The organism is Enterobacter sp. BIDMC 27 (genome assembly GCF_000534415.1).
Taxonomy (GTDB): domain Bacteria; phylum Pseudomonadota; class Gammaproteobacteria; order Enterobacterales; family Enterobacteriaceae; genus Enterobacter; species Enterobacter hormaechei_C.
Genome location: NZ_KI973178.1, coordinates 2,162,106 through 2,219,776, shown reverse-complemented (window position 1 = coordinate 2,219,776; position 57,671 = coordinate 2,162,106). Strand labels below are relative to the sequence as shown.

At 55.0% G+C, this 57,671-nt stretch carries 50 protein-coding genes and 6 tRNA genes (2 of these 56 cut by a window edge); 46 read left to right on the top strand and 10 right to left on the bottom strand.

Going from position 1 to position 57,671, the window contains the following annotated elements; translation table 11 throughout:
* Together phrB and L463_RS12150 are read right to left on the bottom strand one after the other, a co-directional pair.
* On the bottom strand, window positions 1–1,298 hold the 5' portion of the coding sequence (phrB, locus tag L463_RS12145) for a deoxyribodipyrimidine photo-lyase (RefSeq protein ID WP_023296128.1). 115 nt of this gene lie to the left of the window's left edge; only the first 1,298 of its 1,413 coding nucleotides appear in the window; it begins with the start codon at window positions 1,296–1,298; its stop codon lies beyond the left edge, outside the window.
* Window positions 1,299–1,896: 598 nt separating this feature from the next.
* A complete protein-coding gene (locus L463_RS12150; protein ID WP_003858637.1) occupies window positions 1,897–2,103 on the bottom strand; it encodes a YbfA family protein in 207 nt (68 codons plus the stop codon).
* 309 nt (window positions 2,104–2,412) lie between these two features.
* Here L463_RS12150 and kdpF point away from each other — a divergent pair, with 309 nt between their 5' ends.
* The 9 genes from kdpF to potE all read left to right on the top strand — a co-directional run bounded on the left by kdpF (window position 2,413) and on the right by potE (window position 14,345).
* Complete coding sequence (gene kdpF / locus L463_RS23500; protein WP_003858638.1) at window positions 2,413–2,502, top strand: K(+)-transporting ATPase subunit F; 90 nt, start codon at window positions 2,413–2,415, stop codon at window positions 2,500–2,502.
* Complete coding sequence (gene kdpA, locus L463_RS12155; RefSeq protein ID WP_032102596.1) at window positions 2,502–4,181, top strand: potassium-transporting ATPase subunit KdpA; 1,680 nt, start codon at window positions 2,502–2,504, stop codon at window positions 4,179–4,181. The genes kdpF and kdpA overlap by 1 nt, the downstream gene beginning before the upstream one ends.
* An 18-nt stretch (window positions 4,182–4,199) precedes the next feature.
* Window positions 4,200–6,248, top strand: coding sequence for a potassium-transporting ATPase subunit KdpB (kdpB, locus tag L463_RS12160; RefSeq protein ID WP_023296126.1), 2,049 nt, complete (start codon window positions 4,200–4,202; stop codon window positions 6,246–6,248).
* A 12-nt stretch (window positions 6,249–6,260) separates the two neighbouring features.
* Window positions 6,261–6,836 (top strand): potassium-transporting ATPase subunit KdpC, encoded by a 576-nt coding sequence (gene kdpC, locus L463_RS12165; protein WP_032102594.1) that lies wholly within the window; start codon window positions 6,261–6,263, stop codon window positions 6,834–6,836.
* Complete coding sequence (gene kdpD / locus L463_RS12170; RefSeq protein WP_032673165.1) at window positions 6,837–9,524, top strand: two-component system sensor histidine kinase KdpD; 2,688 nt, start codon at window positions 6,837–6,839, stop codon at window positions 9,522–9,524.
* Complete coding sequence (gene kdpE / locus L463_RS12175; RefSeq protein ID WP_003858643.1) at window positions 9,521–10,198, top strand: two-component system response regulator KdpE; 678 nt, start codon at window positions 9,521–9,523, stop codon at window positions 10,196–10,198. The genes kdpD and kdpE overlap by 4 nt, the downstream gene beginning before the upstream one ends.
* Before the next feature lie 278 nt (window positions 10,199–10,476).
* On the top strand, window positions 10,477–10,581 hold the full coding sequence (speFL, locus tag L463_RS24045) for a leader peptide SpeFL (protein ID WP_003858645.1): 105 nt from the start codon (window positions 10,477–10,479) through the stop codon (window positions 10,579–10,581).
* A gap of 255 nt (window positions 10,582–10,836) precedes the next feature.
* Window positions 10,837–13,035, top strand: coding sequence for an ornithine decarboxylase SpeF (gene speF, locus L463_RS12180; protein ID WP_015571121.1), 2,199 nt, complete (start codon window positions 10,837–10,839; stop codon window positions 13,033–13,035).
* The gene (gene potE, locus L463_RS12185; protein ID WP_017694147.1) at window positions 13,032–14,345 is read left to right on the top strand and encodes a putrescine-ornithine antiporter; all 1,314 of its coding nucleotides are present in this window, start codon (window positions 13,032–13,034) and stop codon (window positions 14,343–14,345) included. The genes speF and potE overlap by 4 nt, the downstream gene beginning before the upstream one ends.
* 145 nt (window positions 14,346–14,490) lie before the next feature.
* Here the strand turns inward: potE and pgm are convergent, their stop codons facing one another.
* Window positions 14,491–16,131 carry a phosphoglucomutase (alpha-D-glucose-1,6-bisphosphate-dependent) gene (gene pgm / locus L463_RS12190; protein ID WP_032102592.1) on the bottom strand — a complete coding sequence of 547 codons (1,641 nt, stop codon included), beginning with the start codon at window positions 16,129–16,131 and terminating at the stop codon, window positions 14,491–14,493.
* A 24-nt stretch (window positions 16,132–16,155) separates the two neighbouring features.
* Window positions 16,156–16,701 (bottom strand): replication initiation negative regulator SeqA, encoded by a 546-nt coding sequence (gene seqA / locus L463_RS12195; RefSeq protein WP_003858650.1) that lies wholly within the window; start codon window positions 16,699–16,701, stop codon window positions 16,156–16,158.
* A 183-nt stretch (window positions 16,702–16,884) separates the two neighbouring features.
* Here seqA and ybfF point away from each other — a divergent pair, with 183 nt between their 5' ends.
* From ybfF to fur, 4 genes are all read left to right on the top strand, one after another.
* The gene (ybfF, locus tag L463_RS12200) at window positions 16,885–17,658 is read left to right on the top strand and encodes an esterase (protein WP_023296122.1); all 774 of its coding nucleotides are present in this window, start codon (window positions 16,885–16,887) and stop codon (window positions 17,656–17,658) included.
* Window positions 17,659–17,786: 128 nt separating this feature from the next.
* Complete coding sequence (gene ybfE / locus L463_RS12205; protein ID WP_003858652.1) at window positions 17,787–18,074, top strand: LexA regulated protein; 288 nt, start codon at window positions 17,787–17,789, stop codon at window positions 18,072–18,074.
* Window positions 18,075–18,229: 155 nt separating this feature from the next.
* Window positions 18,230–18,760, top strand: coding sequence for a flavodoxin FldA (fldA, locus tag L463_RS12210; RefSeq protein WP_003858653.1), 531 nt, complete (start codon window positions 18,230–18,232; stop codon window positions 18,758–18,760).
* Between the two features lie 291 nt (window positions 18,761–19,051).
* Window positions 19,052–19,498 carry a ferric iron uptake transcriptional regulator gene (fur, locus tag L463_RS12215; protein WP_010428651.1) on the top strand — a complete coding sequence of 149 codons (447 nt, stop codon included), beginning with the start codon at window positions 19,052–19,054 and terminating at the stop codon, window positions 19,496–19,498.
* 142 nt (window positions 19,499–19,640) lie between these two features.
* Here fur and chiQ read toward each other — a convergent pair whose 3' ends face one another.
* The 4 genes from chiQ to nagE form a co-directional block, all read right to left on the bottom strand.
* Window positions 19,641–19,967 carry a ChiQ/YbfN family lipoprotein gene (gene chiQ / locus L463_RS12220; RefSeq protein ID WP_032102682.1) on the bottom strand — a complete coding sequence of 109 codons (327 nt, stop codon included), beginning with the start codon at window positions 19,965–19,967 and terminating at the stop codon, window positions 19,641–19,643.
* 47 nt (window positions 19,968–20,014) lie between these two features.
* The gene (chiP, locus tag L463_RS12225; protein WP_017694280.1) at window positions 20,015–21,412 is read right to left on the bottom strand and encodes a chitoporin ChiP; all 1,398 of its coding nucleotides are present in this window, start codon (window positions 21,410–21,412) and stop codon (window positions 20,015–20,017) included.
* Window positions 21,413–21,858: 446 nt separating this feature from the next.
* Complete coding sequence (glnS, locus tag L463_RS12230) at window positions 21,859–23,526, bottom strand: glutamine--tRNA ligase (protein ID WP_015571127.1); 1,668 nt, start codon at window positions 23,524–23,526, stop codon at window positions 21,859–21,861.
* 169 nt (window positions 23,527–23,695) lie between these two features.
* Window positions 23,696–25,645, bottom strand: coding sequence for a PTS N-acetyl glucosamine transporter subunit IIABC (nagE, locus tag L463_RS12235; protein ID WP_017382457.1), 1,950 nt, complete (start codon window positions 25,643–25,645; stop codon window positions 23,696–23,698).
* 325 nt (window positions 25,646–25,970) lie between these two features.
* Between nagE and nagB the strand changes: the two genes are divergently transcribed.
* From nagB to L463_RS12290, 11 genes are all read left to right on the top strand, one after another.
* Window positions 25,971–26,771, top strand: a complete 801-nt coding sequence (gene nagB, locus L463_RS12240; protein WP_003858663.1) for a glucosamine-6-phosphate deaminase — start codon at window positions 25,971–25,973, stop codon at window positions 26,769–26,771.
* A 56-nt stretch (window positions 26,772–26,827) separates the two neighbouring features.
* Window positions 26,828–27,976: an N-acetylglucosamine-6-phosphate deacetylase gene (nagA, locus tag L463_RS12245; RefSeq protein ID WP_032102591.1), complete on the top strand. Its 1,149-nt coding sequence runs from the start codon at window positions 26,828–26,830 to the stop codon at window positions 27,974–27,976.
* A gap of 8 nt (window positions 27,977–27,984) precedes the next feature.
* Window positions 27,985–29,205, top strand: coding sequence for a DNA-binding transcriptional regulator NagC (locus tag L463_RS12250; RefSeq protein ID WP_006809613.1), 1,221 nt, complete (start codon window positions 27,985–27,987; stop codon window positions 29,203–29,205).
* A gap of 45 nt (window positions 29,206–29,250) precedes the next feature.
* Window positions 29,251–30,003 (top strand): ribonucleotide monophosphatase NagD, encoded by a 753-nt coding sequence (nagD, locus tag L463_RS12255; RefSeq protein ID WP_003858667.1) that lies wholly within the window; start codon window positions 29,251–29,253, stop codon window positions 30,001–30,003.
* Window positions 30,004–30,253: 250 nt separating this feature from the next.
* Entirely contained in the window at window positions 30,254–31,918 is a 1,665-nt protein-coding gene (asnB, locus tag L463_RS12260) for an asparagine synthase B (protein WP_015571128.1), read from the top strand.
* Between the two features lie 225 nt (window positions 31,919–32,143).
* Window positions 32,144–32,220: transfer RNA gene (locus tag L463_RS12265), tRNA-Met, on the top strand.
* An 8-nt stretch (window positions 32,221–32,228) separates the two neighbouring features.
* A tRNA-Leu gene (locus tag L463_RS12270) sits at window positions 32,229–32,313 on the top strand.
* 23 nt (window positions 32,314–32,336) lie between these two features.
* Window positions 32,337–32,411, top strand: a tRNA-Gln gene (locus tag L463_RS12275).
* A gap of 17 nt (window positions 32,412–32,428) precedes the next feature.
* Window positions 32,429–32,505: transfer RNA gene (locus L463_RS12280), tRNA-Met, on the top strand.
* Window positions 32,506–32,546: 41 nt separating this feature from the next.
* Window positions 32,547–32,621, top strand: a tRNA-Gln gene (locus tag L463_RS12285).
* A gap of 34 nt (window positions 32,622–32,655) precedes the next feature.
* Window positions 32,656–32,730: transfer RNA gene (locus L463_RS12290), tRNA-Gln, on the top strand.
* A 108-nt stretch (window positions 32,731–32,838) separates the two neighbouring features.
* Here the strand turns inward: L463_RS12290 and ubiF are convergent.
* The gene (gene ubiF, locus L463_RS12295; RefSeq protein ID WP_003858670.1) at window positions 32,839–34,014 is read right to left on the bottom strand and encodes a 3-demethoxyubiquinol 3-hydroxylase; all 1,176 of its coding nucleotides are present in this window, start codon (window positions 34,012–34,014) and stop codon (window positions 32,839–32,841) included.
* A 135-nt stretch (window positions 34,015–34,149) separates the two neighbouring features.
* Here ubiF and miaB point away from each other — a divergent pair, with 135 nt between their 5' ends.
* The 10 genes from miaB to rihA all read left to right on the top strand — a co-directional run bounded on the left by miaB (window position 34,150) and on the right by rihA (window position 44,398).
* Window positions 34,150–35,574 (top strand): tRNA (N6-isopentenyl adenosine(37)-C2)-methylthiotransferase MiaB, encoded by a 1,425-nt coding sequence (gene miaB, locus L463_RS12300; RefSeq protein WP_015571130.1) that lies wholly within the window; start codon window positions 34,150–34,152, stop codon window positions 35,572–35,574.
* Between the two features lie 163 nt (window positions 35,575–35,737).
* Window positions 35,738–36,784: a PhoH family protein gene (locus tag L463_RS12305; protein WP_003858674.1), complete on the top strand. Its 1,047-nt coding sequence runs from the start codon at window positions 35,738–35,740 to the stop codon at window positions 36,782–36,784.
* A complete protein-coding gene (ybeY, locus tag L463_RS12310; protein ID WP_023296118.1) occupies window positions 36,781–37,248 on the top strand; it encodes an rRNA maturation RNase YbeY in 468 nt (155 codons plus the stop codon). Before L463_RS12305 ends, ybeY begins: the two co-directional genes overlap by 4 nt.
* Before the next feature lie 84 nt (window positions 37,249–37,332).
* The gene (gene corC, locus L463_RS12315) at window positions 37,333–38,211 is read left to right on the top strand and encodes a CNNM family magnesium/cobalt transport protein CorC (protein WP_003858679.1); all 879 of its coding nucleotides are present in this window, start codon (window positions 37,333–37,335) and stop codon (window positions 38,209–38,211) included.
* 5 nt (window positions 38,212–38,216) lie between these two features.
* Window positions 38,217–39,755: an apolipoprotein N-acyltransferase gene (gene lnt, locus L463_RS12320; RefSeq protein ID WP_023296117.1), complete on the top strand. Its 1,539-nt coding sequence runs from the start codon at window positions 38,217–38,219 to the stop codon at window positions 39,753–39,755.
* A 380-nt stretch (window positions 39,756–40,135) separates the two neighbouring features.
* On the top strand, window positions 40,136–41,041 hold the full coding sequence (locus tag L463_RS12325; protein WP_023296116.1) for an amino acid ABC transporter substrate-binding protein: 906 nt from the start codon (window positions 40,136–40,138) through the stop codon (window positions 41,039–41,041).
* A 155-nt stretch (window positions 41,042–41,196) separates the two neighbouring features.
* Window positions 41,197–41,937 (top strand): glutamate/aspartate ABC transporter permease GltJ, encoded by a 741-nt coding sequence (gltJ, locus tag L463_RS12330; RefSeq protein ID WP_015571133.1) that lies wholly within the window; start codon window positions 41,197–41,199, stop codon window positions 41,935–41,937.
* Window positions 41,938–42,612, top strand: coding sequence for a glutamate/aspartate ABC transporter permease GltK (gene gltK / locus L463_RS12335; RefSeq protein WP_015571134.1), 675 nt, complete (start codon window positions 41,938–41,940; stop codon window positions 42,610–42,612). It abuts the gene before it with no gap.
* The gene (locus L463_RS12340; protein WP_017382465.1) at window positions 42,612–43,337 is read left to right on the top strand and encodes an amino acid ABC transporter ATP-binding protein; all 726 of its coding nucleotides are present in this window, start codon (window positions 42,612–42,614) and stop codon (window positions 43,335–43,337) included. The genes gltK and L463_RS12340 overlap by 1 nt, the downstream gene beginning before the upstream one ends.
* 119 nt (window positions 43,338–43,456) lie before the next feature.
* Window positions 43,457–44,398: a pyrimidine-specific ribonucleoside hydrolase RihA gene (gene rihA, locus L463_RS12345; protein WP_023296115.1), complete on the top strand. Its 942-nt coding sequence runs from the start codon at window positions 43,457–43,459 to the stop codon at window positions 44,396–44,398.
* Window positions 44,399–44,454: 56 nt separating this feature from the next.
* Here the strand turns inward: rihA and L463_RS12350 are convergent, their stop codons facing one another.
* Entirely contained in the window at window positions 44,455–44,937 is a 483-nt protein-coding gene (locus L463_RS12350) for a zinc ribbon-containing protein (protein WP_003858689.1), read from the bottom strand.
* Window positions 44,938–45,151: 214 nt separating this feature from the next.
* Here L463_RS12350 and leuS point away from each other — a divergent pair, with 214 nt between their 5' ends.
* From leuS to lipB, 12 genes are all read left to right on the top strand, one after another.
* Window positions 45,152–47,734, top strand: a complete 2,583-nt coding sequence (leuS, locus tag L463_RS12355; protein WP_015571136.1) for a leucine--tRNA ligase — start codon at window positions 45,152–45,154, stop codon at window positions 47,732–47,734.
* Window positions 47,735–47,748: 14 nt separating this feature from the next.
* On the top strand, window positions 47,749–48,318 hold the full coding sequence (gene lptE, locus L463_RS12360) for an LPS assembly lipoprotein LptE (protein WP_006809628.1): 570 nt from the start codon (window positions 47,749–47,751) through the stop codon (window positions 48,316–48,318).
* Window positions 48,318–49,349 carry a DNA polymerase III subunit delta gene (holA, locus tag L463_RS12365; protein WP_015571137.1) on the top strand — a complete coding sequence of 344 codons (1,032 nt, stop codon included), beginning with the start codon at window positions 48,318–48,320 and terminating at the stop codon, window positions 49,347–49,349. The genes lptE and holA overlap by 1 nt, the downstream gene beginning before the upstream one ends.
* On the top strand, window positions 49,342–50,007 hold the full coding sequence (nadD, locus tag L463_RS12370; RefSeq protein ID WP_032103125.1) for a nicotinate-nucleotide adenylyltransferase: 666 nt from the start codon (window positions 49,342–49,344) through the stop codon (window positions 50,005–50,007). The genes holA and nadD overlap by 8 nt, the downstream gene beginning before the upstream one ends.
* A 268-nt stretch (window positions 50,008–50,275) precedes the next feature.
* Window positions 50,276–50,593, top strand: coding sequence for a ribosome silencing factor (gene rsfS / locus L463_RS12375; RefSeq protein ID WP_003858696.1), 318 nt, complete (start codon window positions 50,276–50,278; stop codon window positions 50,591–50,593).
* A 3-nt stretch (window positions 50,594–50,596) separates the two neighbouring features.
* On the top strand, window positions 50,597–51,064 hold the full coding sequence (rlmH, locus tag L463_RS12380; protein ID WP_003858701.1) for a 23S rRNA (pseudouridine(1915)-N(3))-methyltransferase RlmH: 468 nt from the start codon (window positions 50,597–50,599) through the stop codon (window positions 51,062–51,064).
* 28 nt (window positions 51,065–51,092) lie between these two features.
* The gene (gene mrdA / locus L463_RS12385) at window positions 51,093–52,994 is read left to right on the top strand and encodes a peptidoglycan DD-transpeptidase MrdA (protein ID WP_015571138.1); all 1,902 of its coding nucleotides are present in this window, start codon (window positions 51,093–51,095) and stop codon (window positions 52,992–52,994) included.
* A gap of 2 nt (window positions 52,995–52,996) precedes the next feature.
* Window positions 52,997–54,109 (top strand): peptidoglycan glycosyltransferase MrdB, encoded by a 1,113-nt coding sequence (mrdB, locus tag L463_RS12390; RefSeq protein WP_015571139.1) that lies wholly within the window; start codon window positions 52,997–52,999, stop codon window positions 54,107–54,109.
* A gap of 16 nt (window positions 54,110–54,125) precedes the next feature.
* Window positions 54,126–55,232 (top strand): endolytic peptidoglycan transglycosylase RlpA, encoded by a 1,107-nt coding sequence (gene rlpA / locus L463_RS12395; protein ID WP_017382470.1) that lies wholly within the window; start codon window positions 54,126–54,128, stop codon window positions 55,230–55,232.
* Between the two features lie 139 nt (window positions 55,233–55,371).
* Window positions 55,372–56,583, top strand: coding sequence for a D-alanyl-D-alanine carboxypeptidase DacA (gene dacA, locus L463_RS12400; protein WP_023296113.1), 1,212 nt, complete (start codon window positions 55,372–55,374; stop codon window positions 56,581–56,583).
* 107 nt (window positions 56,584–56,690) lie between these two features.
* Window positions 56,691–56,954 carry a DUF493 family protein YbeD gene (gene ybeD, locus L463_RS12405; protein WP_003858718.1) on the top strand — a complete coding sequence of 88 codons (264 nt, stop codon included), beginning with the start codon at window positions 56,691–56,693 and terminating at the stop codon, window positions 56,952–56,954.
* A gap of 94 nt (window positions 56,955–57,048) precedes the next feature.
* A protein-coding gene (gene lipB, locus L463_RS12410) for a lipoyl(octanoyl) transferase LipB (protein ID WP_017694313.1) crosses the window boundary here: on the top strand, window positions 57,049–57,671 show its 5' portion. It continues 19 nt past the right edge of the window; the window shows 623 of its 642 coding nt (coding positions 1–623); it begins with the start codon at window positions 57,049–57,051; its stop codon lies off the right edge, out of view.

The following is a 57,671-nucleotide window of genomic DNA, read 5'->3' as shown; positions in this document are numbered from 1 at the left end:
GGTTCATGAATGGCTTTGGCCGGGACATCCTTAAGCTCCGGCAGCCAGCGACGGATAAACTCGCCGTCGGCGTCAAATCGTTGTCCCTGCGTGGTCGGATTGAAGATCCGAAAATAGGGAGCCGCATCCGTTCCGGTGGAGGCCGCCCACTGCCAGCCGCCGTTATTCGCCGCCAGATCGCCATCGATCAGCTGAGAGATAAAATAACGCTCTCCGGTTCGCCAGTCGATAAGCAGATCCTTCACCAGGAAGCTGGCGGTAATCATACGCAGACGGTTATGCATCCACCCGGTTTCATTGAGCTGCCGCATAGCCGCATCAACAATCGGGAAGCCGGTGAGCCCACGCTGCCATGCTTTAAGCAGCTTCTCATTCGACTGCCACTGTACCTGTTCGGTCCAGCGAATAAAGGGCCGATGTTTACACAAATCAGGATGATACGTCATCAGATGGCGATAAAACTCACGCCAGATCAGTTCGTTCAGCCACACTGCGCCCGCCCCCCCGTCTAAGGCCTGAGGCTGTTCCGCCAGCAGGCGATGTAAACACTGGCGCGGAGAGAGCGCGCCCAGCGCTAAACAGGCCGACAAGCGGCTGGTGCCTTCAGTCGCTGGAAAATCCCGTCGCGCCTCGTACTCCGCCGCCCCCTGCGTGCAGAACTGACGCAACCGGGCAATAGCTGCTTTCTCACTGGCGGGGAATAGTGTTTCATCGAACGACTGCTGGGGATAATTCAGCCTGATCGCCGGCAGATCCGTTATCGTTTCCCCTCTCACGGTCGGGGCGGTAACGCACTCAGGTAGTCCCTCTTTCAGGCGTTTGATAAAGGCATTTTTAAACGGCGTGAAAACTTTATACATCTCGTGGTTACCGGTCATTACGCTGCCCGGCGCGAGCATCACGCTGTCATCAAAGCCTTCACAGACCACGCCCGCAAGGGTTTTCTCCAGCTGACGATCCCGCTGTTGCTCGTTGAATTCATACTGATAGTTGTAATAAAGATGCGTTACTGCGTGCTGCTGGCAGATTGCCTGCACCGTCTGGCGCTGCGCGGCGAAATCATGGGCCTCTTTATAGATCAGCGGAATGCCTTTTTCAGCCAGTGAATGTTGCAGGTCATTCAGATACGCGCTGAGTAGTGCCACTTGCCGGGGCGCCATGTCATGCTGCCGCCACTGTTCAGGCGTGGCGATAAACAGTGCCAGCACATTCGCGTCTTTAGCGCGGCAGGCCGCCGCGAGAGCGAAGTTGTCGTGAATGCGTAAATCCGCGCGAAACCAAACCAGATGGGTGGGCATAAAACTCCTGGCAATTGTCCATTATGTCCGTAAGGGCATGCCGTAAAAGGAAAAAGGCACGCTTTGAACTACTTTGCCATGAAGTGTAGACGGGATGAAATAAAAAAGGCCGCCCAAGGCGGCCTTAACGCTACTTGTCCTGCGCTATCAGGGTAAAGGCAATAAACACATCCGGTTTATCACTCTTTACAACGAGTGCGCTGGCGACAATGAACGCGATGCATAAATAGCGTTTCACTATGCGGTCCCTGCTGCTAACCGCTCCACCTATCACCACCGGTGATAAATCGGTGGACACAAGCCCGGGTAGGTGGGCTGCTTTACGGCTATGGATACACCTTTCCCAGGACCGATGCCCATTTGCGAGATGGCGGAAAGGGACGTGGCATAATAATTAGCACCAACACCAAAAGTAAGTTATTTCAGTAAAATTAGGAATTTATAAAGGTGAAGTGGATTGTGAACTTTTTAAAGAAGGGTATGATAAAAATCCCGGGTAGGGGCTGCAAGATTACCCAACGGACCGCGAATCCCGAGGGACAAAAAAACCGCCACATTGCTGTAGGCGGTTTTTTTATGGCTACGATGTCACACCGTATCAGTAGAAATCGCAGGTCGCTTTCTCGGCCTGATCCATCCACACCGGCTTCTCGCTGGTTTTCGCCCAGACGCGGTGCAGGTAACTGTAGAAACGTGCGCGATCTTTCCAGAACAGCATCACCGGCAGGGCCAGCACGCCAGCCACTACGGCGAAAGTGCGACGCATGAAAATGATATGAGCCGGAAACTCTTTATAAAGATCCATAATTTTCTCCCCTGTAGTTGGCCGGAAACCGTCTCCGGAAAATGTGAAATCTGTGACCTGGTTAAAATAATACCGCTTTGTTTGTAATTTTACTACTCATCCGACCACTTATTTTCATTCATTTCGTGAATATTTACATTCCCGCCTGTAATTAAGTTACAAAAAAGTTAACGATTTACTTAACAATAGTTAAATTGTGGTCTTTCCCTTTTTATACTTTTTTTACACCTGCCCTTCTGATTTTTGCGAAATCTTTGCGCCATAAATCCTACCGTTTGTACAACAACAAAAGTCACCCGGAGGTGGATTGTGAGTGCAGGTCTGATTGCCGGCATCGTGCTGGTGTTCCTGTTATTGGGTTATCTGATTTATGCCCTGATTAATGCGGAGGCATTCTGATGGCTGCTCAGGCGTTTTTGCTTATTGCCAGCTTTTTACTGGTACTGTTTGTGCTCGCCAGGCCGCTGGGAACAGCGCTGGCGCGGCTGATAAACAACGTGCCATTGCCTGGCACGCGAAATATTGAAAACGTGCTCTGGCGCATTTCAGGTATCAGCGACCGGGAAATGAACTGGCGCCAGTACCTGATGGCGATACTGCTTCTGAATATCCTGGGACTTATTGCCCTCTTTACGCTGCTGATGCTCCAGGGCAGTCTGCCGTTGAACCCGCAGCAGTTACCGGGTTTATCCTGGCATCTGGCGCTGAACACGGCGGTCAGCTTTGTCACCAACACCAACTGGCAGTCTTACGCCGGTGAAACCACGCTCAGCTACTTCAGCCAGATGGCCGGGTTAACCGTGCAAAACTTTCTTTCTGCGGCCAGCGGTATCGCGGTGATCTTCGCCCTGACGCGCGCGTTTGCCCGTCAGAATGTCAGCACTCTCGGCAACGCCTGGGTTGATGTCACGCGCATCACTCTTTGGATCCTGGTGCCTGTTGCGCTGATTATTGCCCTGTTTTTTATTCAGCAAGGCACTCTGCAAAACCTGCTGCCTTATACCCCTTACACCTCGCTTGAAGGGGTCAGGGAACTCCTTCCTATGGGGCCGGTGGCGTCGCAGGAAGCGATCAAGATGCTGGGCACCAACGGCGGCGGCTTCTTCAACGCCAACTCATCGCATCCGTTTGAAAACCCAACGGCATTAACCAATTTTGTACAGATGCTGGCGATCTTCCTGATCCCCGCCGCGCTCTGCTTCGCCTTTGGCGATGTGGTTAACGATCGCCGCCAGGGACGTACGCTGCTGTGGGCGATGTCGTTGATCTTCGTGGTCTGTGTAGCACTGGTGATGTGGGCCGAATGGAACGGCAACAGCCACTTCATGCTGCTGGGGGCTAACAGCAATATCAACCTGGAAGGCAAAGAGAGCCGCTTCGGCATTCTTGCCAGCAGCCTCTATGCGGTGGTCACCACGGCGGCCTCCTGCGGGGCAGTGAACGCCATGCACGACTCTTTTACCGCGCTCGGCGGCATGATCCCGATGTGGCTGATGCAGATTGGCGAGGTAGTTTTCGGTGGGGTCGGTTCGGGGCTGTACGGCATGCTGTTGTTCGTTCTGCTCGCCGTGTTTATCGCCGGGCTAATGATCGGTCGCACGCCGGAGTATCTCGGCAAAAAAATCGACGTCCGCGAAATGAAATTAACCGCGCTGGCAATTCTGGTCACCCCCACCCTTGTGCTGCTCGGTACCGCGCTGGCGCTGATGACCGACGCCGGGCGCAACGGCATCTTTAACCCGGGCATTCACGGCTTTAGCGAAGTGCTTTACGCCGTTTCGTCTGCCGCCAACAACAACGGCAGCGCCTTTGCAGGATTAAGCGCCAACTCGCCGTTCTGGAACTGTTTGCTGGCGTTCTGCATGTTCATCGGACGTTTCGGCGTGATTATTCCCGTCATGGCGATCGCTGGAACACTGGTGAATAAGAAGATCCAGCCGACCACCACCGGTACGTTACCGACTCACGGCGCGCTGTTCGTCGGCCTGCTGATTGGCACCGTTTTGCTGGTGGGTGCCCTGACCTTTATCCCCGCCCTCGCGTTAGGCCCGGTTGCGGAATATCTCTCTTTACGCTGATTTTGCGGAGAATTTGTCATGAGTCGTAAACAACTGGCCCTGCTCGAACCGACGTTAGTTCGTCAGGCCCTCATGGATGCGGTAAAAAAACTGAGCCCGCGCGTGCAGTGGCACAACCCGGTGATGTTTATTGTCTGGACTGGAAGTTTACTCACCACCGCACTGGCGATTGCCATGGGAACGGGACACCTTTCAGGGAATGCAACCTTTACCGCCGCCATCAGCCTGTGGCTGTGGTTTACCGTGCTGTTCGCCAACTTCGCCGAAGCGTTAGCGGAAGGCCGCAGTAAGGCACAGGCCAACAGCCTGAAAGGGGTAAAAAAGACCGCCTTTGCGCGCAAATTACGCGAACCTAAATACGGCGCGCAGATGGACCACGTTCCGGCGGATGAACTGCGCAAAGGTGACGTGGTGCTGGTGGAAGCTGGCGACATCATCCCCTGCGACGGTGAGGTGATTGAGGGCGGCGCGTCGGTAGACGAAAGCGCCATTACCGGGGAATCCGCACCGGTGATCCGTGAGTCGGGCGGAGATTTCGCCTCAGTTACCGGCGGAACGCGCATTCTTTCCGACTGGCTGGTGATCCAGTGCAGCGTTAACCCGGGCGAAACCTTTCTCGACCGGATGATCGCCATGGTGGAAGGCGCACAGCGTCGTAAAACGCCGAACGAGATCGCCCTGACCATTCTGCTGGTGGCGCTCACCATTGTTTTCCTGCTGGCAACGGCGACCCTGTGGCCTTTCTCCGCCTACGGCGGTACAGCGGTTAGCATCACCGTACTGATCGCCCTGCTCGTCTGTCTGATCCCCACCACTATCGGCGGCCTGCTTTCCGCGATTGGCGTGGCGGGGATGAGCCGGATGCTGGGCGCGAACGTCATCGCCACCAGCGGACGCGCCGTTGAAGCGGCGGGTGACGTAGACGTGCTGCTGCTGGATAAAACCGGGACCATCACCCTGGGCAATCGTCAGGCCTCTGACTTTCTACCTGCTCCCGGCGTGGATGAAAAAACGCTGGCTGACGCGGCGCAGCTTTCCTCGCTGGCCGATGAAACGCCGGAAGGCCGCAGTATCGTGATCCTCGCCAAGCAGCGCTTTAACCTGCGCCAGCGCGACGTTCAGAGCCTGCACGCCACGTTCGTGCCCTTTACGGCGCAAACCCGAATGAGCGGAATTAACATTCAGGACCGGATGATCCGTAAAGGGTCCGTTGATGCCATTCGCCGTCATATTGAAGCCAATAATGGACACTTCCCCCCGGAAGTCGACCACCTGGTGGAAAGCGTGGCGCGTCAGGGAGCAACCCCGCTGGTGGTGGCGGAAGGTGCAAGCGTTCTGGGGGTTATCGCCCTGAAGGATATCGTTAAAGGCGGTATTAAAGAGCGTTTCGCCCAGATGCGTAAGATGGGCATTAAAACAGTGATGATCACCGGGGATAACCGTCTGACTGCGGCGGCCATTGCCGCCGAAGCGGGCGTGGATGATTTCCTTTCCGAAGCGACGCCGGAAGCGAAGCTGGCACTCATTCGCCAGTATCAGGCGGAAGGCCGTCTGGTGGCGATGACCGGCGACGGCACCAACGACGCCCCGGCGCTGGCGCAGGCCGACGTGGCGGTGGCGATGAACTCCGGTACCCAGGCGGCAAAAGAGGCGGGCAACATGGTGGATCTCGACTCGAACCCGACCAAGCTGATCGAAGTGGTACATATCGGGAAGCAGATGCTGATGACGCGCGGCTCGCTGACCACGTTCAGTATCGCCAACGACGTGGCGAAGTATTTCGCCATCATTCCGGCGGCTTTTGCGGCAACCTACCCGCAGCTGAATGCCCTGAACGTGATGCACCTGCACTCTCCGGCCTCGGCCATTTTGAGCGCGGTGATCTTCAACGCGCTGATTATTGTCTTTCTTATTCCGCTGGCGCTGAAAGGGGTGAGCTATAAGCCGCTGACGGCCGCCGCCATGCTGCGCCGTAACCTGTGGATTTACGGTCTGGGTGGGCTGGTGGTGCCCTTTATTGGGATCAAGGTTATCGACATGCTGTTAACGCTGTTCGGGCTGGTTTAAAAGGTGGATCCAATGACGATGTTACGTCCCGCTATACTGTTGTTTATTCTGCTGTCTCTGATTACCGGCGGGCTTTACCCGCTGATGACTACCGCGCTGGGCCAGTGGTGGTTTAAAGATCAGGCCAACGGCTCCCTGATTATCCAGAACGGTGAAAACCGCGGCTCGCGTCTGATTGGGCAGAACTTTACGGACCCGCGCTACTTCCAGGGACGCCCTTCCGCCACTGCGGAAAGCCCGTATAATCCAATGGCCTCCGGCGGCAGCAATCTGGCTGGCAGTAATCCTGACCTGGACAAAGCCGTTGCTGAACGCGTTGCCGCCCTGCGCGCCGCGAATCCGCAGGCCAGCCGTGAGGTGCCGGTTGAGCTGATCACCGCTTCCGCGAGCGGGCTGGATTACAGCCTGACGCCGGATGCGGTGGTGTGGCAGATCCCACGCGTGGCAGCCGCCCGTCAGCTGACCGTCGAGCAGGTGAGCCACCTGGTTGCAGAACATACGCAAAAGCCGCTGGTCAGCTTCATCGGCATGCCGGTAGTGAACATTGTTGAGCTGAATCTGGCGCTGGACGCGCTAAGGAAGAACTAAATGACCGACGAGCCCATGCGCCCGGATCCGGACAGGCTGCTTGAACAGACGGCTGAAGCCCACCGCGGCAAGCTGAAAATTTTCTTCGGCGCCTGCGCGGGCGTCGGGAAAACCTTCGCCATGCTGACGGAAGCCCAGCGGCTTCGGGCGCAGGGGCTTGATATTCTCATCGGCGTGGTGGAAACCCACGGTCGCAAAGAGACGGCTGCGCTGCTGACGGGGCTGGCGACGCAGCCGCCCCAGCGTATCAGCCATCGCGGGCGGCTGGTCACGGAGTTTGATCTTGATGCCGCCCTCGCCCGCCGCCCTGCCCTGATCCTGATGGACGAACTGGCGCACAGCAACGCGCCAGGCTCGCGCCATCCGAAGCGCTGGCAGGATGTTGAGGAGCTGCTTGAGGCTGGCATCGACGTCTTCACCACGGTGAATGTTCAGCATCTGGAAAGCCTGAACGACGTGGTGAGCGGCGTAACCGGTATTCAGGTGCGGGAAACCGTTCCCGATCCGTTTTTTGATTCTGCCGATGAAGTCGTACTGGTTGACCTGCCGCCGGACGATCTGCGCCAGCGCCTGCACGAAGGCAAAGTGTATATTGCCGGCCAGGCCGAACGCGCCATCGAACATTTTTTCCGCAAAGGAAACCTGATTGCCCTGCGCGAGCTGGCCCTGCGCCGCACCGCCGATCGCGTTGATGACCAGATGCGCGCCTGGCGGGACCTTCAGGGGCAGGAGCGCGTCTGGCACACGCGGGACGCCATTCTGTTATGCATTGGTCACGGCAGCGGCAACGAAAAACTGGTTCGCACCGCCGCCCGGCTTGCAGCGAAGTTTGGCAGCGTCTGGCATGCGGTCTACGTCGAAACGCCGCAGCTGCATGGCCTGCCGGAAAATCAGCGTCGCGCCATTTTGAGCGCGCTGCGGCTGGCGCAGGAGCTGGGCGCCGAAACCGCAACCCTTTCCGATCCACAGGAAGATAAAGCCATTCTGCGCTACGCGCGCGAGCACAACCTGGGCAAGATTGTGATTGGACGTCGCCAGCATCGCCGCTGGTTTAGCCGCGAATCCTTTGCCGACAGGCTGGCCCGCCGCGCGCCGGATCTTGATTTAGTCATCGTCGCGCTGGATGACAAGCCCGCCTCCCTGCCCAACCGTACGCCGGACGCTCGCACCTTTGGCGATAAATGGCGCATTCAGATCCGGGGCTGCCTGGTGGCTGTGGTCCTTTGCGCCCTGATTACGGTGATTGCCAGCCAGTGGCTCATCGCCTTCGACGCCGCCAATCTGGTCATGATTTATCTGCTCGGCGTCGTTGTGGTCGCGCTCTTTTATGGCCGCTGGCCGTCGGTGCTGGCAACGGTGATCAACGTCATCAGCTTCGACCTTTTTTTTATCGCTCCGCGCGGGACGCTTGCTGTCTCGGACGTGCAGTACATTCTGACTTTTGCCGTGATGCTTACCGTCGGGCTGGTGATCGGGAATCTGACGGCAGGCGTACGCTACCAGGCACGCATTGCCCGCTATCGCGAGCAGCGCACGCGCCATCTGTATGAAATGTCAAAATCGCTGGCGGTTGGCCGCACGCAGCGAGATATCGTGCAGACCAGCGAGCAGTTTATTCGTTCGACCTTTCATGCCAGTAACCTGATTTTGCTCCCCGACGAACAGGGGCGCCTTCGCCCGCTGACCTCCCCTACGGGGATGACGCCCTGGGATGAAGCGATTGCCCGCTGGAGTTTCGATAAGGGGTTACCTGCCGGCGCCGGCACCGACACGCTGCCCGGCGTGCCTTACCAGATCCTGCCGCTGCGCAGCGCGGATAAGAATCACGGGCTGGTCATCGTCGAGCCGTCTAACCTGCGTCAGCTGATGATCCCAGAGCAGCAGCGCCTGCTGGAAACCTTCACCCTGCTGGTCGCCAGCGCCCTTGAACGGCTGGCGCTCACCGCCAGCGAAGAGCAGGCGCGGCTGGCAAGCGAGCGCGAAAGTATTCGCAATTCGCTGCTGGCAGCGCTGTCTCACGATTTGCGGACCCCGCTTACCGTACTGTTTGGCCAGTCCGAAATTCTGACGCTGGATCTGGCGGCGGAAGGATCAAAGCACGCGATGCAGGCCAGCGAAATTCGCCAGCACGTGCTGAATACCACGCGCCTGGTGAACAACCTGCTGGACATGGCGCGCATTCAGTCCGGCGGGTTTAACCTCAAAAAAGAGTGGCTCACCCTTGAGGAGGTTGTCGGCAGTGCGCTGAAGATGCTGGAGCCGGGTCTCGGCGGGCGCCATATTGAGCTGGACATGCCGGAACCCCTGACGTTAATCCATGTGGATGGCCCGCTGTTTGAGCGCGTGCTGATTAATCTGCTGGAAAACGCGGCTAAATACGCCGGGACAAAGGCCCGGCTGGGGATTGCTGCCAGGGTGGATAAACGTGTGCTGCGGCTCGACGTCTGGGATAACGGGCCGGGTATTCCGGCCGGTCAGGAGCGCGCCATATTCGAAAAATTTGCGCGCGGTAATAAGGAATCCGCCATTCCGGGCGTTGGGCTGGGTCTGGCGATCTGCCAGGCGATTGTCGACGTGCATGGTGGCACCATTTCCGCAGAGAACCGCCCGGAAGGTGGGGCACGCTTTTGTGTTACACTTCCTCTTGAAACCCCACCAGAACTTGATGAATTACCAGAGGATTTGTGATTAACGTTCTGATTGTTGAAGATGAGCTCGCTATCAGCCGATTTCTGCGTACCGCGCTGGAAGGCGACGGCTTGCGCGTGCATGAAGCCGGTACGCTTCAACGGGGGTTAATTGAAGCCGCCACCCGCAAGCCAGATCTGGTGATCCTGGATCTGGGACTTCCGGATGGCGACGGCATCGATTTTATTCGTGAGGTGCGTCAGTGGAGCCAGATGCCCATTCTGGTGCTCTCTGCCCGCACCGAAGAGACGGATAAAATCGCCGCGCTGGATGCCGGAGCGGATGATTATCTGATCAAACCGTTTGGCATTGGCGAGTTACAGGCCCGGCTTCGTGTGGCGCTGCGTCGACACAGTGCCACGTCCCCTTCCGATCCGGTGTACGCCTTTGGCGATATCCGCGTCGATCTTGCCGCCCGCCGCATCGTGCGTGGGGAAGAAGAGATCCACCTTACGCCTATCGAATTTCGTCTGCTGGCCGTGCTGCTCAATAACCACGGAAAAGTGTTAACGCAGCGACAGCTGTTAAGCCAGGTCTGGGGACCGAATGCTGTCGAGCATAGTCACTATTTACGCATTTATATGGGACACCTTCGCCAGAAACTTGAAGCCGATCCCGCGCGTCCTCGTCATTTATTAACAGAAACCGGTATCGGATATCGGTTTATGATCTGAATAAGTATTCACTTTAATTTTAAATAAAAAACATACCAGCCTTAATATAGCCATGAAAATAACGATGAGTTTATTTTCATAGCTATATCCGCCCTCTTTAAACACAATTAAAACATCAATTTAACACCGAACCAACAAAACAGCATTTTGATCTGCGTTATTCACTCAAAACGACTAATTATTTCTGAAATGATCGGTTATTGGTGATCTGTTTCACAGTTAATCCCTTTTTCCTGGATAAAATGACCATGCTTTCAATTACTGAAAGGAAACTGAACATGGAAAACAATAATCGTTTAATGCCCCATATAAGGCGGACAACACATATCATGATGTTTGCCCACCGTAACTGTTTTGACTTTCATCTCTTTAACGCCCGGTAGTCCTTCGACTTCTGGCGCATCTGCTTACAGGTTATCCTGAAAAACGCTATTTTACAGGCTGTTGCCTGTGAACACCTGCGCTCATTCCTTGTGATTCAGATTCTCCGCAACCGGGCGGACTGAATTCTACTCAGCAAAAAAGCAATTAACTGATTTCGTATCAGCGGACACGCTTTGCTTTTTTTTCCGGAAATAATCGATTTCTTTACCGCAAGAAGTCGAGGGCCCCATATTGCCTGAAATAAAGAGATAAAGATGAAAACGTTAAAAATTGCCGTCAGCCGTGCCTGCCCTGAATGCTTTACCACTTCGCGCGACATCGTGGATATCACCGCATCAGATTATATTGATGTGGCAGCCGTGGTTCTGGCCGTCAGCGATATTTTCAATGGCGCCATAGAAGAAATAGAAGCCACGGGATTCGGCATCCCGGTGTTTATTGCCACGCATAAAGAAGAAAGGGTTCCGGCTGAATTTCTGTCGCGTATTCACGGCGTTTTTGAGTACTCCGACACCAGCAATGCGTACTACGGACGCCAGCTTGAAGCGGCTGCGCAGAAGTACGAAACCCAGCTCCGCCCGCCGTTCTTCCGCGCGCTGGTCGATTACGTCCAGCAGGGGAACAGCGCGTTTGACTGCCCCGGACATCAGGGAGGCCAGTTCTTCCGCCGCCATCCGGCCGGAAACCAGTTTGTCGATTTCTTTGGCGAAACGCTTTTCCGCGCCGATCTGTGCAATGCCGACGTGGCAATGGGCGATCTGCTGATCCACGAAGGCGCGCCATGCATCGCCCAGCAGCATGCGGCAAAAGTCTTTAATGCGGATAAAACCTACTTCGTGCTGAACGGCACCTCCTCTTCCAACAAGGTGGTGCTCAATGCCCTGCTCACGCCAGGCGATCTGGTGCTGTTCGATCGCAATAACCATAAATCTAATCACCACGGGGCGCTGTTACAGGCGGGCGCGACGCCGGTGTATCTGGAAACGGCGCGCAACCCGTACGGGTTTATCGGCGGTATCGACGCACACTGTTTCGACGAGAGCTACCTGCGGGAGCTGGTGTCAGAGGTCGCGCCTGGCCGTGCGCGGGATGAACGTCCGTTCCGTCTGGCGGTGATCCAGCTGGGCACCTACGACGGTACCATTTATAACGCCCGTCAGGTGGTGGATAAGATTGGTCACCTGTGCGATTACATTCTGTTTGACTCCGCCTGGGTGGGTTACGAGCAGTTTATCCCGATGATGGCCGACTGCTCGCCGCTGCTGCTGGAGCTGAACGAAAACGATCCGGGCATTCTGGTGACCCAGTCGGTGCATAAGCAGCAGGCGGGCTTCTCGCAAACCTCGCAAATCCATAAGAAGGACAGCCACATAAAAGGCCAGCCGCGCTATGTCCCGCATAAACGCCTCAACAACGCCTTTATGATGCACGCCTCCACCAGCCCGTTTTATCCGCTGTTTGCCGCCCTGGATATCAACGCCCGCATGCACGAGGGGCAAAGTGGGCGCAACATGTGGATGGACTGCGTGGTGACGGGTATTGAAGCGCGGAAACTGATCCTTCAGAACTGTCAGTTTATTCGTCCGTTCGTGCCGGAGACGGTGGATGGCCGTCCATGGGAAAGCTGGGATACGGCAGAGATTGCGACCGATCTGCGCTTCTTCCATTTCGTTCCGGGCGAACGCTGGCACGCCTTTGAGGGATATGCCGAGCATCAGTATTTTATCGATCCCTGCAAACTGCTGCTGACTACGCCGGGCATCAACGCCCGCACCGGTGAGTACGATGATTTCGGCGTGCCCGCGACCATCCTCGCCAACTTCCTGCGTGAAAACGGCATCGTGCCGGAAAAATGCGACCTCAATTCCATTCTGTTCCTGCTCACCCCGGCGGAGGACATGGGCAAATTGCAGCAGCTCGTCGCCCAGCTGGTGCGCTTCGAAAAACTGCTCCAGAGCGATGTGCCGCTGAAAGAGGTTCTGCCCTCTCTTTATAAGCAACATCCGGAACGTTATGCGGATTATACCCTGCGTCAGATTTGTCAGGAGATGCATGACCTCTACGCCCGCCATAACGTGAAGCAACTGCAAAAAGAGATGTTCCGCAAGTCTCACTTCCCACGCGTCATGATGAACCCGCAGGAGGCGAACTATGCCTATCTGCGCGGTGAGGTCGAGCTGGTGTCCCTGCGCGACGCGGAAGGCCGTATCGCCGCGGAAGGCGCGCTGCCTTACCCACCGGGGGTGTTGTGCGTGGTGCCGGGAGAAGTCTGGGGCGGTTCCGTGCTGCGCTATTTCGCCGCGCTGGAAGACGGGATCAATCTGCTGCCGGGTTTTGCGCCGGAGTTACAGGGGGTTTACGTCGAGGAGTGTGACGGTCGCAAACAGGTGCGCTGCTACGTCATCAAACAACCTGCCGCTCAGCCATCGCTGCTGAAAGGAGAAAAATTATGAGTAAGGCCAACAAGATGGGCGTGGTGCAACTCACTATTCTCACCATGGTGAATATGATGGGTTCGGGGATCATCATGCTCCCCACCAAGCTCGCTGAAGTGGGGACGATTTCGATTATCTCCTGGCTTGTTACCGCCGTGGGTTCGATGGCGCTGGCGTGGGCGTTTGCCAAGTGCGGTATGTTCAGCCGCAAGTCCGGCGGCATGGGCGGCTATGCCGAATATGCGTTTGGTAAGTCCGGTAACTTTATGGCGAACTATACCTATGGCGTGTCGCTGCTGATCGCCAATGTGGCGATTGCCATTTCCGCTGTCGGTTACGGCACAGAGCTGTTTGGCGCGACGCTGACCCCGGTGCAAATTGGGCTGGCGACCATCGGCGTGCTCTGGATCTGCACCGTCGCTAACTTTGGCGGCGCGCGCATCACCGGACAGCTCAGCAGCATCACCGTCTGGGGCGTCATCATCCCGGTTGTCGGCCTGTGCATCATCGGCTGGTTCTGGTTCAGCCCGACGCTGTACGCCAATTCCTGGAATCCGCATCACGTACCGTTCTTCACCGCCGTGGGATCGTCCATCGCCATGACGCTGTGGGCCTTCCTCGGGCTGGAGTCGGCCTGTGCGAATGCGGAAGTGGTGGAAAACCCGGAGAAAAATGTGCCGATCGCGGTACTCGGCGGGACGCTGGGGGCGGCGGTGATCTATATCGTCTCAACCAACGTGATTGCGGGAATTGTGCCCAACATGGATCTGGCTAACTCCACGGCGCCGTTCGGACTGGCGTTTGCGCAGATGTTTACGCCGGAGGTAGGGAAAGTGATCATGGGACTGATGGTGATGTCCTGCTGCGGCTCGCTGCTGGGCTGGCAGTTCACCATCGCCCAGGTATTCAAATCTTCCGCTGACGAAGGTTATTTCCCGAAAATCTTCTCCCGCGTCACCAAAGCGGATGCACCGGTGCAGGGTATGCTGGCGATTGTGGTTTTCCAGAGCGGTTTGTCGCTGATGACCATCAGCCCGTCACTGAACAGCCAGTTTAACGTGCTGGTCAACCTGGCGGTGGTGACGAACATCATTCCGTACATTCTGTCGATGGCGGCGCTGGTGATTATTCAGAAGGTGGCGAAGGTGGATCCGCGCAAAGCCCGGGCGGCCAATATCGTGGCGCTGATTGGGGCGATTTACAGCTTCTATGCGCTCTACTCGTCCGGTCAGGAGGCGATGCTGTATGGGGCGATGGTGACATTCATGGGCTGGACGCTGTACGGTCTGGTCTCACCACGGTTTGAACTGAAGAATAAACATAGTTAAAAAAGAAGCCCGGTGGCACTGGCGCTTACCGGGCCTACGAGGTCAATGCAAAACGGCAACCCTGAGGTTGCCGTTTTTTATGTTTTCTCCCTCTCCCAGTGGGAGAGGGCCGGGGTGAGGGCATCAGCCCGCACCAGATCACGACTTACGCGTTTTTCAGCACTTCGCTGACAATCTCTACCGCTTCTTTCTCAATCTGCTGACGGTGCTCAGCGCCGAGGAAACTTTCGCAATAGATTTTGTACGCATCTTCCGTACCGGATGGACGCGCGGCGAACCAGCCGTTTTCGGTCATCACTTTCAGGCCGCCGATGGATGCGCCGTTACCCGGCGCCGCCGTCAGACGCGCGGTGATCGGGTCACCTGCCAGGGTACTGGCACTGACCATCTCCGGAGAGAGTTTTGACAGAGCTGCTTTTTGCGCAGACGTGGCGCTAGCCTGAATACGGTTATAGCTTGGCGCACCAAAACGTTCCGCCAGCTCGTTGTAATGTTCCTGCGGGTTCTTACCGGTGACCGCGGTGATTTCCGCCGCCAGCAGGCACATGATGATGCCGTCTTTATCGGTTGACCATGGGGTGCCGTCGAAGCGCAGGAAGGATGCCCCCGCGCTCTCTTCACCGCCAAAGCCGAAGCTGCCGTCGTGCAGACCGTCAACAAACCACTTGAAGCCCACCGGCACTTCCACCAGCTTGCGACCCAGCGCATCGACCACACGGTCAATCATAGCGGAAGAGACCAGCGTTTTACCCACCGCGACCTCTTTGCCCCACTGCGGACGGTGCTGGAAGAGATAATTGATTGCAACAGCCAGGTAGTGGTTCGGGTTCATCAGCCCAGCAGGGGTGACGATACCGTGACGGTCGTAGTCCGGGTCGTTGGCAAACGCCAGATCGAACTTGTCGCGCAGCGCCAGCAGGCCAGCCATTGCGCATTCGGAGGAGCAGTCCATACGGATCGCGCCGTCTTTGTCCAGGTGCATAAAGCGGAAGGTCTGATCGACGTGATCGTTCACGATGGTCAGATCCAGCTTGTAGTGCTCGGCAATGCGTTTCCAGTATTCAATACCGGAGCCGCCCAGTGGATCCACGCCCAGCTTCAGACCGGCTTTCTGGATAGCGGCCATATCGACGATATCCGCCAGCCCTTCCACGAACGGCTGCACCAGATCCTGCTCTTTCACGTGGCCGGAGGCCATGGCTTCATCCAGCGAGATGCGTTTCACACCGTTCAGACCGTTAGCCAGTAACGCGTTGGCACGATCTTCCACCACTTTCGTGACGTTGGTATCCGCCGGGCCACCGTTAGGTGGGTTGTACTTGATGCCGCCATCTTCCGGTGGGTTGTGGGACGGGGTGATCACAATGCCGTCAGCCTGCGCGCCACCTTTTTTGTTGTGTACCAGAATAGCGTTAGAAACCGCTGGCGTTGGCGTAAAACCGTTGTTCTCCTGAACAATCACGTCTACGCCGTTCGCCGCCAGCACTTCCAGCACGGAGATAAAAGCAGGTTCAGACAGGGCGTGGGTATCTTTCCCTACATAGCACGGACCGGTGACGCCATTTTTGGCGCGCTCTTCCGCGATGGCCTGAGCAATGGCCAGAATGTGCGGTTCGTTAAAGCTGTGGCGCGCCGCACTACCGCGGTGGCCAGATGTACCAAACTTCACTGCGTGTTCTGCGTTGCCCACCACCGGCTTCAGCACGTAGTACTGCGCGGTCAGTTGAGCGACGTTAATCAAATCGCTTTGTTTTGCAGGTTGTCCTGCACGGCTGTGATTTGCCATTGCCTGGTCCTTCTGATGCAAGGGTTAAATTGTACCGCAAACCTTTTCGATCAATTCCGCCGGGAACTGCATGGACTGCATGATATGTTCGATCATGCTGCACTTACGGCCCGTATTGGTGTTGGTGATCACCCAGTATGGTGTACCGGGAACGTGTTTGGGCTTGGTTTGGTTGCCATTTTGCAGCAGGGTCTGCTCGTCGCCTGCGAAGTAAACGCGCGTGCGACCGTGCAGCGACTCTGTCGCTTCTGCAAATGCGTTGTTATCCAGTGAGTAAAGTGTAGACAGCACCAGCATAAAGCGGTTAACCGCCTTTTTCTGCTCGGCATATTCATCGGACAGCAGCAGCTCGCGCATCGCGCGCACTTTGTCTTTTGCCGGCATGACGGCAGGTTTTACTTGTGCAACAACGCTCGGCTGAGACACGACATCTTTAGTGACAGGAGTGGGCTGTGAGGCGGCGGAAATTTTAAGCATGCGCCGTAAAATGTCGGACGCGCTCTCCCCAATATGCCGCGTCTGGCTGGCAATATACTGATAGAGTTCGTCATCAACTTCGATTGTTTTCATCTTAATCCAGTGCGATATCTTATCTGAATACAAGTCGTTGAGATTATAAGGTCAAATCCCAACAGCGGATAGCGTCAAACCAGGTTGGCGGCAAAAGTCAGATTAAACTGGATCCTTGCCCCCGGGCGGCAGAATGGTCAACATGATACCCTAACCTGACAAACCTAAAAAAAGAACTTTGCCATGAAATTGAATACCCGAGCGCAAACTGCACAATCGCCGAACAATAATTCTCCCATCGTACTGGTTCACGGCCTGTTTGGTAGCCTGGATAATCTGGGTGTGCTGGCGCGCGATTTAGTGACCGATCACGCGATCCTCCAGGTTGATATGCGCAATCACGGTCTTTCTGGGCGCTCGGAGGAGATGACCTACGCAGCCATGGCGCAGGATCTGCGGGACACCCTCGATGCGAATAATATCCAAAAAGCGACGCTTATCGGGCATTCAATGGGCGGCAAAGCGGTGATGGCGCTCACTGCGCTGGCCCCTGAGCGAATTTCCGGGCTGGTGGTCATCGACGTTGCGCCCGTCAATTACGACGTTCGCCGTCACGATGAGATTTTTGCCGCCATCAATGCGGTCACCGAAGCGGGTGTCGCAACCCGCCAACAGGCGGCTGCCGTTATGCGTGAGCATCTTGATGAGGAAGGAGTAGTTCAGTTCCTGCTGAAATCGTTTGTTGACGGACAATGGCGCTTTAACGTCCCGGTATTGTGGGATCAGTATTCGCATATTGTGGGCTGGGAAACCGTCCCCGCCTGGCCGCACCCTACCCTTTTTATTCGCGGCGGCAACTCCCCTTACGTCACTGATGCGTACCGTGACACGCTGCTGGCGCAATTCCCGCAGGCTCGCGCTCACGTCATTGCCGGTGCCGGACACTGGGTACACGCGGAAAAACCGGATGCCGTCCTGCGCGCCATTCGCCGCTATCTTACTGATACAGCGAATTGATTAAAAAGCCAGCGACCGGAAGACGACGGGCTTCCAGTCGTTGGCGTGTGGATTTGGGTGATGTATGATGGCGCGCTTATCGCCCGGGCATTAGCAGGGCGGCGTGTTTCCCCCGAAGTCTCAGAATCATGGCCAAAGAACAAACGGACCGTACGACACTAGATCTGTTCGCGAATGAGCGTCGACCGGGACGACCGAAAACGAATCCGCTTTCGCGCGATGAACAGCTGCGTATCAATAAACGCAACCAGCTTAAACGCGATAAAAATCGTGGGCTTAAGCGTGTCGAACTGAAGCTGAATGCCGATGCCGTCGATGCGCTTAACGAGTTAGCTGACGCGCGCAACATCAGCCGCAGCGAACTGATCGAAGAGATGCTGATCGCCCAGCTTGAGACGTTACGCGGCAAGGCGTGAGTCAGAAAATCCCCAATATTACCTTTTTCATGTAGCACAGAGTGCAGTCCTGCGTGATAGCTGTTTCCGCAGGGTTGCCTATTCTGCTATTATTGCCCTTATCCGTGGACAATTTGCGCCACCATACCATTAAGTTTCAAGAGGTTATTTTACTCATGGCAATCATCGGCATTTTCTTTGGCAGTGATACCGGCAATACTGAAAATATCGCAAAAAACATTCAAAAACAGCTCGGTAAAGACGTTGCTGATGTGCATGACATCGCCAAGAGCAGCAAAGAAGATCTCGAGGGCTATGACATCCTGCTGCTGGGCATCCCGACCTGGTACTACGGTGAAGCACAGTGTGACTGGGACGATTTCTTCCCGACGCTGGAAGAAGTAGACTTCAACGGCAAGCTGGTTGCCCTGTTTGGCTGTGGCGATCAGGAAGACTATGCTGAGTATTTCTGTGATGCGCTGGGCACTATTCGCGACATCATTGAGCCACGCGGTGCGGCGATCGTCGGTCACTGGCCAACGGCGGGTTACCATTTCGAAGCGTCCAAAGGTCTGGCAGATGACGATCACTTCGTTGGCCTAGCCATTGATGAAGACCGTCAGCCAGAGCTGACCGCTGAGCGTGTAGAAAAATGGGTTAAGCAGGTTCGTGAAGAGCTGAACCTGGACGATATCCTTAACGCCTGATATCCCTGCGGCGCAACTCCGGTTGCGCCCGTTTTCCAGGTAAAACCGATTAAATTAATTGCTACAAACTTTTAACTTTTTCGCCCAGACCTGTACAATATCCCCCTGGTAAAAAGTGGGTGCCATCGAACAAGTTTGTTGGTGATACCACGTTTTTATAAGCATACTTTGCTTGAGACTTGCAGTTTTCATTTAGCCATGGCAGTTCTATAATGAGACGCATTATCCCAAGTGCATTTTCTGTCACTTCTTCTTTTGAAGTGAATCGTTTAGCAACAGGACAGATTCCGCATGACTGACAACAATACCGCATTAAAGAAAGCTGGCCTGAAAGTAACGCTTCCTCGGTTAAAAATCCTTGAAGTGCTTCAGGGGCCAGACAATCACCATGTCAGTGCGGAAGACCTTTATAAGCGTCTTATCGATATGGGTGAAGAGATTGGGCTGGCAACCGTCTATCGTGTGCTGAACCAGTTTGATGACGCGGGCATTGTTACTCGTCATAATTTCGAAGGCGGTAAATCCGTGTTCGAGCTGACTCAGCAGCATCACCACGATCACCTGATCTGCCTCGACTGTGGCAAGGTCATTGAATTTAGCGATGATTCCATTGAATCACGCCAGCGTGAAATCGCCGCCCGTCATGGCATCCGCCTGACCAACCACAGCCTGTACCTGTACGGTCACTGCGCTGAAGGCGATTGCCGCGAAGACGACCACGCGCACGACGCGAAATAATATCGTGTTTATACTCTGAGCCAGCCGTAAGGTTGGCTTTTTTTTGCCTGAAAAAAGTCCGGTGGCGCTGCGCTTACCGGGCCTACGGGCTGTGACACCGTTGTAGGCCCGGTAAGCGCAGCGCCACCGGGCGTAAAGCAACTTATTTATTGTTATTGCGAATCTCGTCCCAGATCTTATCGCAACGCTTCGCCACTTCCTGATCGTTACCGCTTTTCCGCGCCTGGATACAGGCCTGGTAATCCATCACGCGAACATTTTCCTGCGTCGCAAACTGCTCATGCGCTTTCTCTTTTTTCAGCACATTCAGCACGCTCTGGCAGGCTTCAATTTTCTCTGGCGATCCTTGTGCTGTATTGATGCAGGCGCTATACGCCTCCTTCAGACGGGAGTCTTCTTTCTGCGCCTGATCCTGCGCACACGCCACCAGCCCCGATGCCAGCAGCGCAACGATTACCATTTTTTTCATCATATGCAGTCTCCATGCTGGCGGGATCTCGCCCGCCAGCGTGTTCATCAGAAGATTGTGAATGGCGCAATGACCATGAATTTCACGTCACGTTCATCCTGGAAGATGTTGCCGTAACCGCCCGCGTAGCTCGGGATATCGGAGTGGTTGTCATACTGGGTGAAGTGCAGTTTGAACATCGTGCCTTTCGCACGGCCCTCCTGAAGGGTGTAAATCGCATCCAGGCTGTATGAAGACTCTTTCAGACGGTAGTTCGGATCGTAGTAGGCGTCTGGCGTAGCCATATCTGCTGGCTTCGCGTCCCAGGCGTACGCGTAGGACGCACCCACCGCCCAGCCAGGCAGGTTCCAGTTCTTCAGGTCATACATTGCGCCGAAGAAGACCGCCTTTTCGCCGTCGGCGTTAAAGTCAGAGCGGTTATCCCACCAGATATCCAGACGACCATTGGAAGAGGCGTAGGTTGGCGTCATACGTTGCAGGAAGTAGCCCTGCTGCCCTTCTGCCTTGACCCATGTTCCCTCCAGACGTAAATCAACCTGACCTACCTTGTAACCGAAGGTCAGCGCCTGTAACCACGCGGTGCCGTCATAGATATCATTTACGCTGCCATCACTGACTTTGTCGCGCGTACCGTAGAACTGATAGCTGGTGCTCAGCGGGCTACCCGCGATATCAAATTTGTAGCTGGCTTTAGCAAAGTACTGATCGATATAGCCTTCAGCCTGACCAAAAGCAGCTTCCAGCACCAGATCGTTTTTGAAGTCGTACTTCGCCCCCAGCGAGTGGAGATAATCAACTTTGGTTTTTTTATCGTTCTGATAGAACTTGTCCATCTCAATGTGCCACGGCGCTTTGTACTCGTTGGTCCACATATAGGAGAAGCTCAACGCCCCCGCATCGCCGTAGTCAAAATTAGCACCGGCTTCCGCACCCTGATAGGTACCTGGCATAAAGCTCCAGTGCGGTGCTAACAGCGTCTGGCCGGTTGGCTGGATATAACCTCCACGCGCCCAGACCGGACCATATTTGAATTTTGCAGCCGCTTTATACAGGCTGATTCCGCTTTTATCGCCGGACCAGTCTTCGTCGTAGGCTTTATTGCTGGAGGAGAACGCAATTTCGTTCGGATGGCCGCTGTCGCCATTTTCGGCCATTTCAATTGCGGTGAACGCTGCAATATCGATCCCGAACATATCGGCGGCATATCCCGACTGAAAATCCAGGTTGGCGTTCCAGGTCGAGTGAGAAAGGTTGGTTTTGTATTTATCTTCAGTGACGTCTTTACGGTCACGCTCACGCTGCCAGTAATAAATACCGCCCGTGAGGGTGGAATCTTCAATGAAACCTGCTGCTTTTGCCTCTGGCGCAACCACCAGGCCCGACATTGCTGTCACACCGGCGATAGCCAGCGCCAGCGCACTACGTTTGCCACTGAACGTACGCATAGATTATTCCTCTTTGACGAATTAAAACGCCTTAAACGGCGAAAAACAGAAAAGACCAAGTGGTCAGGGGTAGTCAGAAATACCCTCGAATTAACTACCGTCTTTAGGTTATTTTTCGCGACGCGAATTATCAATGCTTTTAATCAGGCAAAAGTCAGGATTATGACGAAGAGCACATATTTCGTAGTGCTTTGTAACATTTACCGGGAAGCAAGTACTGGCGGGGGAATACGCTAATTTTCAGTAAGTAACATTGATATTGTGAATATATTTTTCAGCGTTTCTGTTTTTGGAAAACAACAAACTTTTTTAAATAAAATAAGTAGCACCACATTGACCTGGAATGTTGGCTTTAATTCATCATCCCGATGCTTAACGACATGATCGTTAAATAAAAAAACGCCGCATTATGCGGCGTTTGTTTCTCATTGACCATGCCAGCGTGATTATTCGCCGATCTTAGTCCAGGTATCACGCAGACCGACGGTACGGTTAAATACCGGTTTTTCCGCCGTGCTGTAACGGCTGTCCAGGCAGAAGTAACCCTCACGTTCAAACTGGAACGCTTTACCGGCTTCAGCGGCTTTCAGAGACGGCTCGGCATACCCCTGCTTGATAATCAGCGACTCAGGGTTGATAACCGCCAGGAAGTCCTCCGCAGCGCCTGGGTTAGGTACGCTGAACAGACGATCGTAGAGACGGATCTCAACCGGCAGCGCATGCTGCGCGCTCACCCAGTGGATCACACCTTTCACTTTACGGCCATCCGCCGGATCTTTACTCAGCGTCTCTGCGTCGTACGTACAGAAGATGGTCGTGATGTTACCTTCCGCATCTTTCTCTACGCGCTCGGCTTTGATCACATAGGCGTTACGCAGACGCACTTCTTTGCCCAGCACCAGACGCTTGTACTGCTTGTTCGCTTCTTCGCGGAAGTCGGCGCGATCGATCCAGATTTCACCGCTGAACGGCACGTCGCGGGTGCCCATTTCCGGTTTGTTCGGATGGTTAGGCATCGAGACCAGTTCGCTTCCACCCTGCGGATAGTTTTCGATGACCAGTTTCACTGGATCGATCACTGCCATCGCGCGCGGCGCGTTTTCGTTCAGGTCTTCGCGAATGCAGGATTCCAGAGACGCCATTTCGATGGTGTTGTCCTGCTTGGTAACGCCAATACGTTTGCAGAACTCACGAATGGACGCCGAGGTGTAGCCACGACGACGCAGGCCAGAGATGGTCGGCATACGCGGGTCATCCCAGCCTTCAACGTGCTTGTCGGTGACCAGCAGGTTCAGCTTACGCTTGGACATCACGGTGTATTCCAGGTTCAGACGAGAGAACTCGTACTGACGCGGATGCACAGGAATGGTGATGTTATCCAGCACCCAGTCGTACAGACGACGGTTGTCCTGGAATTCCAGCGTGCACAGAGAGTGCGTAATGCCTTCCAGCGCATCGCTGATGCAGTGGGTGAAGTCGTACATCGGGTAGATGCACCACTTGTTACCGGTCTGGTGGTGTTCAGCGAACTTAATGCGGTACAGCACCGGATCGCGCATCACGATGAACGGAGACGCCATATCGATTTTGGCACGCAGACACGCTTTACCTTCTTCGAAGCCACCGGCACGCATTTTTTCAAACAGCGCCAGGTTCTCTTCCACGCTACGATCGCGGAACGGGCTGTTTTTGCCCGGCTGAGTCAGCGTACCGCGGTATTCACGGATTTCGTCAGCAGACAGCTCGTCAACGTATGCCAGACCTTTGTTAATCAGTTCAACCGCATAGGCATACAGCTGATCGAAATAGTCTGAGGAGTAGCAGATATCGCCAGACCAGTTGAAGCCCAGCCATTGCACGTCGTTTTTAATCGACTCAACGTATTCGATGTCTTCTTTTACTGGGTTGGTGTCATCGAAACGCAGGTTGCACTGCCCCTGGTAATCTTGCGCAATACCAAAGTTCAGGCAGATCGATTTGGCGTGACCAATGTGCAGGTAGCCATTTGGCTCCGGCGGGAAACGCGTGTGGACTGTGGTGTGCTTACCACTGGCCAGATCTTCATCGATGATCTGACGAATAAAGTTACTCGGGCGGGCTTCTGCCTCACTCATCGTGGATTCCTCAAAGCGTAAACAACGTATAACGGCATATGATCTTATAAGCCGGACGTAGTGACAACCCTTAAAACGTCCCGGAAGAAAATAATGGGGGCAATTGCTGCAAAAAAAAGCGGCGGAGGATATCCCCCGCCGCTAAAGGCATAACTCTACTCAGGAGCGATTACTTGCCTTTAATCTCATACAGTGGCGTCTGGCCTGCAACCACCTGCCCCTGCGCCTGGATCACCAGACCGCTGAAGTCGTCGATGTTGCTGCACACGACCGGGCTTATCATGGAGCGCGCGTTGGCGTTCAGGAAGTCCAGATCCATTTCCAGAATCGGCTGACCTGCCGCCACTTCAGCACCCTCTTCCACCAGACGAGTAAAGCCCTGACCGTTCAGCGCAACGGTATCGATACCCATATGGACAACGATCTCCGCGCCTTTTTCCGTTTCCAGGCAGAACGCGTGGTTGGTGTTGAAGATTTTCACAATAGTACCGGCAGCCGGAGAGACCACGGTTTTGTCCGTTGGTTTCACCGCCACGCCGTCACCGACCGCTTTGCTGGCGAACGCTTCGTCAGGCACCTGCTCAAGCGCAACAACGTCACCTGTCACCGGAGAAACCAGCGCAGCGATGGTCACCGCGTTTGGCACAGCCTGCGGTTTTGCAACCGGCGCGTCAGCCACTGGCGCGTTATCCGTTGAGGCGGCAGCGACCGGCCCACGGGCAACCACTTTTTTCATTTCATCGCCGATAGATTCGGCTTTCGCACCCACGATAACCTGGATGGTTTGTTTGTTCAGTTTCACCACACCAGACGCACCCAGGCGTTTGCACATTGCATCGCTCACGCGCGCGGAGTCACCTACGGTCAGACGCAGACGGGTAATACAGGCATCGATCGCTTTCAGGTTGTCGGTGCCACCCACAGCGGCAATGTAGTTGGTTGCCAGCTGGGTTAAACCCTCTTCGGTATTGCTGTTGGCTTCACTGGTCACAACATCATCTTTCGTATCTTCGCGGCCCGGCGTCTTCAGGTTAAACATACGAATAACCGCGCTGAACAGAACGAAGTAGATAACGAAGAAGATCAGGCCCATCACCATCAGGATCCAGACGTTGCTGCTTGCCGCCGGCAGGTTGTACATCAACACATAGTCGATGGCGCCTGCGGAGAAGGAGAAGCCAGCATGGATACCCAGAAGGGTGGCGACGAACAGGCTGATACCGGTCAGGATCGCGTGCATCAGATACAGCAGCGGAGCCAGGAACATGAACAGGAATTCCAGTGGCTCGGTCACGCCGGTCAGGAAGGCGGTGATCGCAACGGACAGCAGCATCCCGCCAACCATTGGGCGACGCGCTTTCGGCGCAGCCAGGTACATTGCCAGCGCCGCGCCAGGCAGACCAAACATCATGATTGGGAAGAAGCCAGACATGAACATGCCCGCGGTGCCGTCGCCTGCGTAGAAGCGGTTGATATCACCGTGGAATACCGCGCCGGCCGCGTTGGTGAACTCACCAATCTGGAACCAGGCGATGGTGTTCAGTACCTGATGCAGACCGGTTGGGATCAGCAGACGGTTAATGAAACCGAAGATGCCCGCGCCCATTGCGCCCGCAGACACGATCCACTCGCCACCCGCATGGATAGCATGCTGCACCGGTGGCCAAACGTAGCCAAAGATGGCGGCGAGGATCAGACAGAAAAAGCCCGTCGCAATCGGCACAAAACGTTTACCGCCGAAGAAGCTCAGGAAGTCAGGAAGTTTGATACCTGCCCAACGGTTGTACACGGCGCCACCCACCAGGCCGGTAATGATACCTGCCAGCACACCCATATTGATTTCAGGGTTGATGGTTACCATCGCTTTCGTGAGGATGAAGTAACCGACAGCCCCTGCCAGTGCCGCGGCACCAGCGCTGTCTTTTGACCAGCTTGACGCCACACCGATGGCGAAAATCAGCGCCAGGTTGTCAAAAATTGCACCGCCTGCCTGGGCAATAAACGGCACGTTAAGAAGATCGGGTTGCCCGAATCGCAGCAGCAACGCTGCAACCGGTAGCACGGCGATAGGGAGCTGCAAAGCCCTACCGAGGCGCTGGAAAAAACCTAAAATATTCATCCTATTCCCCCTACGAGACCCTTTGTTAAGACTCGCGCATAAACTATGTTTTTATTGTGTCACGAACGATAGATACAGTTGATGATTCACTGGCAGTGTGAGTGTGTGAAAAATTAATTCGTATCGCAAATTAAACACCTATTTTTTGTGATTATTGTCACCAAATATCGTATTAAACCCTCCCTTTCACTGGCTAACGACGAAAACTTATTTTATCATTCAAAAAATCAAGACGGATTGATCCGGCCTGAAAGGTTCCAGGTTACGCTTAGTTCAGGTTGCACTAATCATCCGCCCACTTTTACTTAAACTTTAGAGGTGAATAATGAGACTGATTCCCCTGGCAACAGCTGAACAAGTCGGAAAATGGGCTGCTCGTCATATCGTTAACCGCATCAACGCATTCAAACCAACAGCCGATCGTCCTTTCGTTCTCGGTCTTCCAACCGGCGGCACGCCCCTGACCGCGTATAAAGCTCTGGTTGAAATGCACAAAGCGGGCCAGGTTAGCTTTAAACACGTTGTGACCTTCAACATGGACGAATATGTCGGCCTGCCGAAGGAACATCCGGAAAGTTACCACAGCTTTATGCACCGTAATTTCTTCGATCACGTTGATATTCCGGCTGAAAACATTAACCTGCTGAATGGAAACGCGCCTGATATTGACGCAGAATGCCGTCAGTATGAAGAAAAAATCCGTTCCTACGGTAAAATCCACCTGTTTATGGGCGGCGTAGGCAACGATGGTCATATCGCGTTCAACGAACCGGCATCTTCACTGGCTTCCCGTACCCGTATTAAAACGCTGACCCATGATACGCGCGTGGCTAACTCCCGCTTCTTTGACGGCGACGTCAATCAGGTGCCTAAATACGCGCTGACCGTGGGCGTGGGCACGCTGCTGGATGCCGAAGAAGTGATGATTCTGGTGCTGGGCGCGGTGAAAGCGCAAGCGCTTCAGGCTGCCGTTGAAGGCAACGTGAACCATATGTGGACGATCAGCTGCTTACAGCTGCATCCAAAAGCGGTTGTCGTGTGTGACGAACCGTCCACCATGGAGCTGAAAGTGAAAACGCTGAAATACTTCAACGAGCTGGAAGCTGAGAACATCAAAGGTCTGTAATTGAATAACCGCCTCTTTATATCCGGGGCGGTCGCTTTTTTTAACCGGGGGTCGATATGTACGCTTTAACCCACGGTCGGATTTATACCGGCCATGAAATTCTGGATGACCATGCGATTGTAATCGCTAATGGCCTGATTGAACGTGTTTGCCCGCTGGCGGAACTGCCGCCGGAGATCGAACAGCGTTCCCTCAATGGAGCAGTAATCTCCCCCGGTTTCATCGACGTACAGCTCAACGGCTGCGGCGGTGTCCAGTTTAACGATACCGCAGAGGCGGTATCGGTTGAAACGCTGGAAATCATGCAAAAAGCCAACGAGAAATCGGGCTGCACCAGCTATCTGCCAACGCTGATCACCAGCAGCGATGACCTGATGAAACAGGGTATCCGCGTCATGCGCGAATACCTGACAAAACATCCGAATCAGGCGCTGGGCCTGCACCTGGAAGGACCCTGGCTGAACATGGTCAAGAAAGGCACCCATAACCCAAACTACGTGCGCAAACCGGATGCCGAGCTGGTGGATTACATGTGCGCCAATGCCGATGTGATCGCCAAAGTAACGCTGGCCCCGGAAATGACCGGCACGGAGGTCATCAGCAAACTGGCCGCCGCCGGGATTGTGGTGTCTGCGGGCCATTCGAACGCGACGCTGAAAGAGGCGAAGGCCGGTTTCCGCGCAGGCATTACGTTTGCCACACACCTTTATAACGCGATGCCCTATATTACTGGCCGCGAACCGGGACTGGTTGGCGCCATTCTGGATGAACCAGACGTCTACTGCGGCATTATCGCCGACGGCTTGCATGTCGATTACACCAACATCCGCAACGCCAAGCGTCTGAAAGGCGACAAGCTCTGCCTGGTAACGGATGCTACCGCTCCGGCAGGAGCGAATATTGAGCAGTTCATTTTTGCTGGTAAAACAATATACTACCGGAATGGACTGTGTGTTGATGAGAACGGCACGCTGAGCGGTTCTTCTCTGACGATGATCGAAGGGGTACGTAACCTCGTTGAACATTGCGGCATCGCGCTTGAGGAAGTGCTGCGCATGGCCACGCTTTATCCGGCGCGCGCCATTGGCGTCGATAAACAGCTCGGCGGTATTGCGCCAGGTATGGTTGCAAACCTGACGGCGTTCACACACGATTATAAAATTATTAAGACCATCGTTAATGGTAACGAGGTCGTCACTGAGTAAGTAAAAGTATGACACCAGGCGGACAAGCTCAAATCGGTAATGTCGATCTCGTTAAACAACTTAACAGCGCGGCGGTTTATCGCCTGATTGACCAGCACGGGCCAATCTCACGCATTCAGATAGCCGAACAAAGCCAGCTTGCTCCCGCCAGCGTGACAAAAATTACACGTCAGCTTATTGAGCGCGGCCTGATCAAAGAAGTCGATCAGCAGGCCTCCACCGGGGGCCGCCGCGCGATTTCCATCGTCACGGAAACCCGCAATTTTCAGGCCATTGGCGTTCGCTTAGGACGTCATGACACCACGCTTACGCTCTACGATCTGAGCAGCAAGGCCATTGCCGAAGAACACTACCCCCTTCCTGAGCGCACGCAGGAGACGCTTGAACACGCGTTGCTGAATACCATTGCGCATTTCATCGAAAGCTGTCAGCGCAAGATCCGTGAACTCATCGCCATCTCGGTGATTTTGCCCGGCCTGGTTGACCCGGAAAGCGGCGTTATTCGCTACATGCCGCATATTAAGGTAGAGAACTGGGGGCTGGTTGAGGCGCTGGAAAAGCGCTTCAAGCTGACCTGCTTTGTTGGTCACGATATTCGCTCGCTGGCGCTGGCGGAGCACTACTTTGGTGCGAGCCAGGACTGCGAAGACTCTATTCTGGTGCGCGTTCACCGTGGTACAGGTGCGGGCATCATCTCGAATGGCCGTATTTTTATTGGCCGTAACGGTAACGTAGGCGAGATTGGTCATATCCAGGTGGAACCGCTTGGCGAGCGCTGCCACTGCGGTAACTTTGGCTGTCTTGAAACCGTTGCCGCCAATGCCGCCATTGAACATCGCGTTCGCCATCTGCTGGAGCAGGGTTACCAGAGCCGCGTCACGCTGGACGATTGTAAGATCGGCGCCATCTGCAAAGCGGCAAACAAAGGCGATGCGCTGGCCTGCGAAGTGATCGAACAGGTAGGACGCCACCTGGGTAAGACCATCGCCATTGCCATCAACCTGTTTAATCCGCAGAAAGTGGTGATTGCCGGCGAGATCGTTGAAGCCGAAAAAGTGTTACTGCCCGCCATTGAAGGCTGCATCAATACCCAGGCGCTGAAGGCATTTCGCCAGAATTTGCCGGTGGTGCGATCTACGCTCGATCACCGCTCGGCAATTGGCGCATTCGCCCTGGTAAAACGTGCCATGCTCAACGGGATCCTGCTGCAACATTTGCTGGAATCCTGATCGGACCTTATAGTAACGCCTTCTTTTTTTGATGTCGGATTGTCCATGACCATTAAGAATGTAATTTGTGATATCGACGGCGTGCTGATGCACGACAACGTTGCCGTGCCGGGTGCTGCGGAGTTTCTTCACCGCATCATCGACAAAGGAATGCCACTGGTTCTTCTCACGAACTACCCTTCACAGACTGGTCAGGATCTGGCAAACCGCTTTGCTACCGCAGGCGTCAACGTCCCGGACAGCGTGTTCTATACCTCTGCGATGGCGACCGCGGATTTCCTGAAGCGTCAGGAAGGCAAAAAAGCCTATGTCGTTGGTGAAGGTGCGCTGATCCACGAGCTGTATAAAGCGGGCTTCACCATCACCGACGTGAACCCGGACTTTGTCATCGTGGGCGAAACGCGCTCCTTTAACTGGGAGATGATGCATAAGGCAGCCTACTTTGTCGCCAACGGTGCGCGTTTTATCGCCACCAACCCGGACACGCACGGTCGTGGTTTTTATCCCGCCTGCGGTGCGCTTTGCGCCGGTATCGAAAAAATCTCGGGTCGTAAGCCGTTTGTTGTCGGTAAACCGAGCCCGTGGATCATCCGCGCCGCACTGAATACGATGCAGGCACACTCAGAAGAAACTGTCATTGTGGGCGACAACCTGCGTACCGATATTCTGGCTGGCTTCCAGGCGGGGCTTGAAACCATCCTGGTGCTTTCTGGCGTTTCACAGCTTGATGACATTGATACGATGCCGTTCCGGCCAAGCTGGATTTACCCTTCTGTCGACGAAATCGACGTTATTTGATTCAGAACCACGCCTAAGGGCGTGGTTTTTCATTTCTGCCGTCTGAAAACATCACTTCATCTAACGAAATCAGCCCTTCATTGAGAAATCATCAATAGAATTGCTTAAGACATACTCTTTTTTTAAGATTCGGCAATCGCCATTGCACTTTTTACGTTTTCATCGGTAAAACGCTTGCGCCCCCTCCCCCTTTTGCGGCATTTTCATAAGCAAGCAACATCACAACGCAACAGGGTTAACGGAGAAGGTTATGTGTTCTATTTTTGGCGTACTGGATATTAAAACTGACGCGGGCGAACTGCGTAAAAAAGCACTCGAATTGTCCCGCCTGATGCGCCATCGCGGTCCGGACTGGTCAGGCGTATACGCCAGCGATAAAGCGATTCTGGCTCACGAACGTCTCTCCATTGTTGATGTCAACGCTGGCGCACAGCCGCTGTATAATGAGAAAAAAACGCACGCGCTGGCTGTTAACGGTGAAATTTACAACCATCAGGCGCTGCGCGCCGAGTACGGCGATCGCTACGCGTTTCAGACCGGCTCAGACTGCGAAGTGATCCTGGCGCTGTATCAGGAGAAAGGCCCGGAGTTCCTCGACGATCTGCAAGGTATGTTCGCCTTCGCGCTGTACGACAGCGAAAAAGACGCTTACCTGATTGGCCGCGACCATATCGGTATTATCCCGCTGTACATGGGACACGATGAGCACGGCAACTTCTACGTTGCCTCAGAGATGAAAGCCCTGGTACCGGTGTGCCGCACCATCAAAGAGTTCCCGGCAGGTAGCTACCTGTGGAGTAAAGACGGCGAGATCCGCCCGTACTACCAGCGCGACTGGTTTGATTATGAGGCGGTGAAAGACAACGTGACGGACAAAGCCGAACTGCGTCAGGCCCTGGAAGAGTCAGTGAAAAGCCACCTGATGTCAGACGTACCTTACGGCGTACTGCTCTCCGGCGGTCTGGACTCCTCCGTGATCTCCGCGATCACCAAGAAATTCGCCGCACGTCGCGTGGAAGATCAGGAGCGCTCTGAAGCCTGGTGGCCGCAGCTGCACTCCTTTGCCGTGGGTCTGGAAGGGGCACCTGACCTGAAAGCCGCCCAGGAAGTGGCAAATCATCTCGGCACGGTGCACCATGAAATTCACTTCACCGTACAGGAAGGTCTGGATGCGATCCGCGATGTGATCTATCACATTGAAACCTATGATGTGACCACCATTCGCGCCTCCACGCCGATGTATTTGATGTCGCGGAAGATCAAAGCGATGGGCATCAAGATGGTGCTCTCCGGCGAGGGTTCTGACGAAGTGTTTGGCGGTTACCTCTATTTCCACAAAGCGCCAAACGCCAAAGAGCTGCATGAAGAAACGGTGCGTAAGCTACAGGCGCTGCACATGTTTGACTGCGCGCGCGCCAACAAAGCGATGTCCGCCTGGGGTGTGGAAGCCCGCGTGCCGTTCCTCGATAAGAAATTCCTTGATGTGGCGATGCGCATCAACCCGCAGGACAAAATGTGCGGCAACGGCAAAATGGAGAAACATATCCTGCGTGAATGTTTTGAATCCTACCTGCCGGCGAGCGTGGCGTGGCGTCAGAAAGAGCAGTTCTCGGATGGCGTGGGTTACAGCTGGATCGACACCCTGAAAGAGGTGGCGGCGAAACAGGTTTCTGATCAACAACTGGAAACTGCGAGCTTCCGTTTCCCGTACAACACGCCAGCCTCGAAAGAAGCGTATTTGTACCGTGAGATCTTTGAGGAGCTGTTCCCGGTTCCAAGCGCAGCAGAGTGCGTACCGGGTGGCCCATCGGTCGCCTGCTCTTCTGCTAAAGCCATTGAATGGGATGAATCATTCAAAGCGATGAACGATCCGTCAGGACGCGCGGTGGGCGTTCACCAGTCTGCCTATAAATAATGTTCAGAGTATCATCAGGCCCTCCGGGGCCTGATTTTTTTGCCTCTCTTTTCTCCGCATAAAATCGATTAATAACCAATAATTGTCGAATATTCGGCCTCGCTGTTCGCAACCTAACCAAACAGTCACATTCCGGCTATTTTCATTGAAAAAGGTGTTGACGCTGCAAGGGTCTATACGCATAATGCGCCCCGCAACGCCGATAAGGTAACGCGAAAAAAAGATGGCTACGTAGCTCAGTTGGTTAGAGCACATCACTCATAATGATGGGGTCACAGGTTCGAATCCCGTCGTAGCCACCATCTTTTTTGCGGGAGTGGCGAAATTGGTAGACGCACCAGATTTAGGTTCTGGCGCCGCAAGGTGTGCGAGTTCAAGTCTCGCCTCCCGCACCATTCCCAGGTAAGCGTTGCACGGATGGGGTATCGCCAAGCGGTAAGGCACCGGTTTTTGATACCGGCATTCCCTGGTTCGAATCCAGGTACCCCAGCCATCGAAGATTGCAGTACTGGCTACGTAGCTCAGTTGGTTAGAGCACATCACTCATAATGATGGGGTCACAGGTTCGAATCCCGTCGTAGCCACCATATTTATGTTATCGAATACGATTCGGTAAACTGAACATTGTTGGGGTATCGCCAAGCGGTAAGGCACCGGATTCTGATTCCGGCATTCCGAGGTTCGAATCCTCGTACCCCAGCCACTTTAAAGTCGTTAAGCAGTTTGTTTAACGCAATTGGGGTGTCGCCAAGCGGTAAGGCTCTGGTTTCTGATACCAGCATTCCGGGGTTCGAATCCCTGCACCCCAGCCACTTAAAACAAACAAGCCCGCTCTGCGGGCTTTTTTGTTTTTGTTGTTCAGAATAGTGCGGCCTGATGCCCTCACCCTAACCCTCTCCCACGGGGAGAGGGAATAAAGATCAGAGTCCGAGGGCGTATTTCAGGGCCTGACGCTTCAGCCCACCGGCACGCTCCGCCGCCATCAATCCAATATTGCGCACTATACGCACCGGACCAACATCATTGCTGAACCCGGCATAGAACAGATCCATCCCCGACTGCATAATGAAGTTATCCGCCATACGGCGCGTCTGGTAGCGCTTCAGTACCTGATGGCTGGCCCAGGCTTCCGCGTGGGCGCGAGCGTTACCCAGCACATCCAGTAACGCATCGACGTCACGGTATCCCAGATTCACCCCCTGCCCCGCCAGCGGATGAATGGTGTGCGCCGCATCTCCCACCAGCACCAGTCCTTCACGGGCATACTGTAACGCATGGCGTCGCATCAGCGGGAATGCGCCGGCGGCAACCGGGGTCACGTTACCCAGACGACTCGGGAAGTGCTGGCGAATTTCGCGCTGCAACTGATCCATGGACAGCCCCTGCAACTGTCGAATGCGCGCCGGTTTGTCGTACCACACCAGCGAGGCCCAGTTATCAAACAGCGGTAAGAATGCATGCGGGCCGTTCGGCGTAAAATGCTGCCAGGTGCTTTCGCCCGGCGCGTTTTCTGACTGAACGGTGATCAGCATGCAGGACTGCTGGTACTGCCAGGCATGGATCCCAATGCCTGCCATCTGCCTGACCTGCGAGTTCGCGCCATCCGCCCCCACCACCAGCTTCACGGCCAGCTCATCGTCGTTGTCCAGCGTCAGGAGATACCCGCCCTCATGACGATGCAGGCCTTTCAGCGAGTCCGGAACGCGCAGCGTCACCTTCGGGTGCGCCTCTAGCGCCTGCCAGAGTGCCTGCTGGAGCACGTTGTTTTCCACCATATAGCCCAGGCGCGGCAGTTTCAGCTCGGCGGCATCAAACGACACGTGAGCATTTTCCCACTCCCAGGTTTCAAGACGGCTGTATGGGTGCGCGCGCATCGCCAGCACCGCCTCCCAGACGCCCAGCCCGCGAAGCAGATCAACAGAGGCCGCGCTGATGGCGGAAATACGCACGTCCGGTTGGCTGGCAGGATCGAATGCCGGCGGAGCCGCCTGTTCAATAACGGTTACGTCAAATCCCTGCTGCGCCAGCCCCAGCGCCAGTGCGCCGCCGACCATACCGCCGCCAACAACGGCAACTTCGGTGTTCAGGAGTGTCATGGTCACTATTCCTTATTGGAGAATACCTTAAGTTTACCGGATTTTTGCGGCCCTGAGGTTGACAACCTTCATACTGGTCACAACCGCACCAAAGCATTACAATACGCGGCTTGCAATCCTGAGCTGAGCAAGTCGATGACTAAAAAACTCCATATAAAAACCTGGGGCTGTCAGATGAACGAATACGATTCATCGAAGATGGCCGATCTGCTGGATACCACCCACGGATACCAGCTGACTGAAAATGCGAAAGAAGCCGATGTGCTGCTGCTGAACACCTGTTCAATTCGTGAAAAAGCACAGGAAAAAGTTTTTCATGTGTTAGGCCGCTGGAAGCTTCTCAAACGGAAAAATCCGGACCTGATTATTGGCGTGGGTGGCTGCGTCGCATCGCAGGAAGGTAAGCTGATCCGCCAGAGAGCCCCCTATGTGGATATCGTTTTTGGCCCTCAGACCCTGCACCGCCTGCCAGAGATGATTAATCAGGTTCGCGGCAGCCGTAGCCCGGTGGTTGACGTGAGCTTCCCGGAGATCGAGAAATTTGACCGTCTGCCAGAGCCGCGCGCTGATGGCCCGACCGCCTTCGTCTCCATCATGGAAGGCTGCAACAAATACTGTACTTACTGCGTGGTGCCTTACACCCGCGGTGAAGAAGTGAGCCGCCCGGCAGACGATATCCTGTTTGAAATCGCGCAGCTTGCCGCGCAGGGCGTTCGTGAAGTGAACCTGCTGGGTCAGAACGTGAACGCCTGGCGCGGGGAAAACTACGACGGTACCACCGGCAGCTTTGCTGAACTGCTACGTCTGGTGGCGGCGATTGACGGCATCGACCGCATTCGCTTTACCACCAGCCATCCGATGGAATTTACCGACGACATTATTGACGTCTATCGCGATACGCCAGAGCTGGTGAGCTTCCTGCACCTGCCGATCCAGTGCGGTTCTGATCGCGTGCTGAACCTGATGGGTCGTCCACATACGGTGCTCGAGTATAAGTCCACCATCCGCAAGCTGCGTGAAGCGCGCCCGGATATCCAGATTAGCTCCGACTTTATCGTCGGCTTCCCTGGCGAAACCGCTGATGACTTTGAGCGCACCATGAAGCTCATCGGCGAGGTGAATTTCGACGTCAGCTACAGCTTTATCTTCTCTGCGCGCCCGGGCACCCCTGCGGCCGATATGGTTGACGATGTGCCGGAAGAAGAGAAAAAGCAGCGTCTGTATATTCTACAGGAGCGTATCAACCAGCAGGCCAACGCCTGGAGTCGTCGTATGCTCGGTACTGTCCAGCGTATTCTGGTGGAAGGCACCTCCCGTAAGAGCGTCATGGAACTGTCTGGTCGAACCGAAAATAACCGCGTGGTGAATTTTGAAGGCACCCCGGACATGATCGGTAAGTTTGTGGACGTCGAAATTGTCGAAGTACTCACGAACTCGCTGCGCGGGAAGGTGGTACGCACTGAGGACGAAATGGGTCTGCGAATTGCACAGACTCCGGAATCCGTTATCTCTCGCACCCGCAAAGTCAACGACTCTGGCGTGGGTATTTACCAGCCTTGATCCTTCTGGCCTGCCTGTCCGGCAGGCCTTGTATTTCCTCTCATCACCCCCAATATCTACCGCAACGCTTGCGCCTTTATTGTGTGGCGTGAATAATTTCGGTAATGACCGTTTTATTACGCCGTGTGGCGGCGAGTCAGTTAACTACTCAAAGAGGAACAGTTTGAACATAGATACGCGTGAAATTAGCCTTGAGCCAGCAGACAACGCTCGCCTGCTGAGCCTGTGCGGGCCGTTTGATGACAACATCAAACAACTTGAGCGACGTCTGGGTATCGAAATCAATCGTCGCGATAACCATTTCAAACTCACCGGACGCCCAATCTGCGTCAACGCCGCGGCGGATATTCTCCGCAGCCTGTATGTTGATACCGCCCCGATGCGCGGTGAGATCCAGGATATTGAACCTGAACAGATCCACCTGGCCATTAAAGAGGCGCGCGTGCTTGAGCAGAGCGCGGAGAGCGTGCCGGACTATGGCAAAGCCATCAACATCAAAACTAAACGCGGCGTGATTAAGCCTCGTACCCCGAACCAGGCGCAGTACATCGCCAACATTCTCGACCACGACATCACCTTCGGTGTAGGCCCGGCGGGTACGGGTAAAACCTATCTGGCGGTTGCCGCTGCGGTTGATGCGCTCGAGCGTCAGGAGATCCGCCGTATCCTGCTGACCCGCCCTGCTGTTGAAGCCGGTGAAAAACTGGGCTTCTTGCCGGGTGATTTGAGTCAGAAAGTAGATCCCTACCTGCGTCCGCTGTATGACGCGCTGTTCGAAATGCTCGGCTTCGAGAAAGTTGAAAAGCTCATCGAGCGTAACGTGATTGAAGTTGCTCCGCTGGCCTACATGCGTGGCCGTACGCTTAACGACGCGTTCATCATTCTGGATGAGAGCCAGAACACCACCATCGAACAGATGAAGATGTTCCTGACGCGTATTGGCTTTAACTCGAAAGCGGTTATCACCGGTGACGTCACCCAGATTGACCTGCCGCGTAACACCAAATCGGGTCTGCGTCACGCCATCGAAGTCCTGGCCGAGGTAGAGGAAATCAGCTTTAACTTCTTCCACAGTGAAGACGTGGTACGCCATCCGGTCGTCGCGCGTATCGTTAACGCTTATGAGGCCTGGGAAGAGGCAGATCAGAAGCGCAGGGCCGAACTGGCCGCAGAACGTAAGCGCGAAGCGCAGGAGCATGAACAGAAATGAGTCAGGTGATCCTCGATTTACAGCTGGCCTGTGAAGATAATTCCGACATGCCAGAAGAGGCACAGTTTCAGAAATGGCTGGATGCCGTTATCCCCCAGTTTCAGGAAGAATCAGAGGTCACGATTCGCCTGGTGGATGAAGCAGAAAGCCATGAGCTCAACCTGACCTACCGCGGGAAAGATAAGCCGACCAACGTGCTCTCTTTCCCGTTCGAAGCCCCTCCGGGCATTGAGATGCCGCTGCTGGGCGATCTGATCATCTGCCGTCAGGTGGTTGAGCAGGAAGCCAAAGAGCAGCAAAAGCCGCTGGAAGCGCACTGGGCACACATGGTGGTGCACGGTAGCCTGCATCTTCTGGGTTACGACCATATTGAAGATGACGAAGCGGAAGAGATGGAATCCCTCGAGACAGAGATAATGCTTGCTCTGGGCTATGAGGATCCGTACATTGCCGAGAAAGAATAGTCAGTCACTGACTACCATGCCGCCGCGCAGGGACATAGCGCGGCGGTTAACATTGAACTAACAAGAGAACCCTTAACAAACGCCATGAGCGACGACAATTCACACAGTAGCGACACGACAACCACTAAAAAGGGATTTTTCTCCCTCATTCTGAACCAGCTTTTCCACGGCGAACCGAAAAACCGTGATGAACTGCTGGAGCTGATTCGTGATTCCGGGCAGAACGACCTTATCGACGAAGATACGCGCGAAATGCTCGAAGGGGTGATGGACATCGCCGACCAGCGCGTCCGCGACATCATGATCCCCCGCTCGCAGATGATTACCCTGAAACGCAACCAGACGCTGGACGAGTGCCTCGATGTGATTATCGAATCGGCTCACTCACGTTTCCCGGTCATCAGCGAAGACAAAGATCACATTGAAGGGATTTTGATGGCGAAAGATCTGCTGCCGTTTATGCGCAGCGATGCCGAAGCCTTCAGTATGGAAAAGGTGTTACGCCCGGCCGTGGTTGTGCCGGAAAGTAAACGTGTGGATCGGATGCTGAAGGAGTTTCGCTCCCAGCGCTATCACATGGCGATTGTTATTGATGAATTTGGTGGCGTTTCCGGTCTGGTCACAATCGAAGACATCCTTGAGCTGATCGTGGGCGAAATCGAAGATGAGTATGACGAAGAAGAGGATATCGACTTCCGTCAGCTGAGCCGCCACACCTGGACCGTGCGCGCGCTGGCCTCCATTGAAGACTTCAACGATACCTTTGGCACCAGCTTCAGCGATGAAGAAGTGGACACCATTGGTGGTCTGGTGATGCAGGCCTTCGGCCATCTTCCGGCCCGCGGTGAAACCGTTGACATCGATGGTTACCAGTTCAAGGTCGCAATGGCTGACAGCCGACGTATTATTCAGGTTCACGTCAGAATGCCGGACGACTCACCGGTGCCAAAACTGGAAGATTAATGTAAATGGCATTTGCCCCACTCTTTGAACGCCAGCGCGTCCGTTTGCTGCTGGCGCTGTTACTCGGAGCCAGCGGTACGCTGGCTTTTTCTCCTTACGATATCTGGCCAGCCGCTATTCTCTCCCTGATGGGGCTACAGGGTCTTACCCTGAACCGCCGTCCGGTACAGGCCGCGGCCATTGGCTACTTCTGGGGGCTGGGGCTGTTTGGCTCTGGTATCAACTGGGTCTACGTCAGTATCGCGCAATTTGGCGGAATGCCGGGGCCGGTTAACGTCTTCCTGGTTGTGCTGCTCGCCGCCTATCTCTCGCTCTACACCGGCCTGTTCGCGGGCATCTTGTCTCGCCTGTGGCCAAAAACGACCTGGCTGCGCGTGGCGATAGCGGCACCCGTTGTCTGGCAAATCACCGAATTTCTGCGCGGCTGGGTACTGACCGGCTTCCCGTGGTTGCAGTTCGGCTATAGCCAGGTAGACGGCCCGCTGAAAGGCCTGGCCCCGGTCATGGGCGTGGAAGCCATCAATTTCCTGTTGATGATCGTCAGCGGCCTGCTGGTGCTGGCCCTGGTGACTCGTAACTGGAAGCCGCTGGTTGCCGCGTTGATCCTGTTTGCCTTGCCCTTCCCGCTGCGTTATATCCAGTGGTTTACGCTGGAGCCCGCGCGCGCCACGCAGGTTTCTCTGGTACAGGGCGATATCCCGCAGTCCCTGAAATGGGATGAGAATCAGCTGCTGAACACGCTGAAAATCTACGCCAACGCCACTGAAAAGGTGATGGGCAAATCGCAGCTCATCATCTGGCCTGAGTCTGCGATCCCGGACCTGGAGATCAATCAGCAGCCCTTCCTGAAGATGATGGACGATCTGCTGCGCGCGCGCGGCAGTACGCTGATCACCGGAATTGTGGATGCGCGTCTCAATCAGCAGAACCGCTATGACACGTACAACACGATCATTACGCTCGGTAAGGACAGCGAATATAGCTATACCTCCACCAATCGCTACAACAAAAACCACCTTGTACCGTTTGGCGAATTTGTTCCGCTGGAGTCTATTCTGCGCCCACTGGCACCGTTCTTTGATTTGCCGATGTCCTCATTCAGCCGGGGCCCTTACGTTCAGCCGCAGCTGCATGCGCACGGTTTTGCCCTGACGGCCGCCATTTGCTACGAGATTATCCTCGGCGAGCAGGTGCGCGATAATTTCCGCCCGGACACCGACTATCTGCTGACCATCTCAAACGATGCGTGGTTCGGTAAATCGATTGGCCCGTGGCAGCACTTCCAGATGGCGCGAATGCGTTCTCTGGAGCTGGCACGTCCGTTGCTGCGCAGCACCAATAACGGCATTACCGCCGTGATTGGTCCGCAAGGTGAAATCCAGGCCATGATCCCGCAGTTTACCCGTGAGGTGCTGACTACTAACGTCACGCCAACTACCGGGCTTACGCCTTACGCGCGCACCGGGAACTGGCCGCTGTGGATTTTGACCTTGCTGTTCGGCTTAGGCGCAGTACTGATGAGCCTGCGTCAGCGTCGTAAATAACCTTACCTTCTGTTGCCGGGTGGCGGCTACGCCTTACCCGGCCTACTCTCCAGCGCCGCCACCCGACATTTTCCTCCCAAACTTCAATTCTGGCACGCCTGTTGCTTTGTTTATTCACGCAAACGCTGTCTGGCTTAACGTGCAACCTTGTCGCACCAGCGTAGATCATCGGTAGCACCGAAACGGTGCAACGAGGGATTATTGCCTCTGAATGGTGCGGCGCGCTTCGCAAAAATAAACAATAACGCAGCAAAATCTTTACATTAAGCCAGACTAAATGTTAACAAGCTTGCATAACACTGCACTCGCATTGCGAGAGATATAACAACATCACAATGGGTATCTATGCGTCACTGGCGCTGATAAGAAAGGAGTTGGGTATGCAATTACGTAAACTGGCCACAGCAATGCTGGTTATGGGAATATCTGCGGGGGTTGTCCACGCTGAAGACGCTCCGGCAGCAGGAAGCACTCTCGACAAGATTGCCAAAAACGGCGTGATCGTGGTCGGCCACCGTGAATCTTCTGTCCCGTTCTCTTACTACGACAACACGCAAAAAGTCGTGGGCTATTCACAGGATTACTCCAACGCCATCGTTGAAGCCGTGAAGAAAAAGCTGAACAAACCTGACCTGCAAGTGAAGCTGATCCCCATCACTTCACAAAACCGTATTCCTCTGCTGCAAAACGGCACATTTGATTTTGAATGTGGCTCAACCACCAACAACCTTGAGCGTCAGAAACAGGCCGCTTTCTCGGACACCATCTTCGTTGTGGGCACCCGCCTGCTGACGAAGAAAGGCGGCGACATCAAAGATTTTGCTGACCTGAAAGGCAAAGCGGTTGTCGTGACCTCCGGTACCACGTCCGAAGTGCTGCTGCACAAGCTGAACGACGAGAAGAAAATGGACATGCGCATCATCAGCGCGAAAGACCATGGCGACTCCTTCCGTACCCTGGAAAGCGGCCGTGCTGTCGCGTTTATGATGGATGACGCCCTGCTGGCGGGCGAACGCGCGAAAGCGAAGAAACCAGACAACTGGGAAATCGTCGGTACCGCCCAGTCGAAAGAAGCCTACGGCTGTATGCTGCGTAAAGGTGACGAGGACTTCAAGAAACTGATCGATGACACCATCGCTCAGGCGCAAACCTCCGGCGAAGCGGCAAAATGGTTCGACAAATGGTTCAAGAACCCAATTCCACCAAAAAACCTGAACATGAACTTTGAACTGTCTGACGACATGAAAGCGCTGTTCAAATCACCAAACGACAAAGCTCTTAACTAATTAGAACGACAGGGGCGGGATCTCCTGCCCTCTCGATTGTCGGGAAGCATGGACAGACTATACGTTGAGTGGTCGTTCCCCACTCAGCGCAAGAATTGAGCTTCTCACCAATCTTCGAGGGTAGCGCTGCTACCCTTTTTTTTCTGGAGTTTACTATGTCAATTGACTGGAACTGGGGCATCTTTCTGCAACAAGCCCCGTTCGGCAACACCACCTATCTCGGCTGGCTGTGGAGCGGCTTTCAGGTTACCGTTGCGTTATCGATAACGGCGTGGATTATCGCGTTTCTTGTCGGTTCGCTGTTCGGTATTCTGCGTACCGTCCCTAACCGTTTTCTCTCTTCGATTGGCACGCTCTATGTGGAACTGTTCCGTAACGTTCCGCTGATCGTGCAGTTCTTTACCTGGTATCTGGTGATCCCGGAACTGCTGCCGGAAGATCTCGGCATGTGGTTTAAGGCCGAGCTGGATCCTAACGTACAATTTTTTGTCTCCTCTATGCTGTGTCTGGGGCTGTTCACCGCTGCGCGCGTCTGCGAGCAGGTACGTGCCGCCATACAGTCACTGCCGCGCGGGCAAAAGAATGCGGCACTGGCAATGGGCCTGACTCTGCCCCAGGCCTACCGTTACGTACTGCTGCCTAACGCTTACCGCGTCATCGTTCCGCCGATGACGTCCGAGATGATGAACCTGGTAAAAAACTCGGCTATCGCCTCAACCATCGGTCTGGTGGATATGGCGGCACAGGCGGGCAAACTGCTGGATTACTCCGCTCACGCCTGGGAATCCTTCACGGCGATCACGCTCGCCTATGTTCTGATTAACGCTTTCATCATGCTGGTGATGAACTTGGTTGAACGCAAAGTACGCCTGCCGGGCAATCTGGGGGGCAAATAAATGTACGATTTTGACTGGAGTTCCATTGTTCCCTCCATGCCCTATCTGCTGGATGGACTGGCAATCACCTTAAAGATCACCGTTATCGCCATTATCGTCGGTATTATCTGGGGCACCCTGCTGGCAGTGATGCGCCTGTCGAGCTTTAAGCCGCTCGCCTGGTTTGCCACGGCCTACGTTAACGTATTCCGCTCCATTCCACTGGTCATGGTGCTGCTGTGGTTTTATCTGATTGTTCCCGGCTTTTTACAGAACGTACTGGGACTGTCGCCAAAGACCGATATCCGCCTGATCTCTGCCATGGTGGCGTTTTCCATGTTTGAAGCCGCCTACTACTCAGAGATCATCCGCGCAGGTATTCAGAGTATCTCACGCGGGCAGTCCAGCGCTGCGCTGGCGCTCGGTATGACGCACTGGCAGTCCATGAAGCTCATTATTTTGCCGCAGGCGTTTCGCGCCATGGTTCCGCTGCTGCTGACGCAGGGCATCGTCCTGTTCCAGGATACCTCCCTGGTCTACGTGCTGAGTCTGGCAGACTTCTTCCGTACCGCCTCCACCATTGGCGAACGTGACGGAACGCAGGTTGAGATGATCCTCTTCGCGGGCGGGGTCTATTTTGTGATTAGTTTAAGCGCATCGCTGTTGGTCAGCTGGCTGAAGAAAAGGACGGTATAATGATTTCCCTGAAAAATGTTTCTAAATGGTATGGGCACTTTCAGGTGCTGACCGACTGCTCAACGGAAGTGAAAAAAGGCGATGTGGTGGTGGTATGCGGCCCGTCCGGTTCCGGTAAGTCGACGCTTATCAAAACCGTTAATGGGCTGGAACCTGTCCAGCAGGGCGAGATTGTCGTTAACGGTACCAAAGTAAATGACCGCAAAACCAACCTTGCCCAGCTTCGCTCTCACGTAGGGATGGTGTTCCAGCATTTTGAGCTGTTCCCTCACCTGTCCATCATTGAGAACCTGACGCTGGCGCAGGTCAAAGTGCTGAAGCGCGACAAAAAAGCGGCGCGCGAAAAGGGGCTGAAGCTGCTGGAACGCGTCGGGCTGTCTGCGCATGCGAATAAGTTCCCGGCCCAGCTTTCGGGCGGCCAACAGCAGCGTGTGGCAATCGCGCGTGCGCTGTGCATGGATCCGGTGGCAATGCTGTTTGATGAGCCGACGTCCGCGCTCGACCCTGAGATGATCAACGAAGTGCTGGACGTCATGGTGGAGCTGGCGCACGAAGGGATGACCATGATGGTGGTGACGCACGAAATGGGCTTCGCCCGTAAAGTGGCCAACCGCGTGATCTTCATGGATGAAGGGAAAATTGTTGAAGACTCACCAAAAGAAGAGTTCTTCGCAAATCCTAAATCTGAACGTGCAAAAGACTTCCTCGCCAAAATCCTGCATTAATCTTTTTAGTGCGCAATCTGCGGATTGCGCACTGCTTCACGCTTTAGATCTCTTTTTCTATTCGGCGTCACATCGCAGCGTTAACCTTGTCACAAATAATGCTGAGAATGGAGAACGCTATGGCACAGCCAATTATTCTCGACTGCGATCCGGGTCATGATGACGCGATCGCACTCGTCCTTGCTCTTGCTTCCCCTGAACTGGACGTAAAAGCTGTCACCTCCTCCGCCGGGAACCAGACGCCGGATAAAACCTTGCGAAACGTGTTGCGCATGTTGACGCTGCTGAAACGCACCGATATTCCGGTCGCAGGTGGCGCCGTTAAGCCACTGATGCGCGAGCTGATCATTGCGGATAATGTTCACGGTGAGAGTGGGCTGGATGGCCCGGCGCTACCGGAGCCGAATTTCGCACCGCAAAACTGCACTGCCGTCGAGCTCATGGCGAAGGTGCTGCGTGAGAGCGCAGAGCCCGTGACGCTGGTGGCGACCGGCCCGCAGACCAACGTTGCGCTGCTGCTGAACAGCCATCCTGAACTGCACAGCAACATCGCCCGTATCGTCATCATGGGCGGGGCAATGGGGCTGGGGAACTGGACGCCAGCAGCAGAGTTCAACATCTTCGTTGACCCGGAAGCCGCGGAAATCGTCTTCCAGTCGGGCCTGCCGATTGTGATGGCGGGGCTGGACGTGACGCATCGGGCACAGATTATGACAGACGATATTGAACGCTTCCGCGCCGTGGGCAACCCGGTTGCAACGACCGTGGCCGAGCTGCTCGACTTCTTTATGGAGTATCACAAAGCCGAGAAGTGGGGCTTCCACGGCGCCCCGCTGCATGACCCATGCACCATCGCCTGGCTGCTGAAGCCGGAAATGTTTACCACGGTCGAGCGTTGGGTTGGTGTGGAAACACAGGGGAAATATACCCAGGGAATGACGGTGGTGGACTATTACTCGCTGACGGGAAACAAGCCGAATACCACGGTAATGGTGGATATCGATCGGGAAGCGTTTGTGGATTTGCTGGCGGAGCGGCTGCCTTATTATTCTGCGGCCTGATGCCCTCACCCCGCCCCTCTCCCACAGGGAGAGGGTGCAAACAGTTTTGCTTTTACCTACGGCTCAAATGGCCGACGCTGGAACTGGTCGTGCCCGCACTTCGGACACAGCGACAGCACCTCCGGCGTATAAACGGCGATATGGTGGTGGCACTTCTCACACACCAGGTTCCCCAACCCCACTACTTCGCCGCTGTGATAGACACCGTGGTGGTTTAAATCCTGAAACACCTCACGCCATTCCAGCTGAGTTTTATCGGTAATATCCGCCAGCTCCTGCCACAGGCTCTCTTTGATGACCCGCATAAAAACGCTGTCGGCGATCTCGTCCTGGCTCTCTTCATAGCTTCGCGCGAACTCCTCCAGGTCACGGCGCACGGCGCGCGTCACCTCTTCCACTTCGGTTCGCGTTAACTCACCCGTTTGCGTCACGCGTGCGCGTGCCTGTTCGACCAGCGCGTCGATATCACGCTCGCCGTTACGCAGCCGTTCCGTCAGAGTCGCTACCAGTTCACGGTAAAATTGAGCAACCTTGTTCATCATTTTGCCTCCCGGGTAAGTAACTGTCTCTAATAATAGACCTTATTTCGCCGCCGCTTTGTCAGGTGAAGCACAGACCCGGTAAATTCCTGCAAAGTGCATTTGCGTGAAAGGCTGTTTTGACGCGGGCGTTTGGGCTATGCTATGCGGATCTGAATTACCACATCCATTGGCTACATTTGTAGCTGTATTGAACACAGGACCACTGGCTGCCATGCAAGAGCAATACCGCCCGGAAGAGATAGAATCAAAAGTCCAGCAACACTGGGACGAGAAGCGCACCTTTGAAGTAACCGAAGACGAGAGCAAAGAGAAGTATTACTGCCTGTCGATGCTTCCCTATCCTTCTGGTCGACTACACATGGGCCACGTGCGTAACTACACCATCGGTGACGTGATTGCGCGCTACCAGCGTATGCTGGGCAAAAACGTTCTTCAGCCTATCGGCTGGGATGCGTTCGGCCTGCCTGCTGAAGGCGCGGCGGTGAAAAACAACACGGCACCGGCTCCGTGGACGTACGACAACATTGCGTACATGAAAAACCAGCTGAAAATGCTGGGCTTTGGCTATGACTGGAGCCGCGAGCTGGCAACCTGTACCCCGGAATACTACCGCTGGGAGCAGAAATTCTTCACCGAGCTGTATAAAAAAGGCCTGGTGTACAAGAAGACCTCTGCCGTTAACTGGTGTCCGAATGACCAGACCGTTCTCGCGAACGAGCAGGTTATCGACGGCTGCTGCTGGCGCTGCGACACCAAAGTAGAGCGTAAAGAGATCCCACAGTGGTTTATCAAAATCACCGCCTACGCTGACGAACTGCTGAACGATCTGGATAATCTGGACCACTGGCCAGATACCGTTAAGACCATGCAGCGCAACTGGATCGGCCGTTCCGAAGGTGTGGAAATTACCTTCAACGTTGAGAACTACGACCAGACCCTGACCGTCTATACCACCCGTCCGGACACCTTCATGGGCGCGACCTACCTGGCCGTGGCCGCAGGTCACCCGCTGGCGCAGAAAGCGGCAGAAAACAATCCGGAACTGGCGACCTTCATCGACGAATGCCGCAATACTAAAGTGGCCGAAGCCGACATGGCGACGATGGAGAAAAAAGGCGTTGATACCGGCTTTAAAGCCATTCACCCGCTGACGGGCGAAGCGATCCCTGTCTGGGCAGCCAACTTCGTACTGATGGAATACGGCACAGGCGCAGTGATGGCCGTGCCGGGTCACGACCAGCGCGACTACGAATTTGCCACCAAATACGGCCTGACCATCAAGCCTGTTATTCTTGCCGCTGACGGCTCTGAGCCCGATCTCTCTGAGCAAGCGCTGACTGAAAAAGGCACCCTGTTTAACTCCGGTGAGTTCAGCGGCCTTAGCTTCGAAGAAGGCTTCAACGCAATCGCCGACAAGCTGGCCTCCCTGGGCGTGGGCGAGCGTAAAGTGAACTACCGTCTGCGCGACTGGGGCGTTTCCCGTCAGCGTTACTGGGGTGCGCCAATCCCAATGGTGACTCTGGAAGATGGCACCGTGATGCCAACGCCGGAAGATCAGCTGCCGGTGATCCTGCCGGAAGACGTGGTCATGGACGGCATCACCAGCCCGATCAAAGCCGATCCTGAGTGGGCGAAAACCACCGTCAACGGTCAGCCAGCGCTGCGTGAAACCGACACCTTCGACACCTTTATGGAATCCTCCTGGTACTATGCGCGCTACACCTGCCCGCAGTACAAAGAAGGCATGCTGGATTCCGATGCAGCAAACTACTGGCTGCCGGTAGACATCTACATCGGTGGCATTGAACACGCCATCATGCACCTGCTCTACTTCCGCTTCTTCCACAAACTGATGCGTGACGCAGGCCTCGTCAACTCCGACGAGCCGGCAAAACAGCTGCTGTGTCAGGGTATGGTGCTGGCAGATGCGTTCTACTACGTTGGCGCGAACGGCGAGCGTAACTGGGTTTCTCCGGTTGATGCGATTGTGGAGCGCGACGAGAAAGGCCGTATCGTGAAGGCGAAAGACGCCGAAGGTCATGAACTGGTGTATACCGGCATGAGCAAGATGTCCAAGTCGAAAAATAACGGTATCGACCCGCAGGTAATGGTTGAGCGTTACGGCGCTGACACCGTGCGTCTGTTCATGATGTTCGCCTCCCCGGCAGATATGACGCTGGAATGGCAGGAATCCGGCGTTGAAGGGGCAAACCGCTTCCTGAAACGCGTCTGGAAACTGGTGTACGAGCACACCTCTCAGGGTGATGCGCCAGCGCTGAACGTGGCTGCACTGAGCGAAGATCAGCAGGCGCTGCGTCGTGATGTTCATAAAACCATTGCGAAAGTCACCGATGATATTGGTCGTCGTCAGACCTTCAATACCGCAATTGCGGCTATTATGGAACTGATGAACAAGCTGGCGAAAGCCCCGCAGGACGGCGAGCAGGATCGCGCCTTAATGCGTGAAGCGCTGCTGGCGGTCGTTCGCATGCTTAACCCGTTCACGCCGCACGTTAGCTTCACCCTGTGGCAGGAGCTGAAAGGCGAAGGCGATATCGACAACGCGCCGTGGCCAGTGGCGGATGAATCCGCTATGGTGGAAAACACCACGCTGGTGGTGGTGCAGGTTAACGGTAAAGTGCGCGGTAAAATTACCGTCGCGGTCGACGCAACCGAAGAACAGGTTCGCGAGCGCGCAGGCCAGGAGCATCTGGTCGCGAAATACCTTGAGGGCGTTACCGTACGTAAAGTGATCTACGTACCTGGTAAACTGCTGAATCTGGTCGTTGGCTAAGCGCGGGAGGAAACGTGCGACAACTGGCAACAATACTCTTATCTCTGGCGGTGCTGGTCACCGCTGGCTGTGGCTGGCACCTGCGCAACACCACGGCAGTGCCTGCTCAGATGAAAACAATGATCTTCGACTCATCCGATCCGAACGGACCGCTGAGCCGGGCCATTCGTAACCAGCTGCGTTTGAACGATGTTGAGCTGATCGAGAAGGGAACCCTGCGTCAGGATGTTCCTTCGCTTCGCGTCCTGAAATCAACGCTGTCACAAGATACGGCCTCGATCTTCCAAGATGGGCGGACGGCGGAATATCAGATGGTGCTTACCGTTGATGCGGCCGTCTTGATGCCAGGTAAAGATATTTACCCTATCAATACCAAAGTCTACCGCTCGTTCTTCGATAACCCGCAGACGGCGCTGGCAAAAGACGCCGAACAGCAGATTATCATCAAAGAGATGTACGATAAGGCCGCGGAACAGCTGATCCGCAGACTGCCTGCCATTGCCGCGTCGACGAAAAAAGGCGCTGACGTCATCGAAACACCGGATGCCAGCACGCCGGATATGCCAACGTCTTTGGGTAACTGATGATCAGGTTGTATCCTGAACAACTCCGCGCGCAGCTCAACGAAGGGCTGCGCGCGGCCTATCTGCTACTCGGCAATGACCCCCTGTTACTTCAGGAAAGCCTTGATGCGGTTCGCCATGCGGCAGCCGCACAGGGTTTCGATGAGCATCATACGTTCCAGATCGATAACAGTACCGACTGGAACGCTATCTTCTCGCTTTGTCAGGCCATGAGCCTGTTTGCCTCTCGTCAGACAATCCAGATCCTGCTGCCGGAGAATGGTCCTAACGCTGCCATCAATGAACAGCTGGCCATGCTGGTAAGTTTGTTACACGACGATCTGCTGCTTATCGTACGCGGCAACAAACTCACAAAAGCGCAGGAAAACGCGGCCTGGTTTACCCGGCTAGCCCCCAGTGCGGTGCTGGTCACCTGCCAGACGCCAGAGCAGGCGCATCTGCCAAAATGGGTTGCCGCGCGAGCAAAGCAGCACAATTTGCAGCTGGATGAGGCCGCCAGTCAGCTCCTGTGCTACTGCTACGAAGGCAACCTTCTGGCACTGGCGCAGGCGCTGGACAGGCTCGCCCTGCTGTGGCCCGATGGTAAGCTGACGCTGCCGCGCGTGGAACAGGCGGTGAATGATGCCGCGCACTTTACCCCCTTCCACTGGGTTGATGCGCTGCTGTCGGCGAAAAGTAAGCGTGCTCTGCACATCCTGCAACAGCTGCGCCTGGAAGGGAGTGAGCCGGTCATCCTGCTCCGTACGCTCCAGCGCGAATTACTGCTGCTGAACAACCTTAAACGCCAGTCAGCACACACGCCCCTGCGCGCCTTATTCGACAAACATCGCGTCTGGCAAAACCGTCGGGCGATGACCACGGAGGCGATAAACCGCCTGAGCCAGGAGCAGTTGCGTCAGGCAGTACAACTTCTGATGCGCGCCGAACTGACGTTAAAACAGGATTACGGCCAGTCTGTCTGGGCGGAGCTGGAGAGCCTCTCTTTGCTGCTCTGCCATAAGGCGCTGGCAGACGTATTTATCGATGGGTGATATGCATTCTTTACAGGCAATGTATGGCGGGACCTTCGACCCGGTACACTATGGGCATCTTAAGCCGGTAGAAATCCTCGCGAATTTGATTGGGTTGCAGCGGGTAATCATCATGCCCAACAATGTTCCGCCGCACCGTCCTCAGCCAGAAGCAACCAGCGAGCAGCGTAAAGCGATGCTCGCGCTGGCTATCGCCGATAAGCCTCTCTTCACGCTGGATGAGCGTGAACTGCGCAGGGATACCCCTTCCTGGACATCGCAAACGCTGCGGGAGTGGCGCGCTGAGCAAGGGCCCATGAAACCGCTGGCGTTTATCATCGGCCAGGATTCCTTGCTCAACTTTCCCAGCTGGTACCAGTACGAAACCATTCTGGAAAACAGTCATCTGCTGGTCTGCCGCCGTCCGGGCTACCCGCTGACCATGCGCGACGCACAGCATCAGCAGTGGCTTGACGCGCATCTGACGGACAATATAGAAGACCTGCACAGTCTCCCCGCCGGGAAAATTTACCTCGCTGAAACGCCGTGGTTTGATATTTCCGCGACCCTCATCCGCGAACGTCTCCAGCAGGGTTTAGACTGTGACGATCTCCTCCCCTCGTCCGTGCTGGCCTATATCCATGCGCACGGTCTGTATCAGAAAAGTACAGATGCCTGAGCATCGCCGGCGAAATTGTTCGTTAATGATTATCCTGCCTTGACAGGCTAAGCCATACTGATATCCTCCGCTGCCAGACTTTCCCGCCGATCGCTGCTTTACAGAAATTGTTTTACAAAAATGGCGATGCAATATCAGGCGGAGGGTGGGATGATACCCGCCTTCAAAAGCCGGGCGGTGACATTTGTCCCGCGACTGGCGTCAGTTCAGGTATACTGACTGACCACGAATTCATAGTTGTACAATCTCATTCACCCAGGGGGAAAACTTGCAGGGTAAAGCACTCCAGGATTTTGTTATCGACAAAATTGATGACCTGAAAGGTCAGGACATCATCGCTATCGACGTTAAGGGTAAATCCAGCATCACCGACTGCATGATCATCTGCACCGGGACCTCAACTCGTCACGTTGTTTCGATTGCTGACCATGTTGTTCAGGAATCGCGCGCGGCAGGGCTGCTTCCGCTGGGCGTTGAAGGTGAAGCGACCGCTGACTGGGTGGTTGTCGATCTCGGCGATGTGATTGTCCACGTCATGCAGGAAGAGAGCCGTCGCCTGTATGAGCTGGAAAAACTCTGGGGTTAATGCGTGAAGTTGCAACTGGTCGCCGTCGGCACCAAAATGCCGGACTGGGTACAAACCGGTTTTACTGAGTATCTGCGTCGTTTCCCAAAAGATATGCCGTTCGAACTGGTGGAGATCCCAGCAGGAAAGCGCGGCAAGAACGCAGATATCAAACGTATTCTCGATAAAGAGGGAGAACTGATGCTGGCTGCCGCAGGCAAAAACCGCATCGTGACCCTCGATATTCCGGGCAAACCCTGGGATACGCCGCAGCTGGCGCACGAACTGGAGCGCTGGAAGCAGGATGGTCGGGACGTCAGTCTGTTGATTGGCGGACCAGAGGGGTTATCTCCCGCCTGCAAAGCGGCAGCAGAACAAAGTTGGTCACTCTCGGCGCTGACGCTGCCCCACCCGCTTGTACGGGTTCTAGTGGCAGAAAGTTTGTATCGCGCATGGAGCATCACTACCAACCACCCTTATCACCGCGAGTAATGACTGACCAGGGTAATTTAAGCAGCGGATGAAACTACAGAATTCTTTTCGCGACTATACGGCTGAGTCCGCGCTGTTTGTGCGCCGGGCGCTGGTCGCCTTTACGGGGATTTTGCTGCTTACCGGCGTGCTGATCGCCAACCTCTATAATCTGCAAATTGTCCGCTATACCGATTACCAGACCCGCTCAAACGAAAACCGTATCAAGCTGGTGCCCATCGCGCCCAGCCGCGGCATTATCTACGATCGTAACGGCACGCCGCTGGCGCTTAATCGCACCATCTACCAGATAGAGATGATGCCCGAGAAAGTGGATAACGTGCAGGATACGCTGAACGCGCTGAGAAGCGTTGTCGACCTGACTGATGACGATATCGCTGCGTTCAAAAAAGAGCGCGCACGTTCTCACCGCTTCACCTCCATTCCGGTAAAAACCAACCTGACGGAAGTGCAGGTCGCCCGTTTTGCCGTTAACCAGTACCGTTTCCCCGGTGTGGAAGTCAAAGGCTATAAACGCCGCTACTATCCTTACGGCTCCGCGCTGACGCACGTCATTGGTTACGTCTCCAAAATCAACGATAAAGACGTCGAACGCCTTGATAAAGACGGCAAGCTGGCTAACTACGCCGCAACCCATGATATTGGCAAGCTGGGGATCGAACGTTATTACGAAGACGTGCTGCACGGTCAGACCGGGTATGAAGAGGTTGAAGTTAACAACCGTGGCCGCGTGATCCGTCAGCTGAAAGAGGTTCCCCCGCAGGCGGGGCATGACGTCTATCTGACGCTCGACCTGAAGCTACAGCAGTATATCGAGACGCTGCTGGCGGGTAGCCGTGCTGCGGTTATTGTGACCGACCCGCGTACCGGCGGCATTCTGGCGATGGTTTCCATGCCAAGCTACGATCCGAACCTGTTCGTGGATGGCATCTCCAGCAAGGATTACTCCGGCCTGCTCAACGATCCAAACACGCCGCTGGTGAATCGCGCGACGCAGGGGGTTTATCCTCCAGCTTCAACGGTTAAACCGTATGTCGCCGTGTCTGCGCTAAGCGCGGGCGTCATCACCCGCAATACCAGTCTGTTTGACCCCGGCTGGTGGCAGTTACCTGGCTCTGAGAAACGCTACCGCGACTGGAAAAAATGGGGCCACGGCCATCTGAACGTGACCAAATCACTGGAGGAGTCGGCGGATACCTTCTTCTATCAGGTCGCCTACGACATGGGTATTGACCGTCTGTCTGAATGGATGAGCAAATTCGGCTACGGGCATTACACCGGTATAGATTTGGCTGAAGAGCGTTCCGGCAACATGCCAACCCGCGAATGGAAGCTGAAGCGCTTTAAAAAACCCTGGTATCAGGGTGACACCATTCCGGTAGGGATCGGCCAGGGCTACTGGACGGCAACGCCGCTGCAAATGAACAAGGCGATGATGATCCTCATTAACGATGGCGTTGTGAAAGTGCCGCACCTGCTGCAAAGCACCGTTGAAGACGGCAAAAAAGTGCCGTGGATACAGCCGCACGAGCCGCCGGTGGGTGACATTCATTCCGGCTACTGGGAAATCGCGAAAGACGGCATGTACGGTGTAGCCAACCGTCCTAACGGGACGGCGCACAAATATTTCGCCGGCGCACCGTATAAGGTTGCCGCGAAATCAGGTACGGCTCAGGTCTTCGGTCTGAAAGCGAATGAAACTTATAACGCACATAAAATTGCCGAACGTCTGCGTGACCACAAGCTCATGACGGCGTTTGCCCCTTATGATAACCCGCAGGTTGCGGTGGCGATGATTCTGGAGAACGGCGGCGCAGGCCCGGCGGTGGGTACCATCATGCGTCAAATCCTCGACCACATCATGCTGGGTGACAACAACACCGAACTGCCAGCTGAAAACCCGGCAGCCGCTGCGGCGGAGGACCAATAATCATGACGGATAATCCGAATAAAAAATCGCTGTGGGACAAGATCCACATCGACCCTGCCATGCTGCTGATCCTGCTGGCTCTGCTGGTCTACAGCGCCCTCGTTATCTGGAGCGCCAGCGGCCAGGATATCGGCATGATGGAGCGTAAAATCGGCCAGATCGCCATGGGTCTGGTCATTATGGTGGTGATGGCGCAAATACCGCCGCGCGTGTACGAGGGCTGGGCGCCCTATCTCTATATTTTCTGTATCATTTTGTTGGTGGCAGTAGATGCTTTCGGCGCCATCTCGAAAGGGGCGCAACGCTGGCTGGATCTGGGGATTGTCCGCTTCCAGCCGTCGGAAATCGCCAAAATCGCCGTCCCGCTGATGGTGGCGCGCTTTATTAACCGCGACGTCTGCCCGCCGTCGTTGAAAAATACCGCCATTGCGCTGGTGCTGATTTTCCTGCCGACGCTGCTCGTGGCCGCACAGCCGGACCTCGGTACTTCAATTCTTATCGCCCTCTCCGGCCTGTTCGTCCTGTTCCTGTCCGGCCTGAGCTGGCGTCTGATTGGTATCGCCGTGGTGCTGGTTGCCGCGTTTATCCCCATCCTCTGGTTCTTCCTGATGCATGATTACCAGCGTCAGCGCGTTATGATGCTGCTCGATCCCGAGACCGATCCGCTGGGCGCAGGCTATCATATTATTCAGTCGAAGATTGCGATTGGCTCCGGAGGCCTGCGTGGTAAAGGCTGGCTGCACGGTACGCAGTCGCAGCTCGAATTTTTACCGGAACGCCACACCGACTTTATCTTTGCCGTTCTGGCTGAGGAGTTAGGGCTGGTTGGCATCCTGGTGCTGCTTGCACTCTACGTGCTGCTGATCATGCGAGGTTTGTGGATTGCCGCGCGCGCGCAAACCACCTTTGGTCGCGTGATGGCAGGCGGATTAATGTTGATTTTGTTCGTTTATGTCTTCGTAAATATTGGTATGGTGAGTGGTATTCTGCCGGTTGTTGGCGTACCGCTGCCGCTGGTGAGTTACGGGGGCTCGGCACTGATCGTGTTGATGGCCGGGTTTGGTATCGTCATGTCGATCCATACCCACAGGAAAATGTTGTCCAAAAGCGTATAAAAATAAGGGGATCGCAATGCGTAAGCAGTGGCTGGGGATCTGCATCGCAGCAAGTTTACTTGCCGCCTGTACAAGTGATGATGGTCAGCAACAGGCAACCGTCGCGCCGCCGCAGCCTGCGGTCTGTAATGGCCCGATTGTTGAGATTAGCGGTGCCGATCCCGTTTATGAACCGCTGAACGCCAGCGTGAATCAGGATTATCAGCGCGACGGTAAAAGCTATAAAATCGTTCAGGATCCTTCCCGTTTCAGCCAGGCTGGCTTTGCTGCCATCTATGATGCTGAGCCCGGCAGCAATCTGACCGCGTCGGGTGAAACCTTCGATCCGATGCAGATCACGGCGGCACACCCGACGTTGCCTGTCCCGAGCTATGCACGCATCACTAACCTGGCGAATGGCCGAATGATCGTGGTGCGTATCAACGATCGCGGTCCTTACGGCACCGATCGCGTGATCTCCCTGTCCCGCGCGGCGGCCGACCGTCTGAACACCTCAAACAATACTAAAGTGCGTATCGACCCGATTATCGTGGCGCAGGATGGTTCACTGTCTGGCCCGGGCACGGCCTGTACCACGGTCGCGAAACAGACCTATGCCCTGCCCGCTCGCCCGGATCTGAGCGGTGGTATGGGGGGCGCTTCAACGCCGGCAGAGCCCGCACAGCCGCAGGGTGAAGTGCGTGCTATCAGCAACGATACGCTGCAAAGTGAAGACGCGACCGGCGCCCCGGTGAAAAGCAGTGGTTTCCTTGGCGCACCCACCACGTTAGCGCCGGGCGTGATTGAATCAAATGAACCTGCCCCAGCGCCTGCGCCCGTCGCTGCTGCACCCGCTACACAACCCGCCCCGGTGGCCGCGCCTGCTGCTACGCAGACTGCGGCGCCTGCGACGGCGAGCGGCAGCTACGTGGTTCAGGTTGGCGCCGTCAGCGATCGGACCCGTGCAGAGCAATATCAGCAGCGTTTAAGCAAGCAGTTTGGCGTGCCAGGCCGCGTTGAGCAAAACGGTGCGGTATGGCGTATCCAGATGGGTCCGTTTGCCAGCAAATCGCAGGCAGCGTCCCTGCAACAGCGTTTGCAGAGCGAGGCGCAGCTCCAGTCGTTTATCGCTGTTGCAAAATAATTATTCGGTGGTATCCGAAATGTCAGTTTGTGTAAAGCACGTTAACACTCTCATGATGAAAGTCGGATGCCTGCCCGTATAGCATTTGCTATAGTAAGGCACTTTTTTTAATTCCATCACGGATGTCGTAGTTCTGACCATGAAGACCACTTTTTCTGCTCGTTTTGTGCAGCGCATGGCGCTGACCACGGCCCTTTGCGCTGCTGCGTTCTCCACAGCTCACGCGGACGACCTGAACATCAAGACCATGATCCCTGGCGTTCCGCAGATCGACGCGGAATCCTACATCCTGATTGATTACAACTCCGGCAAAGTTCTGGCAGAACAGAACGCCGATGCCCGCCGCGATCCGGCCAGCCTGACCAAAATGATGACCAGCTATGTTATCGGCCAGGCCATGAAAGCAGGCAAATTCAAAGAAACCGACCTGGTGACCATCGGTAACGATGCGTGGGCAACCGGCAACCCGGTGTTCAAAGGTTCATCGCTGATGTTCCTGAAGCCAGGCATGCAGGTTCCGGTCTCTCAGCTTATCCGTGGCATCAACTTGCAGTCCGGTAACGACGCCTGCGTGGCCATGGCCGATTTTGCAGCGGGCAGCCAGGACGCGTTTGTGGGCCTGATGAACAGCTACGTCTCCGCCCTGGGCCTGAAAAACAGCCACTTCCAGACCGTTCACGGCCTGGACGCCGAGGGTCAGTACAGCTCCGCGCGTGACATGGCGCTGATCGGTCAGGCGCTGATCCGCGATGTGCCAAACGAGTACTCTATCTACAAAGAGAAAGAGTTCACCTTCAACGGCATTCGTCAGACCAACCGTAACGGCCTGCTGTGGGACAACAGCCTGAACGTCGACGGCATCAAAACTGGCCACACCGATAAAGCCGGCTATAACCTGGTGGCCTCCGCCACTGAAGGCCAGATGCGTCTGATCTCTGCCGTGATGGGGGGGCGTACGTTTAAAGGCCGCGAAACGGAAAGCAAAAAGCTGCTGACCTGGGGCTTCCGCTTCTTCGAAACCGTGAACCCGCTGAAAGCTGGTAAAGAATTTGCCTCTGAACCTGTCTGGTTTGGCGATAACGATCGCGCTTCCCTGGGCGTGGACAAAGATCTCTATCTGACGATCCCACGCGGTCGTATGAAAGATCTGAAAGCCAGCTACGTGCTGAATACCACCGAGCTGCACGCCCCGCTGCAAAAGAATCAGGTCGTGGGTACGATTAACTTCCAGCTGGATGGCAAAACCATCGATCAGCGCCCGCTGGTGGTGCTGGAGGAAATTCCTGAAGGCAATTTCTTCGGCAAAATCATTGATTACATTAAGCTGATGTTCCATCACTGGTTTGGTTAAAAATTGAACACTTGAAAGTGTGATTTTGATCCCCATATACTACGTATCAGTAAAACTCCCGCGCCGTGGCGGGAGTTATTATTTTTTATACACACGCCGGAGCTGACATGAAAACCAAACTTAACGAACTGCTTGAATTCCCTACCCCTTTTACTTACAAAGTAATGGGTCTGGCGAAACCTGAGCTGGTTGATCAGGTGGTTGAAGTGGTACAGCGCCATGCGCCGGGTGACTACTCTCCATCAGTCAAACCGAGCAGCAAAGGTAACTACCACTCGGTCTCAATCACCATCACTGCGACACACATTGAGCAGGTTGAGACGCTGTACGAAGAGCTCGGCAATATCGAAATTGTTCGTATGGTGCTGTAGTCCCCCTGCGGTTACCCGGTTTGCCGGGTAACCCACTTCCCCGCTGTGATATACTCCCCGTTACCTATTCTCCCTTGTCTTCGGAGACGTCCTTTTGTACCAGGATAAAATTCTTGTCCGCCATCTTGGGCTACAGCCTTACGAGCCAGTCTCTCAGGCTATGCATGAATTTACCGATATGCGCGATGACACCACCCCTGATGAAATCTGGCTGGTTGAACACTTGCCGGTGTTTACTCAAGGCCAGGCAGGAAAAGCCGAACATTTATTGATGACGGGTGATATCCCGGTGATCCAGAGCGATCGCGGTGGACAGGTAACCTACCACGGCCCGGGCCAGCAGGTAATGTATGTCCTGCTTAACCTGAAACGCAGAAAGCTGGGCGTGCGTGAGCTCGTGACCTTACTGGAACAAACCGTGGTGAACACGCTCGCTGAGTACGGTATCGATGCTCACCCTCGCGCCGATGCCCCGGGCGTCTATGTTGGAGAGATGAAGATCTGTTCGCTGGGGCTGCGTATCCGTAAAGGCTGCTCGTTCCACGGGCTGGCGCTGAATATCAATATGGATCTGACCCCTTTCCAGCGCATCAACCCATGCGGGTATGCCGGTATGGAAATGACGCAAATGCGCCAGTGGGTCGATACCGCCACCCCTGAGAATATCCGCCCCGTGCTTCTGAAGAAGTTTTTAGCGCTGCTTAACAATCCTGACTA

Excerpts from the sequence above, each read along its gene's own strand:
- ybfE (WP_003858652.1), top strand. The coding sequence starts at position 17,787 with ATGGCCAAAGAACAAACGGACCGTACGACACTAGATCTGTTCGCGAAT.
- rlpA (WP_017382470.1), top strand. The coding sequence starts at position 54,126 with ATGCGTAAGCAGTGGCTGGGGATCTGCATCGCAGCAAGTTTACTTGCC.
- nadD (WP_032103125.1), top strand. The coding sequence starts at position 49,342 with ATGGGTGATATGCATTCTTTACAGGCAATGTATGGCGGGACCTTCGAC.
- glnS (WP_015571127.1), bottom strand. The coding sequence starts at position 23,526 with ATGAGTGAGGCAGAAGCCCGCCCGAGTAACTTTATTCGTCAGATCATC.
- mrdA (WP_015571138.1), top strand. The coding sequence starts at position 51,093 with ATGAAACTACAGAATTCTTTTCGCGACTATACGGCTGAGTCCGCGCTG.
- seqA (WP_003858650.1), bottom strand. The coding sequence starts at position 16,701 with ATGAAAACAATCGAAGTTGATGACGAACTCTATCAGTATATTGCCAGC.
- lnt (WP_023296117.1), top strand. The coding sequence starts at position 38,217 with ATGGCATTTGCCCCACTCTTTGAACGCCAGCGCGTCCGTTTGCTGCTG.
- potE (WP_017694147.1), top strand. The coding sequence starts at position 13,032 with ATGAGTAAGGCCAACAAGATGGGCGTGGTGCAACTCACTATTCTCACC.
- leuS (WP_015571136.1), top strand. The coding sequence starts at position 45,152 with ATGCAAGAGCAATACCGCCCGGAAGAGATAGAATCAAAAGTCCAGCAA.
- miaB (WP_015571130.1), top strand. The coding sequence starts at position 34,150 with ATGACTAAAAAACTCCATATAAAAACCTGGGGCTGTCAGATGAACGAA.
- dacA (WP_023296113.1), top strand. The coding sequence starts at position 55,372 with ATGAAGACCACTTTTTCTGCTCGTTTTGTGCAGCGCATGGCGCTGACC.
- L463_RS12150 (WP_003858637.1), bottom strand. The coding sequence starts at position 2,103 with ATGGATCTTTATAAAGAGTTTCCGGCTCATATCATTTTCATGCGTCGC.
- rihA (WP_023296115.1), top strand. The coding sequence starts at position 43,457 with ATGGCACAGCCAATTATTCTCGACTGCGATCCGGGTCATGATGACGCG.
- ybeY (WP_023296118.1), top strand. The coding sequence starts at position 36,781 with ATGAGTCAGGTGATCCTCGATTTACAGCTGGCCTGTGAAGATAATTCC.
- kdpD (WP_032673165.1), top strand. The coding sequence starts at position 6,837 with ATGACCGACGAGCCCATGCGCCCGGATCCGGACAGGCTGCTTGAACAG.
- speF (WP_015571121.1), top strand. The coding sequence starts at position 10,837 with ATGAAAACGTTAAAAATTGCCGTCAGCCGTGCCTGCCCTGAATGCTTT.
- L463_RS12350 (WP_003858689.1), bottom strand. The coding sequence starts at position 44,937 with ATGAACAAGGTTGCTCAATTTTACCGTGAACTGGTAGCGACTCTGACG.
- asnB (WP_015571128.1), top strand. The coding sequence starts at position 30,254 with ATGTGTTCTATTTTTGGCGTACTGGATATTAAAACTGACGCGGGCGAA.
- ybfF (WP_023296122.1), top strand. The coding sequence starts at position 16,885 with ATGAAATTGAATACCCGAGCGCAAACTGCACAATCGCCGAACAATAAT.
- nagA (WP_032102591.1), top strand. The coding sequence starts at position 26,828 with ATGTACGCTTTAACCCACGGTCGGATTTATACCGGCCATGAAATTCTG.
- L463_RS12340 (WP_017382465.1), top strand. The coding sequence starts at position 42,612 with ATGATTTCCCTGAAAAATGTTTCTAAATGGTATGGGCACTTTCAGGTG.
- nagD (WP_003858667.1), top strand. The coding sequence starts at position 29,251 with ATGACCATTAAGAATGTAATTTGTGATATCGACGGCGTGCTGATGCAC.
- speFL (WP_003858645.1), top strand. The coding sequence starts at position 10,477 with ATGGAAAACAATAATCGTTTAATGCCCCATATAAGGCGGACAACACAT.
- kdpA (WP_032102596.1), top strand. The coding sequence starts at position 2,502 with ATGGCTGCTCAGGCGTTTTTGCTTATTGCCAGCTTTTTACTGGTACTG.
- gltK (WP_015571134.1), top strand. The coding sequence starts at position 41,938 with ATGTACGATTTTGACTGGAGTTCCATTGTTCCCTCCATGCCCTATCTG.
- gltJ (WP_015571133.1), top strand. The coding sequence starts at position 41,197 with ATGTCAATTGACTGGAACTGGGGCATCTTTCTGCAACAAGCCCCGTTC.
- pgm (WP_032102592.1), bottom strand. The coding sequence starts at position 16,131 with ATGGCAAATCACAGCCGTGCAGGACAACCTGCAAAACAAAGCGATTTG.
- fur (WP_010428651.1), top strand. The coding sequence starts at position 19,052 with ATGACTGACAACAATACCGCATTAAAGAAAGCTGGCCTGAAAGTAACG.
- chiP (WP_017694280.1), bottom strand. The coding sequence starts at position 21,412 with ATGCGTACGTTCAGTGGCAAACGTAGTGCGCTGGCGCTGGCTATCGCC.
- holA (WP_015571137.1), top strand. The coding sequence starts at position 48,318 with ATGATCAGGTTGTATCCTGAACAACTCCGCGCGCAGCTCAACGAAGGG.
- kdpB (WP_023296126.1), top strand. The coding sequence starts at position 4,200 with ATGAGTCGTAAACAACTGGCCCTGCTCGAACCGACGTTAGTTCGTCAG.
- nagB (WP_003858663.1), top strand. The coding sequence starts at position 25,971 with ATGAGACTGATTCCCCTGGCAACAGCTGAACAAGTCGGAAAATGGGCT.
- chiQ (WP_032102682.1), bottom strand. The coding sequence starts at position 19,967 with ATGAAAAAAATGGTAATCGTTGCGCTGCTGGCATCGGGGCTGGTGGCG.
- fldA (WP_003858653.1), top strand. The coding sequence starts at position 18,230 with ATGGCAATCATCGGCATTTTCTTTGGCAGTGATACCGGCAATACTGAA.
- ubiF (WP_003858670.1), bottom strand. The coding sequence starts at position 34,014 with ATGACACTCCTGAACACCGAAGTTGCCGTTGTTGGCGGCGGTATGGTC.
- corC (WP_003858679.1), top strand. The coding sequence starts at position 37,333 with ATGAGCGACGACAATTCACACAGTAGCGACACGACAACCACTAAAAAG.
- kdpC (WP_032102594.1), top strand. The coding sequence starts at position 6,261 with ATGACGATGTTACGTCCCGCTATACTGTTGTTTATTCTGCTGTCTCTG.
- mrdB (WP_015571139.1), top strand. The coding sequence starts at position 52,997 with ATGACGGATAATCCGAATAAAAAATCGCTGTGGGACAAGATCCACATC.
- nagE (WP_017382457.1), bottom strand. The coding sequence starts at position 25,645 with ATGAATATTTTAGGTTTTTTCCAGCGCCTCGGTAGGGCTTTGCAGCTC.
- L463_RS12325 (WP_023296116.1), top strand. The coding sequence starts at position 40,136 with ATGCAATTACGTAAACTGGCCACAGCAATGCTGGTTATGGGAATATCT.
- L463_RS12250 (WP_006809613.1), top strand. The coding sequence starts at position 27,985 with ATGACACCAGGCGGACAAGCTCAAATCGGTAATGTCGATCTCGTTAAA.
- ybeD (WP_003858718.1), top strand. The coding sequence starts at position 56,691 with ATGAAAACCAAACTTAACGAACTGCTTGAATTCCCTACCCCTTTTACT.